This is a genomic window from Psychrobacter sp. CAL346-MNA-CIBAN-0220 (assembly GCF_040309805.1).
Lineage (GTDB): Bacteria > Pseudomonadota > Gammaproteobacteria > Pseudomonadales > Moraxellaceae > Psychrobacter.
Genome location: NZ_JBEOPF010000003.1, coordinates 57,672 through 115,342, shown reverse-complemented (window position 1 = coordinate 115,342; position 57,671 = coordinate 57,672). Strand labels below are relative to the sequence as shown.

The 57,671-nt window shown below is 43.1% G+C and carries 48 protein-coding genes and 3 tRNA genes (1 of these 51 only partly in view); 16 read left to right on the top strand and 35 right to left on the bottom strand.

Features of this window, described 5'->3' with window-relative positions; genetic code table 11:
* Positions 1-2,018, bottom strand: the 5' portion of a protein-coding gene (secA, locus tag AAEY88_RS08170) for a preprotein translocase subunit SecA (RefSeq protein ID WP_350561274.1). It extends 802 nt beyond the left edge of the window; only the first 2,018 of its 2,820 coding nucleotides appear in the window; its start codon is at positions 2,016-2,018; its stop codon lies off the left edge, out of view.
* A gap of 460 nt (positions 2,019-2,478) precedes the next feature.
* On the opposite strand from secA, the gene mutS reads away from it, so the two are divergent.
* Positions 2,479-5,589, top strand: a complete 3,111-nt coding sequence (gene mutS, locus AAEY88_RS08165) for a DNA mismatch repair protein MutS (RefSeq protein ID WP_350561272.1) — start codon at positions 2,479-2,481, stop codon at positions 5,587-5,589.
* 147 nt (positions 5,590-5,736) lie between these two features.
* Positions 5,737-6,060, top strand: a complete 324-nt coding sequence (gene fdxA, locus AAEY88_RS08160) for a ferredoxin FdxA (protein WP_350561270.1) — start codon at positions 5,737-5,739, stop codon at positions 6,058-6,060.
* A 288-nt stretch (positions 6,061-6,348) separates the two neighbouring features.
* On the opposite strand, the gene AAEY88_RS08155 is transcribed toward fdxA, so the two are convergent.
* The 23 genes from AAEY88_RS08155 to AAEY88_RS08045 all read right to left on the bottom strand — a co-directional run bounded on the left by AAEY88_RS08155 (position 6,349) and on the right by AAEY88_RS08045 (position 31,781).
* Positions 6,349-6,927 carry a pilin gene (locus AAEY88_RS08155; RefSeq protein ID WP_350561268.1) on the bottom strand — a complete coding sequence of 193 codons (579 nt, stop codon included), beginning with the start codon at positions 6,925-6,927 and terminating at the stop codon, positions 6,349-6,351.
* A 68-nt stretch (positions 6,928-6,995) separates the two neighbouring features.
* A complete protein-coding gene (locus tag AAEY88_RS08150) occupies positions 6,996-7,463 on the bottom strand; it encodes a prepilin-type N-terminal cleavage/methylation domain-containing protein (RefSeq protein ID WP_350561266.1) in 468 nt (155 codons plus the stop codon).
* Positions 7,464-7,982: 519 nt separating this feature from the next.
* A complete protein-coding gene (locus AAEY88_RS08145; protein WP_350561264.1) occupies positions 7,983-8,423 on the bottom strand; it encodes a type IV pilin protein in 441 nt (146 codons plus the stop codon).
* Positions 8,423-9,067 (bottom strand): prepilin-type N-terminal cleavage/methylation domain-containing protein, encoded by a 645-nt coding sequence (locus AAEY88_RS08140; RefSeq protein WP_350561262.1) that lies wholly within the window; start codon positions 9,065-9,067, stop codon positions 8,423-8,425. Before AAEY88_RS08140 ends, AAEY88_RS08145 begins: the two co-directional genes overlap by 1 nt.
* Positions 9,060-13,046: a hypothetical protein gene (locus AAEY88_RS08135; protein ID WP_350561260.1), complete on the bottom strand. Its 3,987-nt coding sequence runs from the start codon at positions 13,044-13,046 to the stop codon at positions 9,060-9,062. The genes AAEY88_RS08140 and AAEY88_RS08135 overlap by 8 nt, the downstream gene beginning before the upstream one ends.
* Before the next feature lie 59 nt (positions 13,047-13,105).
* Entirely contained in the window at positions 13,106-14,029 is a 924-nt protein-coding gene (locus AAEY88_RS08130) for a PilX N-terminal domain-containing pilus assembly protein (protein WP_350561259.1), read from the bottom strand.
* Positions 14,030-14,081: 52 nt separating this feature from the next.
* On the bottom strand, positions 14,082-15,218 hold the full coding sequence (locus AAEY88_RS08125) for a prepilin-type N-terminal cleavage/methylation domain-containing protein (protein ID WP_350561257.1): 1,137 nt from the start codon (positions 15,216-15,218) through the stop codon (positions 14,082-14,084).
* The gene (pilV, locus tag AAEY88_RS08120) at positions 15,218-15,781 is read right to left on the bottom strand and encodes a type IV pilus modification protein PilV (protein ID WP_350561255.1); all 564 of its coding nucleotides are present in this window, start codon (positions 15,779-15,781) and stop codon (positions 15,218-15,220) included. The genes AAEY88_RS08125 and pilV overlap by 1 nt, the downstream gene beginning before the upstream one ends.
* Positions 15,778-16,254 carry a prepilin-type N-terminal cleavage/methylation domain-containing protein gene (locus AAEY88_RS08115; protein ID WP_350561253.1) on the bottom strand — a complete coding sequence of 159 codons (477 nt, stop codon included), beginning with the start codon at positions 16,252-16,254 and terminating at the stop codon, positions 15,778-15,780. The genes pilV and AAEY88_RS08115 overlap by 4 nt, the downstream gene beginning before the upstream one ends.
* A gap of 310 nt (positions 16,255-16,564) precedes the next feature.
* Entirely contained in the window at positions 16,565-17,398 is an 834-nt protein-coding gene (locus AAEY88_RS08110; RefSeq protein WP_350561251.1) for a ComF family protein, read from the bottom strand.
* Between the two features lie 26 nt (positions 17,399-17,424).
* The gene (locus AAEY88_RS08105; protein WP_350561249.1) at positions 17,425-18,837 is read right to left on the bottom strand and encodes a phospholipase A; all 1,413 of its coding nucleotides are present in this window, start codon (positions 18,835-18,837) and stop codon (positions 17,425-17,427) included.
* Positions 18,838-19,067: 230 nt separating this feature from the next.
* Positions 19,068-19,607, bottom strand: coding sequence for a DUF3465 domain-containing protein (locus AAEY88_RS08100; RefSeq protein WP_350561248.1), 540 nt, complete (start codon positions 19,605-19,607; stop codon positions 19,068-19,070).
* 92 nt (positions 19,608-19,699) lie between these two features.
* The gene (locus AAEY88_RS08095; protein WP_350561246.1) at positions 19,700-21,895 is read right to left on the bottom strand and encodes a protein-disulfide reductase DsbD domain-containing protein; all 2,196 of its coding nucleotides are present in this window, start codon (positions 21,893-21,895) and stop codon (positions 19,700-19,702) included.
* Positions 21,896-21,955: 60 nt separating this feature from the next.
* A complete protein-coding gene (locus tag AAEY88_RS08090) occupies positions 21,956-22,525 on the bottom strand; it encodes a protein-disulfide reductase DsbD domain-containing protein (protein WP_350561244.1) in 570 nt (189 codons plus the stop codon).
* 330 nt (positions 22,526-22,855) lie between these two features.
* A complete protein-coding gene (gene gspG, locus AAEY88_RS08085) occupies positions 22,856-23,281 on the bottom strand; it encodes a type II secretion system major pseudopilin GspG (protein ID WP_350561573.1) in 426 nt (141 codons plus the stop codon).
* Between the two features lie 671 nt (positions 23,282-23,952).
* The gene (gene gspF / locus AAEY88_RS08080) at positions 23,953-25,155 is read right to left on the bottom strand and encodes a type II secretion system inner membrane protein GspF (RefSeq protein WP_350561242.1); all 1,203 of its coding nucleotides are present in this window, start codon (positions 25,153-25,155) and stop codon (positions 23,953-23,955) included.
* 161 nt (positions 25,156-25,316) lie between these two features.
* Positions 25,317-26,357 carry a hypothetical protein gene (locus AAEY88_RS08075; protein ID WP_350561240.1) on the bottom strand — a complete coding sequence of 347 codons (1,041 nt, stop codon included), beginning with the start codon at positions 26,355-26,357 and terminating at the stop codon, positions 25,317-25,319.
* Between the two features lie 224 nt (positions 26,358-26,581).
* Positions 26,582-27,532: an AraC family transcriptional regulator gene (locus AAEY88_RS08070; RefSeq protein ID WP_350561238.1), complete on the bottom strand. Its 951-nt coding sequence runs from the start codon at positions 27,530-27,532 to the stop codon at positions 26,582-26,584.
* 679 nt (positions 27,533-28,211) lie between these two features.
* Positions 28,212-28,287, bottom strand: a tRNA-His gene (locus tag AAEY88_RS08065).
* Between the two features lie 40 nt (positions 28,288-28,327).
* Positions 28,328-28,404: transfer RNA gene (locus AAEY88_RS08060), tRNA-Arg, on the bottom strand.
* 93 nt (positions 28,405-28,497) lie between these two features.
* A tRNA-Pro gene (locus tag AAEY88_RS08055) sits at positions 28,498-28,574 on the bottom strand.
* A 291-nt stretch (positions 28,575-28,865) separates the two neighbouring features.
* A complete protein-coding gene (locus AAEY88_RS08050; RefSeq protein WP_350561236.1) occupies positions 28,866-30,311 on the bottom strand; it encodes a 5-methylcytosine restriction system specificity protein McrC in 1,446 nt (481 codons plus the stop codon).
* A gap of 69 nt (positions 30,312-30,380) precedes the next feature.
* Entirely contained in the window at positions 30,381-31,781 is a 1,401-nt protein-coding gene (locus tag AAEY88_RS08045; RefSeq protein WP_350561234.1) for an AAA family ATPase, read from the bottom strand.
* 393 nt (positions 31,782-32,174) lie between these two features.
* Here AAEY88_RS08045 and AAEY88_RS08040 point away from each other — a divergent pair, with 393 nt between their 5' ends.
* Complete coding sequence (locus AAEY88_RS08040; protein WP_350561232.1) at positions 32,175-32,906, top strand: DUF4442 domain-containing protein; 732 nt, start codon at positions 32,175-32,177, stop codon at positions 32,904-32,906.
* Positions 32,907-32,975: 69 nt separating this feature from the next.
* Positions 32,976-33,476 (top strand): RidA family protein, encoded by a 501-nt coding sequence (locus tag AAEY88_RS08035; RefSeq protein ID WP_350561230.1) that lies wholly within the window; start codon positions 32,976-32,978, stop codon positions 33,474-33,476.
* 195 nt (positions 33,477-33,671) lie between these two features.
* Here the strand turns inward: AAEY88_RS08035 and gspE are convergent, their stop codons facing one another.
* The gene (gene gspE / locus AAEY88_RS08030) at positions 33,672-35,204 is read right to left on the bottom strand and encodes a type II secretion system ATPase GspE (RefSeq protein ID WP_350561228.1); all 1,533 of its coding nucleotides are present in this window, start codon (positions 35,202-35,204) and stop codon (positions 33,672-33,674) included.
* Positions 35,205-35,494: 290 nt separating this feature from the next.
* Between gspE and AAEY88_RS08025 the strand changes: the two genes are divergently transcribed.
* Positions 35,495-36,319 (top strand): thiazole synthase, encoded by an 825-nt coding sequence (locus AAEY88_RS08025; RefSeq protein WP_350561571.1) that lies wholly within the window; start codon positions 35,495-35,497, stop codon positions 36,317-36,319.
* A 148-nt stretch (positions 36,320-36,467) separates the two neighbouring features.
* A complete protein-coding gene (locus AAEY88_RS08020; protein ID WP_350561569.1) occupies positions 36,468-37,862 on the top strand; it encodes a wax ester/triacylglycerol synthase family O-acyltransferase in 1,395 nt (464 codons plus the stop codon).
* Positions 37,863-38,043: 181 nt separating this feature from the next.
* Here AAEY88_RS08020 and AAEY88_RS08015 read toward each other — a convergent pair whose 3' ends face one another.
* Positions 38,044-38,871 (bottom strand): inositol monophosphatase family protein, encoded by an 828-nt coding sequence (locus tag AAEY88_RS08015; protein ID WP_350561226.1) that lies wholly within the window; start codon positions 38,869-38,871, stop codon positions 38,044-38,046.
* Positions 38,872-39,189: 318 nt separating this feature from the next.
* Positions 39,190-41,274 (bottom strand): 1-deoxy-D-xylulose-5-phosphate synthase, encoded by a 2,085-nt coding sequence (gene dxs, locus AAEY88_RS08010; protein WP_350561224.1) that lies wholly within the window; start codon positions 41,272-41,274, stop codon positions 39,190-39,192.
* Positions 41,275-41,751: 477 nt separating this feature from the next.
* On the opposite strand from dxs, the gene ribA reads away from it, so the two are divergent.
* From ribA to AAEY88_RS07995, 3 genes are all read left to right on the top strand, one after another.
* A complete protein-coding gene (gene ribA, locus AAEY88_RS08005; RefSeq protein WP_350561222.1) occupies positions 41,752-42,444 on the top strand; it encodes a GTP cyclohydrolase II in 693 nt (230 codons plus the stop codon).
* 61 nt (positions 42,445-42,505) lie between these two features.
* Positions 42,506-43,492: an oxygen-dependent coproporphyrinogen oxidase gene (gene hemF / locus AAEY88_RS08000; RefSeq protein ID WP_350561220.1), complete on the top strand. Its 987-nt coding sequence runs from the start codon at positions 42,506-42,508 to the stop codon at positions 43,490-43,492.
* 372 nt (positions 43,493-43,864) lie between these two features.
* Positions 43,865-44,338 (top strand): cytochrome c, encoded by a 474-nt coding sequence (locus AAEY88_RS07995; RefSeq protein WP_350561218.1) that lies wholly within the window; start codon positions 43,865-43,867, stop codon positions 44,336-44,338.
* Between the two features lie 155 nt (positions 44,339-44,493).
* Here the strand turns inward: AAEY88_RS07995 and AAEY88_RS07990 are convergent, their stop codons facing one another.
* The 3 genes from AAEY88_RS07990 to AAEY88_RS07980 all read right to left on the bottom strand — a co-directional run bounded on the left by AAEY88_RS07990 (position 44,494) and on the right by AAEY88_RS07980 (position 46,966).
* Complete coding sequence (locus tag AAEY88_RS07990) at positions 44,494-45,462, bottom strand: mechanosensitive ion channel domain-containing protein (protein ID WP_350561216.1); 969 nt, start codon at positions 45,460-45,462, stop codon at positions 44,494-44,496.
* A gap of 116 nt (positions 45,463-45,578) precedes the next feature.
* Positions 45,579-46,142: a lactoylglutathione lyase gene (gene gloA / locus AAEY88_RS07985; RefSeq protein WP_350561214.1), complete on the bottom strand. Its 564-nt coding sequence runs from the start codon at positions 46,140-46,142 to the stop codon at positions 45,579-45,581.
* A gap of 185 nt (positions 46,143-46,327) precedes the next feature.
* Positions 46,328-46,966: a carbonic anhydrase gene (locus AAEY88_RS07980; protein ID WP_350561212.1), complete on the bottom strand. Its 639-nt coding sequence runs from the start codon at positions 46,964-46,966 to the stop codon at positions 46,328-46,330.
* Between the two features lie 375 nt (positions 46,967-47,341).
* On the opposite strand from AAEY88_RS07980, the gene potA reads away from it, so the two are divergent.
* The 4 genes from potA to AAEY88_RS07960 are packed head-to-tail and all read left to right on the top strand — an operon-like array spanning position 47,342 to position 51,309.
* Complete coding sequence (potA, locus tag AAEY88_RS07975) at positions 47,342-48,634, top strand: spermidine/putrescine ABC transporter ATP-binding protein PotA (protein ID WP_350561210.1); 1,293 nt, start codon at positions 47,342-47,344, stop codon at positions 48,632-48,634.
* Positions 48,634-49,521: a spermidine/putrescine ABC transporter permease PotB gene (gene potB, locus AAEY88_RS07970; RefSeq protein WP_350561208.1), complete on the top strand. Its 888-nt coding sequence runs from the start codon at positions 48,634-48,636 to the stop codon at positions 49,519-49,521. The genes potA and potB overlap by 1 nt, the downstream gene beginning before the upstream one ends.
* Positions 49,521-50,381: a spermidine/putrescine ABC transporter permease PotC gene (gene potC / locus AAEY88_RS07965; RefSeq protein ID WP_350561206.1), complete on the top strand. Its 861-nt coding sequence runs from the start codon at positions 49,521-49,523 to the stop codon at positions 50,379-50,381. The genes potB and potC overlap by 1 nt, the downstream gene beginning before the upstream one ends.
* Positions 50,382-50,418: 37 nt before the next feature.
* The gene (locus tag AAEY88_RS07960; RefSeq protein WP_350561204.1) at positions 50,419-51,309 is read left to right on the top strand and encodes a LysR family transcriptional regulator; all 891 of its coding nucleotides are present in this window, start codon (positions 50,419-50,421) and stop codon (positions 51,307-51,309) included.
* Between the two features lie 187 nt (positions 51,310-51,496).
* On the opposite strand, the gene crcB is transcribed toward AAEY88_RS07960, so the two are convergent.
* The 4 genes from crcB to AAEY88_RS07940 all read right to left on the bottom strand — a co-directional run bounded on the left by crcB (position 51,497) and on the right by AAEY88_RS07940 (position 54,370).
* Positions 51,497-51,868 (bottom strand): fluoride efflux transporter CrcB, encoded by a 372-nt coding sequence (gene crcB / locus AAEY88_RS07955; RefSeq protein ID WP_350561202.1) that lies wholly within the window; start codon positions 51,866-51,868, stop codon positions 51,497-51,499.
* 56 nt (positions 51,869-51,924) lie between these two features.
* On the bottom strand, positions 51,925-52,995 hold the full coding sequence (tsaD, locus tag AAEY88_RS07950; RefSeq protein WP_350561200.1) for a tRNA (adenosine(37)-N6)-threonylcarbamoyltransferase complex transferase subunit TsaD: 1,071 nt from the start codon (positions 52,993-52,995) through the stop codon (positions 51,925-51,927).
* A 119-nt stretch (positions 52,996-53,114) separates the two neighbouring features.
* A complete protein-coding gene (locus AAEY88_RS07945; protein WP_350561198.1) occupies positions 53,115-53,654 on the bottom strand; it encodes a c-type cytochrome in 540 nt (179 codons plus the stop codon).
* A gap of 155 nt (positions 53,655-53,809) precedes the next feature.
* Positions 53,810-54,370: a c-type cytochrome gene (locus AAEY88_RS07940; protein ID WP_350561196.1), complete on the bottom strand. Its 561-nt coding sequence runs from the start codon at positions 54,368-54,370 to the stop codon at positions 53,810-53,812.
* Between the two features lie 132 nt (positions 54,371-54,502).
* Between AAEY88_RS07940 and AAEY88_RS07935 the strand changes: the two genes are divergently transcribed.
* The 3 genes from AAEY88_RS07935 (at position 54,503) to AAEY88_RS07925 (ending at position 55,747) form a co-directional block, all read left to right on the top strand.
* Positions 54,503-54,631 carry a hypothetical protein gene (locus AAEY88_RS07935; RefSeq protein ID WP_350561194.1) on the top strand — a complete coding sequence of 43 codons (129 nt, stop codon included), beginning with the start codon at positions 54,503-54,505 and terminating at the stop codon, positions 54,629-54,631.
* Between the two features lie 165 nt (positions 54,632-54,796).
* Positions 54,797-55,012, top strand: coding sequence for a 30S ribosomal protein S21 (rpsU, locus tag AAEY88_RS07930; protein WP_025645021.1), 216 nt, complete (start codon positions 54,797-54,799; stop codon positions 55,010-55,012).
* A gap of 285 nt (positions 55,013-55,297) precedes the next feature.
* Entirely contained in the window at positions 55,298-55,747 is a 450-nt protein-coding gene (locus tag AAEY88_RS07925) for a GatB/YqeY domain-containing protein (protein ID WP_350561192.1), read from the top strand.
* Positions 55,748-55,817: 70 nt separating this feature from the next.
* Here AAEY88_RS07925 and AAEY88_RS07920 read toward each other — a convergent pair whose 3' ends face one another.
* Positions 55,818-57,344, bottom strand: a complete 1,527-nt coding sequence (locus AAEY88_RS07920) for a M48 family metalloprotease (protein ID WP_350561190.1) — start codon at positions 57,342-57,344, stop codon at positions 55,818-55,820.
* Positions 57,345-57,671 lie beyond the last annotated feature (327 nt).

Below are 57,671 nucleotides of genomic sequence, written 5' to 3'. Positions count from 1 at the left end.
AGTAAGTCCATATCATCGAGCAAATCATCACGCTGACCATAAATAACTTTACGCTGCTCATTGGCCACGTCATCATATTTTAGCAAGTTTTTACGGGCATCAAAGTCGCGGCTCTCAACCTTACCTTGGGCATTTTCGATCGATTTTGAGACCATTTTATGCTCAATAGCTTCATCTTCGGTGAGCCCCATCGCACGCATCATGTTGACCACGCGGTCACCGGCGAAGATACGCATCAAGTCATCTTCTAATGATAAGAAGAAACGCGACATGCCTGGATCCCCTTGACGACCAGCACGACCACGCAGCTGGTTATCAATGCGGCGGGATTCGTGACGCTCAGAGCCCACAATATGTAGACCGCCAGCATCGACCACTTGGTCATGCTTCACTTTCCATTGGGCTTTTAGGCGCTGCATTTCCTCCGGACTGACTGATTCAGGGTCTTCGATAAATGACTGCCAGTTACCGCCAAGGATAATATCGGTACCACGACCTGCCATATTGGTGGCGATAGTAACGGCTTTTGGGCTACCCGCTTGCGCAATAATATCCGCTTCGCGTTCATGCTGTTTGGCGTTGAGGACGTTATGCTTGACGCCTTCTTGATCTAATAAATAGGACAATTCTTCACTGGCTTCAATCGTTGCCGTACCAACCAATACCGGCGCGCCTTTGGCCTGAATCTCTTTAATCTCGCGGATAATACCTTTGTATTTACCAAGCTTGGTTAAAAATATCTGATCATCCATATCAACCCGAGCAATAGGCTCATGAGTTGGAATGACGATAACGTCTAGATCATAAGTCGATTTAAATTCCGCAGCTTCAGTATCGGCCGTACCGGTCATGCCAGATAGCTTGTCATACAGACGGAAGAAGTTCTGAAAAGTCGTGGTCGCTAGCGTTTGATTTTCAGCTTGAATCTCGGCATTTTCTTTGGCCTCTACTGCTTGATGTAGACCCTCTGACCAGCGGCGACCGGGCATAGTACGACCGGTGTTTTCATCAACGATAACCACTTCGCCTTCATCGACGATATAATGGACATTTTTGACAAAGACATGATGGGCGCGAATAGCGGCTTGGACGTGGGCTAATAATGGCAGACGACTGGGGCTATATAAACTTTCATTTTCGCCCAGCTCACCAACTTCGATTAAAAAGCGTTCGATTTTCTCATAGCCTTTTTCACTAATCTCAATCTGACGGTTCTTTTCATCGATCCAGAAGTCTTCTTCTTCGTTATTCTTGTTGGCTTCTTCATCTTTTGAGCGTATCAGCACCGGAATGATGGTATTGATCAGCGCATACATCCGCGATGAGTCTTCGGCTTGGCCTGAAATAATCAGTGGCGTCCGCGCTTCATCGATAAGAATAGAGTCAATCTCATCGATAATACAAAAGTTTAGAGGACGCTGTTTTTTTTCTTGGAGGCTAAACACCATATTATCGCGCAGATAATCAAAACCGTATTCGTTATTGGTACCGTAGGTAATATCCGCTTGATAAGCATCGACCTTATCTTGCCCCGGCTGCTGTGAGTAGATAACCCCAACGCTCAGTCCCAAAAAGTTAAATAATGGACGGTTTAAATCCGCATCACGGGCGGCTAAGTAGTCGTTGACAGTAACCAGATGTACGCCTTTGCCACTAATACCATTAAGATAAATCGCCAAAGTTGCCATCAAGGTTTTACCTTCACCGGTCTTCATCTCAGCGATTTTACCTTCGTGCAAAGTAATACCACCAATTAGCTGTACGTCATAGTGACGCATGCCGGTGATACGCAAGGAAGCTTCGCGGCAAACGGCAAACGCTTCGGGCAATAACGCCTCTAAGCTTTCACCTTTCTGGAAGCGCGCTTTAAATTCGGCGGTCTTTTGTTGCAACTGCTCATCAGACAGAGCTTGCACGTCAGCCTCTTGGGCATTGATCTTAGTGACCACTTTACGCATACGTTTAAGTTCACGTTCATTCTTGGTACCAACCACACTGCCTACAATCTTTGATAACATAATTTTTTAACCTATGGAAATATTCGATAATCAGCACAAGGTAAATAAAGGCTAGCCTGCTGCCCTTTTATCACTCGCCTAAGTATCACCCAATTAAGTGTGTCGTCATTATATATGGTTATGGCGCTGAGGGATACAAGGGCAATCAGCAGATATTTGCCCACGTCAAAACGTAGCAGATCATGTTAAAATAGAACTTATTTCGCCACCATTTTTCTATTATTATTAATTATTTATCTCATTAATTTAATAACTATACACAGTGAATATTAAATAAAATAGAGTCGAGGCATAAACTCGCGTAACGGGTAAAACATTTTCTGGCTTGCTGTGTGACTGCGTCACTCCAGAGGCTGCGAAAATTTCTCCCAATCACGCGGTATCCATTTTATAAATAGCATTTTATTTAAGCGTAAACAGTTAAAAAACCTATTAAGCCCAGACTTATGTGAGACTCTGTATGCCCGTTAAGCCATCTGTCCAAAATAATAATTCATCCCCTCAAAACTCAGTAACTAATGGGTCAATAAACACCTCATCTAAGCCATTGGTAATAGGCAATGCTGTCTATAATTTGGCGGACCATACACCGATGATGGTGCAATATTTGACTATGAAAGCCGACTATCCACAGGCGTTGCTACTGTACCGAATGGGCGACTTTTATGAGCTGTTCTTTGATGATGCCAAACGCGCCGCAGAGCTGTTAGACATTACCCTTACTCGCCGTGGTACCGATAAAGCCGGTAATACGATTGCCATGGCTGGCGTGCCGTTTCATGCAGCGGATAGCTATATGGCACGGTTGATTGCCGCTGGACAAATGGTAGTGGTCTGTGAGCAAATTGACGAATATACTGATGGTGCAGTGAACTTTCCTAGCCTTCCTAATGTGGGCGAGAAAAGTAAAAAAAATAGTAATGATGCTAATAAAAATAACACGGGTAGCAAAGCCAAACCGGCCACTATCATGCGCCGCGAAGTGGTCAAGACCCTCACCGCTGGCACTATTACCGATGATGCACTCATTGCACCCAACCATACGCCTACTGTGGTCGCTATTGATATCGATATTCCTAAAAAAGGCAACAGCAAGCAGCCACTCCAAGCAGCAGTCAGTCAAATGGACTTAGCGGCTGGAACTTTGACTACCCAAACGCTCAGTGCCGCGACTGATGACATTGAGAGTCTACAAGCACAAATGCTCACGGTGTTAGCACGCTTTGCGCCCAGTGAATGTATCGTCAGCGAAGCCCTCAATGACAACAGCTACGAGGAATGGCTACTGTGGCTACGGAGTAAGCTCGATTGTCCCATTATAGAAGTGGCTGCGACCGACTTTCACCGTGACCATGCGACAGCAACGCTCTGCCAGCAGTTTGAAGTACAGCGCCTTGATGGATTGGGTATTGCAGAAACTCCACTGGCGCAGTCCAGCTGTGCCGCCCTTATTCATTATGCGCGGCAAACTCAGCAGCGCCATGTCCCGCAAGTAAATCAATTGATTGTTGAGCATAACGATGACTATCTGATCATTGATGCCAACAGCCAGCAAAACCTGGAACTGTTCGCGCCCGTTAGTGCTAATGGTACCTCATTAATATCGGTCCTTAATTATTGTAAAACTCCAATGGGACGACGATTACTAATACAGCAAATGAAGCGCCCCCTGCGTCAACACGCGCGTATCAATCAGCGCTTAGATGCGATATCTAGTCTATTAAGTGGCCTGCTACAAACAGATAATGTGACTGATAGTTTAGACAATACTTTGGTCACAAATCTACGCGAGACCCTAAATACTATCGGTGATATTGAGCGTATCAGTAGCCGTATCGGACTAATGAGCGCCAAACCACGCGATCTACGCAAGCTTGCCGATGGGATTGCTAGTAGTGGTCAGCTCACTGCCCTACTGACCAAATCCGGCATTCATCATGAACGCCCCGGCCTATTATCGATGCTGATGCAGCAATTACCTGCGCAGCTACCCGCCGTACAAGCAGTCGCTGAGTTGATTGAGCGTACCATTATCCTAGAACCACCTGCTCATATCCGTGATGGCGGCATGCTGGCAGCAGGATTTGATGAAGATTTGGATCGCCTAACCCATCTACATGACAATATTCAAGCAACGCTGGATGAAATGGCAGAACGTACCCGCCAAGCACACCAACTGCCGAGCCTAAGAGTAGGCTTTAATAAAGTCAGTGGCTTTTATTTTGAGCTGCCAAAAACGCAAGCTAAAAACGCCCCTAGCCACTTTATTCGTCGGCAAACGCTGAAAAATAGTGAACGCTTTATCACTGATGAGCTAAAAGAAGTTGAGACCGAATATTTGAGTGCGCAAACCTTAGCACTGGCACGTGAAAAGCAGTTGTATCAACAAATCCTTACTACTCTGAGCAGCCATTTAGCGGAACTGCAACAACTGAGTGCTGCTATCGCGCAACTCGATGTGTTAAGCAATTGGGCACAACTGGCCCATGTCCATAACTGGCAACGTCCGGTAATGACTAATAGCTTAGATAATAAAAAATCAGACAATACAAACAGTAGCCAACAGAAAATCAGCTTTCATAGCGCAACCAGCATCGATATCAATGCCGGCCGCCATGTGGTCGTTGAAGCCGCTCTCAACCCAACATATAATAATGCTGACCATAAAAGCGCTTTCGTTGCTAATGACTGTCAGCTCGGTAGCTCCCGTGCCAGCAATGGTAATACTAATGGCCACCCTGAACGGTTAATGATCATTACCGGTCCAAATATGGGCGGCAAATCTACTTATATGCGTCAGACTGCGCTCATTGTCCTGCTCGCCCATTGCGGTAGCTTTGTGCCGGCATCTAGTGCCCATATCGGCGATATCGATCGCATCTTTACCCGCATCGGTTCTGCTGATGATTTGGCAGGCGGTAAATCGACCTTTATGGTGGAGATGATTGAGACTGCCAATATTCTTAACCTTGCTACGGACAAATCATTGGTGCTGATGGATGAAGTCGGGCGCGGTACGGCAACCACTGACGGACTGGCCATTGCTCATGCTTGTGTTAATCGGCTATTAGAAATTGGCTGCCTGACCTTGTTTGCGACCCATTATTTTGAGTTGACGCAATTGCCACAGCAACATAATGGTATCCGTAACGTGCATGTGGCAGCCAGTGATATTGATGGACAACTGTTGTTACTACATCAAATTCGAGAAGGTGCGGCAAGCTCAAGCTTTGGGCTGCATGTCGCTAAGATGGCAGGCATTCCTGTCCGAGTGCTTAATGATGCCAAACGCTATCTGATTGATACGCTCGCTGCTGATCAGCCGAAAGCCACTGATGAAAAAACTGACTTAGCTAAGTCAGGAAATGATAAACATCACTCCTGCACTCAGGATATTGTGACTAGCAATATTGCTCATACTAAGGTTCAAAGCAATGTTTCAGGTTATAATCCACAACAAAAACAACTGCTTAGCTTATATGATAAACTTAATGCTCTTGACCCTGACAGCCTAACGCCCAAGCAAGCCCATGATATGCTGTATAATCTTAAACAACTTATTAATCAGTAAAGGGGTTTGTTAAATAGGCGTAAAGGCGCTAAAATACGCTTTATTTTTTATTTAAACGCTTTCGTTTATTTAAACACCTTTTTTATTTAAATCCTTCTTTAGCCATTTTTTATTCATACGCCGAATCAACCACAGGTAGCCATCGCCATGACCTTTGTCGTTACAGATAACTGCATCCTTTGCAAACACACCGACTGTGTCGAAGTCTGCCCGGTGGACTGCTTTTATGAAGGGCCCAACTTCTTAGTCATCGATCCTGATGAGTGCATCGACTGCGCGCTATGCGAGCCTGAATGCCCCGCCAATGCGATATTCTCAGAAGACGAAGTGCCCAAAGGGCAAGAAATATATATTGAACTGAATGAAGAGCTGGCGCAAAAATGGCCGAACATCACTGAAATGAAAGACAGCCTGCCGGAATCTGAAAAGTGGGATGGCGTTGAAGGTAAATTGCAATATCTTGAAAAGTAGCTGATTTATTAAAACGGCTTTATAGCTTAATATAATAAAAACCCACCTAACGGCATAAGCTATTAGGTGGGTTTTTTAATTTAATTTTATTGATTATTAATAAGCTATAAGCTGTGGTTTTAGCCCAATATTTTTGAATTTATACAATCTCGCCGGATAAGATACCTAGCTTACGACAATCGCTCAACTCGTAATAATCATCCCAGCCTACAGCAATCGCTCCGTTCATCATTACCACCTAACTTTTTTTGGGTAATATGCTGGATAACCGTTCCAAAATGTGCGTACTTATGACTGACAGCTTGCTGGTAGACGCAACTTGTCTATAGCTTTTTTCTTGGGCTTACCTGGTGCACATTTCCATCCAGTTATTTGGCCATTTCTATTAACTGTTGGCGTCAACGTCATACGTTTGCCTTTGTTTACTCCAGCGCTAAACTCTACGTTAATAATACCACCAGCCTTTACAGTAACCTTACGAGCATCAAAATATCTACCATCTAACACTTTTGCTTCAGCAGCAATTTGTGCTGCTGCTCCCTTATCTTTTAAGTCACTTCCTTTTGGAAGACGACCACTCTCTGCTACAAATGCAACAATATCATTTTTTAAACCAGAAGTTGCTGTAAAGCCTTCAGTCGCTTGCGCACGTGCAGTGTATTCTTGGTAGGCAGGTAAGGCGATAGCGACCAAAATGCTAATAATTACTAATACAATCATCAACTCTATTAAGGTGAAGCCAGACTGGAATTCAAGAGATCTCTTTGAATTTGATAGAATCATGGTGGCTAAGCTCATAAGTAATAAACGGTTAATGCATGCATCATGCCATGATAATTTTATAGACATAAAAAAGCCAAACATCATGTTTGACTTTTTTATTAGCAAGTAGTGTTTGGATGGTTAGCTGAAATAAAAGCCCAAGCTACGCTTGCTTACAGTGTTTGTGCAGTATCAGGAGTTGAAGTACAATCACCTGCAACCATATTTACTGGAACATCTGTAGTACAGGTCCAAGCATTTGTTGCAATAGTATAAGTATACAATACTGTCTTCGATGTAAGATCTTTGCTCACACCAGTTGATTCGAAAGTATACAGTGCTTTTGCAGCAGTACCAGTACCACTGGTAAAGTCACCGTAAGTCAAATGACCATACTTACCTGTTAAGTTCACACCTAAAGGATTGACACCGTCAGCATTTGCTACGTAACTTTTACCTTGGTCTACGTTTTCTTGTATGGCTGACTGAGTACCTCCTAGCAACACTTGTGATTCTGCAAACTGTGAGCGAGCAATATAGTTCTGATACTGAGGAATCGCAATCGCCGCTAGAATACCGATAATAGCAACAACGATCATCAGTTCGATTAAAGTAAAACCTTTCTGGATATTAGCGTTCATAAGAACTCCTTGGGGATAAGGTGATGACAAGTTTATTAATACGCCATTCAGCGTTAATAACCGTCGTCAATTATAAGTATGGTGGGTATCAGTCGAAGTTAATAAGCTAATAAGCTAATAAGTTAACTTGCTGACTCTCTTGTTATTACTGTTGCAGTTAGTGTGCCAACTTTTTAAGCTTGTTGGATTTACTATATTTTTATCCATATAAAATCAGTGACATATGCTGAACTAATGGCAACATCATTATAGTTTTGACTCTATTTTTTATTATTTATAGATATAGAAAGCAATTTTTATAGGATGAACGGTATTGTGAATTGACAGAGGAGGATGTGTTGGAGCTTTATTAATTAATTTATAGCTTTTTATAATTAATAAAGGTTGATGCAAAACAGTTAGGTTGCTATTTTATTACTAAATATTGTCACTTTATGATACTTGTCATCATTTAACATAAATACCACTGACGTTTTTTGTCAAATTACTTACAGCAACTCAGAGTTGGCATATTTAACATCAATTCCGCCATTCGTCACTCATGCCACATTGAGTAGCTCTACATTTTTGTCCCAAACTGTTTAAACTGAGATTACCATCACCGGCCATTTGTGTGCCAGGCTTTGGTGTGGCCGTTATTTTCCAGTTGGAAGTGAGTGGATTGGGGGTAATTTTTATGTCGTATAACGCCTGGTCTTTAGGATAGCCGACTGTAAAGTCTTTGATAATAGCAGCACTAATCACACTATATTTGCCTTGCGCCAGCTTACGACTTTGAATCTGCGAGGCGATATTATGCATCTCAGCCATCATATCGACACGCTTGGTCTTAATAACATACTGCTGGTAACTGGGATAAGCGATAGTAGCGAGTATACCGATGATAGTAACCGCAATCATCAGCTCCATTAGGGTAAAACCGCGCTTATTGTTTATGTTTATATTGTCAACTCTCTTCATTACCATACCTGAGTGTCTGTACCGCAGTTTTCTGATCGAATAGTAATGCTATTAGTAGTAGTCATACACCGAACGCCGGCGCTTGTGAACATAAGCTTATGAGCTTGCTTGATATAACCATTAGGGTTGGGTACTGCGAACATCTTCCACGTTCTGCCTGTGACATTATCGACAGCGCCACTTGATACCAGACTTTTGGCCGTCGCTGAGATATCTCCATCGACCAACGTTATACGATAAGTATAGTCATCGCCGCTATCTAAAGGCACGTTAATAACGGTATTATCTATCCCTGTGTCTGAACCTAGGTCTGCATAGCCATAAGTGCCACTACCATCTTGCGCAATTTTCTGCGGCATAAAGCCTTTATAGGTCAATGCGCTTGCGCGCCAGCGCTCAAGCTCTATCTGTAGTTGCAACATCTTAGCTTGGGTCTCACGCTCGGCATTGACGAGCGCATATCGGCGATAGCTGGGGAGGGCGATTGCAGCAAGGATGCCAATAATCATCACAATAATCATCAGCTCAATGAGCGTAAAGCCCTGCGTCAGTCTTATAGTACTGTGTTGAGATGTTGAGCATTTGCCGCCATGCTTTATGTTTTCATTCAATAGGGGGCTTGATATAGAGCGTTGCCTACTCATCTACTGGCTCCGCAGTTTGCTCATACCATCTAGTAGAAAACAGTCGATAGCTTAGACTTGTCACCTCTCCACCACCTGAGCCGCTACCTCCTTTTTGATTTTTCTCAAGACTGGATCCTGCACAGTTACCGCCAATACAATTGGTGTCAAGCCTTGCACCCGTTGCTGTGGTGCCTTCATCGTAGTTGATACGACCATTGACATTTACGAGCTCACTAAGCGTTTGCGTTCCTAACAGAATACGTGTCGTCGGGTTCTTTGGGTTTAAGGCGCCAAATGCCAATTCTTGGATACCTTTACCTGCCCGTACAAATCCGGCCGTTCCATTTTTTGATAACTCATCATCACAAATACCATAAGGTAGACAATACATCTGGCGCTCTGAACCTCCTACAATTTGAGCCGCACAGCCACTAACCTCATCATATTGCATTTCTGGGCTATAAGCGGTCATATAGTACACCTCACCAACGGCTAAGCCATCACCCATAGATTTAACATTTTTAATGTTATTAAAACCGTCAAATAAGTTTAGCGGATAGACCCAGCCCTGTTTGGTAGCTAGATTGGGTTTCATTTGTGCCTTTACGCTACTTTTGCTACCCATAGAGGCTTTATTATAAGGCAGCTCAGTCAGATTATTCAAAGTCAATCCTTGAGTTGTCAACGATACTGCTGCGTCTTTTACATATAACCCTTGTTTAGCGATATCACGGTCTATGATGCCAAACAACCGATCCGCTTCTTTTGGGATATCATTACGAAGCCGGGACAATGGATTACTTCTATCACCCGATGCAATATTAACTACCGCAAAAAGCACACCCGCATCTTTATGAAAACTGACTGAGGGCTGACCGTAAAAACGAAGTTGTAGCCCCTTTTTTGCTAAGTCTTTTGATTTGGTATCACTTTCACTGTCTCCACTGGTATTTAATACTCGTACCACGCGGCGCGTGAAGTTATTTATTCCAACATTACCACTCACTGCCTGTCCATTACGTAAATCTACGCGGAAAACTTGTCCACCTAAGTCAGCAAAATAAAGATGATCAATCATGCCATCATCATCACGATCTAAGGTCGTTATCTTACCGACCACACTATGCTTCATTTCAGGCACCTGGATATGCTTATTAGAGGCCCCTGATGAACGGCCTGAAATAGACCACAATACTGCACCAGTCTTCGCATCGGCGATATAAACCGCATTGCCATCTGCCATTGTTTTATTACAGTCTGCAAATACATTATTCGTGGTACCAAGTCGGAATGTAGGGTCTTCATAACATTCATCATAGCCCCCACCAAAGACAATCACGTCTTTGATATTATCTTGGCCCTTGCCCACTTGGACTTTACCCATACCTGGCTCACTCCAAGCCATCCCTAATGCTTGATAACCAGCGGTTGTATTATCAAGGCTGAATAACATTTTGGGTTTATCTAAATCACTAATATCGAGACCATATAGGCCTTTACCACCTTGACGCAGTCCACCGTAGATATATAACTCTTCGGCGATGATTTCACCTGATGACTTGGTATTGGCTTTACTAAAATCATATTTATAACTGCCTTTTGTCATCCATGGCGCATCTACGCCAAACACTGGCGCATTCGCTACTGTACTACCGAGCTGTAGCGCTGCAACTTGGTTTTGTAGAATAGTTTTTGGAATAAAGGCTAAGTTTTCTTGGCCAGTTGCCGCCGATGCAATATGCAGTGCGCCCTCCATTGAGCCAAACATCACATAGTCTTTACGACTCGCATCATCATTGGCTACCATGCCAGCATCGGCATCGATAGTACCATCCTTATCCGTGTCTTTATCTGTCGCATTGATGTTTGCGCCATAGGCCACCAGCGCTGGTCTTGAGTGTATAACGCCACCTAAGATTTTTATATCGCCTGGTGGATTGGCAATAATCTTTTCTAGCTCTTTTTGCACTCCACCTGCTAATTTATCAATACGCAAAGCATCGAGTGGAGTTGGACTAGCATCGTACCCTAAGAAACTCAGTAGATATAATCTAGTAAGTGTTGAATATGAACTGTCGAGCTTATCAAATCCAAATAACTTACCCTTTTCCACACCTATTTTGACTAATTCCTTTTTACCTGCAACGTCATTTTCCACATAGACATTACGTGTGCTGTTATCAAGTTCTTTAGGAATTTTTAGCTGAGCGTAAAACCCACCTGCTGTGATTCTATCGTTGATGTTAATGTTATTGCCGGCAGAATCTCGTGCAGTCTCATTTTTTATACTCCAAATATCTTGTGCATCTGGATTCAAATCATCAGGAAAGCCATCTCCATCACCATCGACATACAATCTTTTATTATTTTGACCATATAATGTACCTTGGCTGACATTATATTTTTTTAAATTACCCGCCCATATTGATAAATCACTGCCGACCTTTGGTTCTAGCATCGGTAAATAGGCATAGGACTTAACGCTTAAGCTACTCAAAGGATCTTGCGGAATGGTGATGGTACCTGCAGGGATACTGGGTAAATCCATCTTCAAATCTTGTATCACCGATAAGACACTACCGACGATGTCTTTGGTATCCTTGGCAAAATAAAACCCGCCTTGCCCATAGCCGCCAACATTATCATACTTGCCAGATTCCATACCTAAGTTACAGGCATTACGTGCATCAGGATTACTACGCGGAATTTGTGAACAATCATAATATTTTTTATTATACTTATATGGCTTTCCGTTAACGTCTTTGAACTTATCAATGGTGCGTTCTACTGAGGTATAGAAGTTTGGATTATCAACCGTATTAAAATCACGACCAAAGCCTACCATTGCCGTTTGTACTTGGCGCTTAGTTCTTAATTGTTTTGCAAACTCACCCATGCATTCCCATCGACTTGTTGAACTACTTCCTTCTAACAGACCACCTGAGCTAGGACAAGATAAACTTGGTGTATTCAATGCGGTGCCCATCATGTTTTTCAGAACGTCTTCCCTATCCATTGCACTTGGAAAACCATCTGTTAGCAGATAGACACCTTTAGCCCCGCACTCTTGAGTATCTGGCGCAACATACTTATTATTATTTACGATGGAGTTGACAGATGTCGATAGCATGCCGCTAAAATAATTAGACGAGTAACCACCCGCTGAACTATTGCCCAACATATAAGCTCCAGCTTCTGTAAACGCTGTTGCCATCGGTGTACCGCCTGATGGATCTAGACCCCTTAAAAATGTATAAATTTTCTCTTTCTGGTTGGTATCTAGGGGTTTTGCAGCTACTTGGATTCTCCCTTGGGTACTCCCTTGGCCTATATCGTAGCCAAAATCACCCACACCCATAATAATATCTTCGTCTACATTCTTAAAGGCAAGCAATTCTAGGATAGCTAACTTAAGCTTGGACATACGGTCATATACTTTTTCACCATCCTTTAAACAATATTCTAACCGAACGTCGTTTTTATATTCATATATTGGATTATAGGTATCTGAATAGACATCATTAGAGCTATCACTCATAATACAGACTTGTTTATTCGCACCGGTTAATTCAGGCGCTGTGTATCGTCTATAGTTCCGATAATAGTTAAGATTGGAAGGAATATCACTGTAGTTGTTGTATTGGTAAAAAGTATACGTGTAGTCGTTTTGATAGTAGCAACTATTTCTTTTGCACTCTCTCTTATAGGCTTCATATATAGTATTATATCCATATACTTCATCGTCTTGAAAGCTGACACTACCCCCCATACTTCCCGACTTATCTAGCATGAGCGTTAAAGTGGGTTTGTTCGATTTAATACTAGCTTGATAGATAGTCAAATCACCACGTTTATTATAGCGTTGATTACCAAATCCATCATCGCTTGTTCCTGCTTGGGACATTACTGGAAATGCCATTAAGGTACACATAACTAGCGTCATAACAGTAGGGCGAAACTGCCGTAATAATGGCATATTAGATTGGATAAGTTTCATAGAGACTCTCGCTATACTGTGGGTATTGATTTGACTGGGCTACTTACCTAGCAATCAGACTATTTTGGGGTGCCACTCGCCGATATATCTAGCAGCTCTTGGCATTTCGCACTTATTTGGCCACTACCTTTACCATACTTAATACATTTTTCGGTGACATTCATATTCTCTAGTTGTACCTCTCCTACAACCACTTTAGACGGCACGCCAATTTTTGTTAGACACTCATTACGCGTCTCTCCATAATAAGTACTTTCATCAGGATTACTTTCTTTGACTCCTGAGATAAAAGAAGTAGCATTTTCACTAGGTTTTTTAAGACACTCAGTAATGTCACCTGCTGAAGCACTAGACATTGCCGGTAAAAATGAGGTTGAATGTATGCGGAAACTTGGAGAGGTGCTAGTAATATCTTCTGTGGTTAATGTCTTACCTAAAGGGACATGTCCAAAAGGCGAAATAGGCACAGACACTGTATTTGGCCTTGTTACTGATACCTGGGTCATGACATTCTGTCGCGCATTTACAAAATCTTCTTCTCTTGTGACCTGACAGAAGCCTCCTGTGGCATCAGCACCTCCTACCAATCTACTTTTGTTAGAGGAGGTCAGCACAGTCGCCTCAGACATGTTAAAAAAGTAGCTTTCTCGGGGACGATAACAAAACACCACTTGATCGCCACGATTCGAGGTTGCGCCAATACTCATAAAATAACCAAAAAACCCCAGGGGCCCGAGTAGCTTGGCACTTTCATCTTTATATTTTGGCTCATTAATAATATTTTCGATATTTTTATTCGTATTATCTGAAGCCGTCAATAATAAAGTATCAATTTGGTCACTAGTTGCTAAACGTAGTGACGTCATACTATTACGTACTGCCATGGTACCCACCAAAATTATTAGCAATAAAAACAGCAAAACGACAATCAATGTTGCCCCTGTCTGAGACTGGTTAATATGATATTTTGGGTATTTATTCATAGTATCACTACCTAGTACCTAGCTGAGTCAAACCCAATCAATCAGATTTGGATTATTTGTTTTGATAGTTTGCATTTCTTAACGTAATATCAGACTCTACTACCGTTCTTATATAATTTTTACTCAAGCCCGTTCTCAACGTTAATTTATTACCCAATACATAAAATTCAGATGGGCTGTTTTCTGTCAAAACGGCATTATCTGAACGTAAAATCAAACCATATTTGATACCTACAATGACGGGTTTTACCTCTAAGCTTAAACTCAGATAATCCTTAACGGTATAGTATTGTAGGGTCTCATCACCCTTCATAGTCGTTGGTAACGCTTTATCTTTCATAGTCGTCAATAGTATGTCAAAGTAATCTATATTCGTTATAAGTTCTGCACCAGCGTCACCAAAATCTTTAATTGTATTGTTATCTTTGAACTGAACAGATATAGGTAATTTTTTTTCTGCTGTACTTTGTTCAGCATAATCGTCCATTATTTCAGTAATATATTTACCGGCATCGCAATATAGAGATAGTTCTGCTGGTTTTGCAGAATCTGGCGCTCTTAGGTAAAAACGTTCTATAATAACCTGTCCATCAATTGCCTCAAGAACGCCACCTATCTTGACTCGCCGCGGCCCTAAAACCAACTGTCCTTCACAATCATACATATTTTGTGGGGCTCGATACTGGATAGTCAGCTGCCCACTTTTCAGACCAAAATTACTAGCTCCTGTCCATTCATTTTTTCCCCCACTACTGGCCTGATCACCTGTATGAGTAAGTAATGCTACTTCTACAGGCTTGCTGCCTATAATAATATCTTTGGGTAAGTTTGTGGCATCAATGTCTTCTGGGTTTTTCAAATTATCAAGTTGCTTATTACCATCTTTATCTTTTGGAGCATTGTTAGCGCTTGTCAATATAATGCCCGCACCGGGTTGATCGTCTTTAACTTTATTGGCTAAACCTAAACTTGCGAGACGGACTTTTCTTTCAATAATTGGTACATTAAAAGTGGTATCCTCAACTAATTCAGAAGCACTGGCTTGGATACCTGCGGTCTTGGTGCTAATGATATAGACTTGTATCACTGCAGCAGATACGAGTAGTCCCAATACCATTGATATCATTAACTCTATCAGAGTAAATCCATACTGAGATTTATTATAAGCATGTTGATACAACAATTTCACTAATAAGCCTCCATTATTAAACAGCTCGATCCTAGCTTGTATGTCCCGTTATTGTTACCACAAGCATTTTTAATATCATCACCAAGAGTAGGTAAAGTATCACCCCAAGAGGTAATAATGCATTGTCTGGCGTTGATATTGGCCATCTCTGGACATGCTGTCATGTTTAGCATGATATCTTGCTCACATGCTAGATTAGCCCCTTTCCATGCAATTAATGCGGCGGCCTCTGATGGGTTACAAGAAACCGTTTTGCAACTGTTTTTGTCAAATTTACTGCCTGCTTGTTCAACCTTAGTACAATATTCAGTAATATTTTTTGTACTGTTATTTAGCTTATTTAATTCTTTAGTAAACTCCTCAGCAGCGAGACTGTTCAAACGCATGTTTTCTAATAACTGCTTTGAAATACTCATTGCTCGACTACGGTCCAAACTTTCATCCGTAGCCTTCAAAGCAGTTAACTGTAATGAACTAAAACCCAATACAGCAACTGCCAGTAATAAAACAGCGACCAGCACTTCCACTAGACCCACTCCATACTGATGCCCTAACCTTATCATGAGCATGTCCCCCCTATCTGGCTAGTAATATTAGCAAGTTTAGTGACACTAACCTGCCGAGGTGTCGCTAAAGAGCTGTCATCGCAAACAGTGTAGGTAACTATTGTATTGACGTGCTTACTAGGGTAAAAAGTGACGCTACTTTGGGCTGCCTTGATAGTACTTTTAGACTCATAGCTGTAGCTGGCAATAGTCCTTGTATCGGAGTTTTTAATATTAATGACTCTAGGGTTACTACTATTATCGTAGCTTAAACTTATAGATTGCCGACGGATGACGCTTTCAACTTTGGCTTCTTTTAGGGCATTGGTCAGCGTTACTGCCGTTAGCTTCACCCGCTGATTGGCAAGCTGGGTGCTGATATTGGGAACCGCTATGCTCACAATAATAGCAAGCACAGCGATAGTCACCATCAGCTCAATCAGGGTAAACCCTGAGTTGGTAGCTGTACGCTGGCAAGACGAGCTATTCATAAAGGCGTCCATCGCAAGATTATATTTATACTGGCTGCTTATAACGGCTACGGGTTTATTGAGGTAAAAGAAGCGTTTATACAGCCAGGTTTCTTCTACTCTCTTCTATTACCTAGCAATATTCATTCCATTATATTTATAGGTAGATAATCGACTGGTATCTGCTAATTACTGGCTTCGCAAGATAATTTTATCCTGTTGGCTTACAAGAGAGATAGAAAAAGCGTGGATAATCAATAATAGAAATAATTGGGTTGTATTTAGTATATAGAAAACAGCAATTACAGCCTAACAGGGGTCAGTTACTTACTTAGTTGTTAGGGCTGCCATGTGCGAGTGCGTAGGCGGAAAGATGATAAAGATTGGATTTAATACCGGTGTTAGGACTAGTAGAACTAGGAGCGTCACTATTATTGGACGGCACTGCGAGTACACGAGCCAACGCTTGCAGGCTTGCCCCTGTTGTCGCCACGTCATCGAATAATAGTATCCGTCTAACAGGCGGCTGTTTAATCAGTATAAAAGCATCATTTAAGTTGGTCAAACGTTCAGCACGCGTTAAGCCTTGCTGACTGACCGTGTTGTCAACACGCTGTACACCATGCCAAAGCGGGATTTGCCAATGCTTAGATAGATAGGTAGATAATATGGTCACAGGATCAAAGCCGCGCTTGATTAAACGGCTAGGCGTGGTAGGCATCGGCAGAATAACACTATTATTACTATGACAGCCTAACGGTCTTGGCAGTTGTCGCAGCACATGGATCAATAATGGCAATTTGGTCATATCTTCATGATGCTTAAAAGCACGGACAACTTGACGGATAGGATAGTCATAATAGCTTGCTGGTTGAATGGGTAACGTCGTACCAACAGCGATATCAACATAAAAAGGCGTCGGTAACCACACGATACTATTCTGACAGTGCGCACAGAGTAGACCGCTATTAAAACGGTTATTAAGCTTGCGTTGTAAGCGTGCAGTAATTGAATGATTGGCTTGTAAAGAGTTAGGGGCAGTTACTGCCTGATTGAGTGAAGATTTTAGTAAAGGCTCGCTGCGATAAACACGGCATAGCTGACAGCGTATACTGAGATACTCTGCCAGCCATAGACCACTTTGATACGGGGCTAAGCGCTGCATAGTATGCGCTATTAATTTATCCCTTATTAAAATCCTTTCCAGTCATTAAGCACGATACCAACACCAATGGCTGTGGTCTCATAGTTATAATCGATGAGAGACTCGCCATAACCTTGAAATAGCTGTACATAGCCATTAACACTCTCTGTTAACGGAAAGACGTAGTCAATTTGCGCGGCTCCTTTGTCAGTTTTGGTATTATAGCGCAAGGTACCGCTAATGCTTTTTTGATCAGGCAAGTCATACAAGAACTTGATATCACCATAACCCATAAAATCTTCAATATCTGGGTTATCATCGTCACTGCCGCCACCATCTACTCGTGCCCATACGCGCGGTACAATAGAGAACTTACCCCATTCAGCACCACCCATCAAATAAACACGGTTCCATGAGCGTGAAAGCGGCTCAGACCGGCCATTGGAATGATGTACTGCCCCTACCCCTAACATCCGCAAACGCCCACCAAAAGGTAGATTGGCGGTAACCGGTTGAGTCAAAAAGACCTCCGGCTGATAGTCAGTGGCGCGAAACGGTCTTGAATTGTCTTCGTTATATACCTGCCAGTGCGATTGCTGAGTATAGCCAAACCACAAATCAGCATTGGTATCAAAAAGATCTTCAGCAACTTTGCTCTTTAGAGACAGCTGAAATTTTAGCTCAGCTTCACGTATATTATTGGACGTAAATTTAACTTCGTCTTGTGACGGTGTACTTGGACTTAAATTAGGATCAGCGGTATAGAATAATGGCAATACGTAGTTTGGGTTATGAGGTCTTATGGTCCATGTACCACGCTCACTGTTTTGATCAAGATCGTAGGCAAGACTGAGCGGCGAGTATTTTTCGATATCACTTTGAGTGACCCCTACATTTTCTAAAACTTGCGATTCTCTTTGCGTCAGTCCAATAGTATCTAGGCTTTCGGTAGTAGCTGACTGATTAGCATCTAGACCCGTAAATATATTATTGTCATCAGCAACGATAGTGGATTTTTCTTCTACAAAGATGACTTGTGGATTACCTGAAATGGTGCTTTTAAAGGTTTTTGCTAGATCTAAAGGCTGCTTGGTGTTGGTATAACTTGGTGTTTTGCCTTGTTCTGCAACTTTATCAAAGCAGGCCAAACGCGCCGCACTAGTTTGCACCTGTGTACATTCAAAAAATAGACGGGCTTGCGCAGCAACAAAAGCCTTACTAGCTATTTTAGTACCGTCAATCGGCATATTAGGGTTGCTTAAGCGCTCATAAATAAATTGTGGCGACTCAGCATCGATCTGATCTGCATTGATCAATAATGGCTCTACAGATGGATTGCTACTTGCTGCTTGCGCTGATAGGGCAAAACAGCTGAGCGTCACACCAACGGCAATGCTTAAATAAGTCGGCGTGCCTTGGTAGGTCGCACTTTGACGCGTTGAGATAATATGAGCAAACATAGGTATCCTTTGTCTTAACTGGCAGTAACGCCAACCGGTAATCTAAGAGATTTAAAAGAGGAGAGTAAGGGTTGTCACTAGATAATTACTAGCTATCACAGAGTTAATATCATAGCGTTAATATTGTTGCTTTAGTGTAATGAAAATATTTGCATTATACTAGCGTTATCATGGTTAAATACAAGCGTAAATCATCATAAAAAGCTAGAAAAATTCATTGACTGACGCACTCACTGATAGCGTATATCATTACCATCAATCCAGCCCCCTTGATGGCGCGCTGCTGGATCATGATGCGTCCAGTGTATTAGTCCGCCCTTGTTATTATAGACGTACTCGCCGTAAAATCTCAATCGAGTACCGCGCACAACATTAGCAACCCGTGGCGCTATGTCGATATTATGGACGAGTAACACCGTATGTGTTGGGCTGATACCGTCTAATTTAACCAGTATTTTTTGATGACGGCTGCCCTCGTTGTCATCGGCTAATGCTTTAATAATCGTGCCACAACCTTTGACTTGTCGATCTGATTGCTGCGCTTTAAAAGCTGCGGTAATAGTAGTGTTTTGGCAAGCATTGTCATTATTATTGTCCTTAGCATAGTTGATAGCACTGCTATTAGTATTGCTACTGTTTTGGTTATCAGCCGTCGGAGATAAAGATTCACCTGGTTGGCAACCCGTCAATATAAGCACAGCGGCAAGTAAGAGGAGTGCTAAGTGCAGAGTAGGCCATACGGAAAGGGTTCGTTTATGTAGAACATTCATAGCGATATCCGCTCAGCAAAAAGTAAACGAGCCAGCGACTGTTGATTGGCAGCGCTGGCTCGTATTTAAAATTAAGAAGTATTGATTTTGAGTTACTTATTAAGGGCCGTCAATGTTTGCTCAAACTCTGAGCGACCCGTTTCACCAACTTGTTGACCAACCAATTGACTATCTTTGTAGTATAGCAGCGTTGGTGGACCGAATAATTTATAACGCGCCAAGATTGCTTTAGAGTCCGCAGTGGTCTCGGTAATATCTAGTCTAACCAATTGCCAGCCTTGCATTTGAGCTGGACGACTATTGAATAAGTTTTTATCCATGATCCGGCACTCAATACACCATTCAGCGGTCACATCAACGATGACTTTAGGATTGGCGGCAACGATAGCATCTAACTGTGCCAGCGTCGTGATGTTCTCATCTGTTGCATTGCTATTAGCTGCTGGCTGACCAGTTGTCGATTGAACCATCATTGGGGCTGCGCTTAATGATGCTAGGGGATGTAGACTGTCATCATTACCTAATGCGGCACCAATAATCAAACAAGCCGCCCAAATACCAGCTACCAAACCAAGCGCTTGGGTCAGCATCCGACCTTTACCCAGCCAGCTCCACGCCCATGTCGCAACGACCATAAACCATAATGCCCATACTAGCAGCATCACTGGTGATACGAACACGCGCTCAATGAGTAATAGCGAGACTGCAAATAGTAATAGCGCAAAGCCCTGTTTGACCCAGTTCATCCACTCGCCAGCTTTTGGCATAATCTTGCCTTGGGTGGCCCCAATTAAAATGAGCGGCGCCGATAAACCAAAACCTAGCATAAATAAGGCGGCGAAACCGAGCAGCGGACTACCGATGGTTGAGACCGCAAGCAATGCCCCAAATAACGGCGCTGACACACAAGGTGACACCACTAGCGCGGATAAAAAGCCAGCTGCTAAACTGCCACCGGCACTCCCCAGTTTACTATCGCCCGCTTGGCTTAGCCCCTGCATCTTATTGGTAATGAAGCGTGGTAAGCGAATACTAAATACACCAAGCATATAGAGCGCTAGCAATACAAAAATCACCGCAAAGCTAATTAAGATGATCGGATTTTGTAGCCATCCAATTATACCTAAAGACTCACCAAATACCGCAATCACTGCGCCCAAGATGCCGTAAGCAATAGAGACCCCTATCGCATAGCTGGTCGTTAGAATAACACCTTTTTTGACGGTTGGATTTTCTTGACGGGCAACAATATTAGCAACAATAGGGAGCATCGGTAGTACGCACGGCGTTAGCGCCAAGCCCAGACCGGCTAGAAATAACAAGCCTAATGCCAACCAAGGATGAGAGGCCAAGCCAAATGGGTCGCTTTCTACTAAGTTATTAGCAACAACACTGGCACTGGCACTGTTAGTAGCGGCGGCGCCTACTACCTCTCCATCTGCCCCAGAAATCGTATTGCTAGCAGTGCTTTCGTCTAAAGAGCCATCATCTATTAAGGCATAATCAATAACCTCGTCATCTATCAGCGCCTCACCTGCTTCAGACGTAAGGCGATTAGCGCCAGTTAAATTGGCAGTTGCTGATGCCGTCGTAGCACTTGCCGCTAACTTGGTATTATTGAGGTTTTCTTGGGCATTATTCGCAAGATTATTTTCAGTTGCAGAGTTTCTGGCAGCAGTACTGGTACTACTTACCGTAGCCTGTTGCGGTGCCGCAGCGATATTGACAGTGGTTTTAATCTTTTCAGGTGGATAGCATAGCCCTGCTTTGGCACAACCTTGCCAACCAATAACAACTGCTGCATTGTGCACACTTTTACCGTTATTACTGGTCAGCGTCGTGGTCGCCACCATATTGACTTGATCAAACACCGGTACTTTACCAAATGTTGGATCATCAATTAGGTTTGGAGACTGATTAAAAGTAAAGGGTGCAGCGGTCACGCCAGCAGGTAACGTCAGTTTAAGTTGGTTTTTATAAACATAGTGCTCGGGAGTAATATCAAAATTAATCGATAAGCGCGTGCCGGCAGTAACAGGTTTGCTGCTACTAGTGACTTGAAAAGCTTTGTCCACTGGCAAAAACTTCGACTGCGTGGCGCTTTGATCATTACTAAATAGATCGCCCAATCCTGCCGCTTGCGCCGTCATTGACGTCGCTGTCAGTCCGGTAAGCAATGTGCTACCAGCAATAGCAAATGCCAATAGATAAGATTTTTTTGCAGGACTGTTTGCGGTTAACGATGGCGTTTTTAGCGATGGGATGCTTTCTGGTGTCTTAATGGACATGAAGGGCTACCTATTTATTACTACTTTATTACTACTATTCGAAATCGACCTACTCAATACCTATTTGCGTGGCACAGCAATGTTAACCGTGGTTTTGATCTTCTCTGGTGGATAGCATAGCCCAGCCTTGGCACAGCCTTGCCAGCCAATAATAACCGGTGCATTCTTCGCCCCTTTACCATTATTAGTCGTCAAAATCGTGGTTGCTACTATGCTTTTTTGCGTAAATACGGGTACCTGACCAAAAGTGGGATCATTAATTGAGACCGGCGACTGACTAAAAGTAAATGGGGTTGCGCTCACGCCTTTAGGAAAACTTAAAGTGAGCTGATCTTTATAAACGTAATGACCTGGCGTGATATCAAAAGCGATCGATAAACGCGTGCCCTTAGCCGTCGCTTTAGTACTGCTGCTAACTTGAAAAGCTTCATCAACGGGCAAGAATTTAGATTGCGCCGAATTATTGTTACCAAACAGATCGCCTAGACCGGCAGCCTGAGCAGTCATAGAGGTCATTGATAACCCTGTCATCAACGAGGTAGTTGCGATGACAAACGCCAGTGCATAAGACTTTTTAGAGGCGCGTTTTATTATTGCGACTGATTTTGATGTTGGTACTTTGATTGACATGAATAACTACCTTTGATTGCTAATATTTAAACCCAAACCTTACTATTGCTAATATCGTCACTACCCATTATCAATGATAGTGCAAGCTTATCTGAGGGCGGCGTTAACTCTGTATCTTTATGATATCTATTATTTATCATTCAACTGCTATTTATATACTGGGCGCTCATAAAAAATATCAACCAATAACGCCTTATTGATTGATAGTTAGTGACTGCACAGGGGTGGCCCAACTAACTAGCTATTGGACATAAATCATTCAATCCTTGATCCTTTATCAGCCCAACTATCATCACTGTCTTTAGTCATAAAATGCCGCTAGTAATAACGCTACAACTGGGCATAAATATCGGTATCCAAATCTTCACCGCCTTGTTGGCCATCAGCACCCAAAGAAAACAAATCATAAGGGCGACTTTCACTACCAGGGGCAACATACTGCATCTCATTCTCCCAACCATCAGTTGGATAGCCGCCTTTAATATAACCGCCTTCAGGATAGTTTTTGGCATCAGCTGGCGGCGTGGTAAGTGCATCTAATCCTTGCGTAGTAGTTGGGTAGCGTGAGTTATCAAGCTTATACATATCTAATGCATTTGATACCGTAGCTAAAGCGGTTTCCGTAGTTTTAACCCGAGCTTTATCGCTTTGTCCGACTACTTTTGGTACTACCAAACCTGCAAGAATAGCCAAAATAACAATGACAACCATAATCTCAATCAGCGTGAATCCTGACTGACTTTTAGAAGCAGTCATCGACGTTGAGCGTTGGTTAGGATGTAGACAAGGCTGATGATTGGGATAAGTGGTCGTAGTTATCACATTTTTTTGAGCTTGATCGGTCATGGTCATAGCGTATTCATCACTGTTAGGTACTAGCATTTATAAGCTCTATATTTTCATAAGGATTAGAACATAAATACTGAAAAGATTATCACTATAGACCATGGTTTTACATTTATCTACTGTGCTACGCCGATTGCCACGATGTGTTAGCTATCTACTCTATATCACCTAATTGTTATCATAATACGGCCGAATAGAACGTGATTGAGCGCTATAGTCTAATAGTAAAGCACTACCCCAGTGTTGTTTCTTTATTACCGATTGTTTGTTACCACCATTAGTGATATAAATTTAAGCGCTAACGTCGCTCAAATGTGAGCCAGACAAGACCTCAAACCCAAATGATTACAGGAGCTACTATAGCTTAACGGCTCATTTGGTAATAGCGAAATTAGTATTTGGTCAACAATATACAACAGTAAGTAAAACTTAAGAAACCTAGAGAAAAGTTAAGCAGAATGGATGTAATAAAAATCGTTCACAGGGGGCGTTTGAAAAAAGAAAAAATTAAAGTTGATAGAAAAAAGCTTATGATAAAAAATTAATAATAAAAAACAATATCCGTCCTTTTAAAGAATACATTAACCTGCCAAATCATTCATGTTGACAATCGGTAGCATCACTGCCATCACGATAATCATTACCACCACACCCATTAATACCAGCATTAAGGGTTCTAGCAAAGACAACAAGGTACTGATAAAGTTGGTCGCCTCTGCCTCTTGCATGTTGGCCGCGCGACTGAGCATGTTTTCAAGCTCACCGGAGTTTTCACCACTTTTGATCATTTGCACCATCATCGGTGGAAAATAGGATGATTTTTCTAGCTGACTGGAGAGACTAGCGCCTTCGGTTACTCGATCAGCAGCATGAATAATGGTTTTTTTAATATGTAAATTAGTAGTGACTGCCGCGCCAATGTGTAGTGCCTCAGTCAGCGGCACACCTGAGCGTACCACTATCGCAAGAGTACTGGCAAAGCGGGCGGCATTAAGACCTTTAGACAGACGCGCTAAGATTGGTAATTTAAGCACGATACTATCAATTGTCAGCTTACCCGCCTGCGTTTGCGCGAAGCGGTAAAATAAAAACGCCGCACCAGCTAGTACTAGTAGCATCAGCCACCACCACTGAGTAATCGTATTTGACAAGGCCAGTACAACTTGGGTAATCAGCGGTAGTGCCTGATCTGACTGCTCAAATACCTTAACAATCTTAGGCACCACAAAGCTCATCAGTCCCATAATAACTGACAACGCCATAACCATTAGCACAATAGGATAGACCATCGCCCCTTGGATTTTTTTTTGTAACGCAAAACGGTTTTCGGTGTAGTCTGCCAGCTGATTGAGGATTAGGTCAAGATGTCCAGATTTTTCACCGGCAGCAATGGTCGCGATATATAACGGCGGAAAGCTGGCTACTTGTTGTAATGCCCGGGCAAAACTCAGACCTTCTAATACTTGCGAGCGCACGGCGAGCATTAAAGACTTGATATGAATTTTTGGCGATTGTTTTGCTACTGCAGCCAGGGTTTCCTCAAGTGGAATACCAGCGGCGAGCAGTACAGACAGCTGACGGGTTAATAATGCCAGCTCATAGGCGGAGGGTTTTTTATAGCGGCTGCGTTGCCGACCTTGTTGGTCATTGACCGCATTTACCTCTACTGGTGTCCAGTGCTTATCTCGTAGTTGCTGGCGCACTTGTCGCGCAGAATCTCCTTCAAGCAGGCCTTTTTGGATACCGCCTTGGTCATCAAGTGCTTTGTAGTGATAAGCGGGCATAGCAGCGAATGTCCTAGGGCGGTCAACCAAAATAGAAATATATAAACGTATAATGGAACAAATATAGAACGGGCACAAGGAAGACAAGCGTTGATTATACGCCTGATACATTAAGCGCGTCTGACACCGTAACAAGCTCGTAGTTGGTTTATTATATACGCTTAAAACAGCGGGGTAGAATCACTACTATCGGGCATCAGCCCTTGTAATAATAAAGCGTCTAAATGCTGCTGCTGTAGTTTTTTATCGAAGTCATTGACCTCAGCGATCAGCATTTTTTCGATACGCTTATCAGAGGCATAAACACTAAGACGCGCACAAATAACGGCCAGTTGATAGATACGTTTTTTGCAATAGCCATCTAACCCTTGCAGCAGTCTCACCATATACGGGGTCTCTAAACTGGCATAATCATAACCCTCAACTACGTCCTCACCAAGCGCAGTAACGCCGTAGCTGATAGACAAATGCGCGCAGAAGTAACAGCTGAATAAGTAACCGACCACATGCCCGATATAATAACCGCGATCATAGGTGAAGCTATTAACCCCAAAATGACCAAGCACGTAACTATTGAGACTGGCCTGATCTTGCACAGGTTTTGGCTGTTTCAGCTTACCGATAGTGGCAAAGTGTAGTGGATTATGTCCGTCTTGGGCCGTCAGCTGCCAGCCTACGGGCTGCTGGGCAGGCATATGATGCACAATATCAGCGATGATATCATCGACCACATGCAGCTGTTGCCACAAGCGATCTAGAGAGTCGGTATCAATTAACCCACGCTTATCCAGCTGCTGTGCCAATAAGTGCTGTTGATATTCTGCAAACTGCGGTTTTAGAGTTTGTACCAAATACGTCGGCCGTGTGCTAGCTGTTGCCATATATAACAATCGCGTACGCTCATGCTGCGCCTGATAAAGTGCCACACGCTGGCTTGCGATGCTAGATTCGCTGATATCAGTAATTAAGCTTTGATTAGAGGATTCCTCAACAGCAAGGTTGCTAGTAGATAGCCTTTCAGTAGAGGGCAAAATAAATAGTGCCAATAGCTCTGATTTGTCAGGCATTACCGCTGGGCTATTTTTTTGCTTACTGTCTTGATGCTGCTGATTTTCAGTAAAATTACCATCATCTACGGTAGACGTAGGCAATCCTTGTTTATTACTCAGATTTTTGATTGATTTAGAGATCGGTTGGGTCATAACATACCATCACCAGCAAAAAATAAACGTCGTCTACAGCACATGACAGTATGATAAACACAGACTATAGCGCCCAGACGACTCACTGTTCTATAGTACCTGAACCCAAGTAAATTGTCAGCTTTACTAGTGCTCAAGCCATCTATCAAAAAAACAGTCTAAAAAAAATAACGCCAATCTACACACATGAACTAAAACTAAATAAATTATTTTAAACACATATATTAACTGGTTTTAATCAAGCTTTTTTGATGCTGCTGACGGTATGTTTTCGGTGATACGCCATAGACCCGTTTAAACGCTTGGCTAAAGGTGGAGTCTGATGCATAACCAACCCGCTCACTGATACGACTGATGCTTTTCTGTTGCAAACGCAAATAACGAGCGGCTAAGCGTAAACGGTAGTCAACCAAATAGGCCAAGGGCGGTATACCAACGATGTCTTTGAAGCGCTGTGCAAAGCTTGAACGCGACATCCCAGCCACCTCAGCAAGCTTATGAATTGTCCAGTTTTTGTTTGGGCCATCATGCATCACCGCCAGCGCTTTTGCCAAATAAGGGTCTTTCATAGCTCGTAACCAGCTGTCTGTCGCCTCCGGTAGGTTCTCGACATAGGTACGCAGACACTCAATCATCACGATACTTGCCCAAAGATTGATCACCGCTGTTTTACCCATACGCGGGTATTCGGACTCCAGCGCCAACAGCTTAATACCCACTTCAAGTACTTCAAAACGGCTTTTGGGCTGATCTTGGTGTTCAGGAAATATTGACGGTAGCGCCGATAGTAGTGGTCGAATCATCTCTTTATCATACTGGCACTCAAGGAGTATCAAACATGAATTTGACGTACCATTATCACTACCGTCATTGAGCGCCACCCTATGGTTTTCACAGTTGATCAGCGTATCATCAAGCGGCTTAGCATTATCACCATTATGATCTAACGCATAACAAATGTGCTGATTGGCGTTTGGAATCATAATCATATCGCCGGTATAAGCTTTTCGTAATTTGTCACCCACCATGATACAAAAGCTACCCGATGCGACTAAGTAAAATAAAATAGTATCTTTTCTGTTTATTGAGTACGACCAATTGCCCGAGCCTTGTAGACAATAATACTTTGTTTCACATAGATGCACATTTTCTAATAACATGCTCAAGGCATCCATTACTTTCTTCCTTAACGACTAATGGCTGGTTAGCCAAGCATGGCAAAGTAAGCCACTGGAGAGATACTATTAAAAATATACATATCCTAATCTTAAATTGAATAAAAAAATGAGCTTTTTATCCTTATAAGCATCTATATCCTTGACTATATTAGTGGTATTTATTCAGCTTAATTTAGTACTTATTAAGTAGAAAATAGAATTAACCATTAAAATCGTTTAAAAAAAACTAACAAATTATTTATAAATACTTAATTATGTTTAGTCTACCCTAAAAATCTTTATATATATACGGACAAGTGAATTTATACTAGTTTGAGTAGTAAGTAAGTTTCGATAAAATAGAGGCATAAAAAGAAAGTGGGTAATAAAATAAAATCAATAAAAAGGCTAGAAATTGGCAGAGCATCCAGCAGTTAGAAGTAGTAATAAAAGAGAGAACGTTAAAAAATAAGCAGGAAAGTAACCGACAGGACAAAATAGTAACGCTTAACTATTGGCGCCTAGAACAAAGAACAGACATAAAAGCACCTATGCAAAGCTACGATTAAAACCAAGCAGACGTAATGGTACAGACGCAAAAAATTGCCAAAAGAGGCAAGCGTTATATTTTATATTTGGATGGTTATATATTTAGATGATTAACAGAGATGAAGTAAAGATATTGCAGAATAAAAATTGGGGCGACTGATGGGACTCGAACCCACGACAACCGAGATCACAACCCGGGGCTCTACCAACTGAGCTACAACCGCCATAACTATTGCCAATAATGGGCAAAATTTGCAGGCTAAATGGTGCGCCTGGCAGGATTCGAACCTGCGGCCACCTCCTTAGAAGGGAGATGCTCTATCCAGCTGAGCTACAGGCGCTCTTAAGGGCTTTTTACATATTGTGTCAAATTCATAAGTTCATGAACTAAACCATTATACATAAAAAAAAGCCTGTAAGGCTCTTAAAATAGATGGTCGGAGTGATAGGATTCGAACCTACGACCCTCTGGTCCCAAACCAGATGCGCTACCAAACTGCGCCACACTCCGATGTTCTCTATATTGATAGCTTGGTTATTAATTAGTGATTTGCGTTGCCGCTACCCTTATTAATTATCTTCGCTACCGAGGTGCATATACTAAGGGGTAAAGCCGATTGTGTCAACACCTATTTTCAACTAATCTTAATAATTTGCCTATTTTTAGCTAAATCTACCGTTTTTTACTGATTTTTATGTTTATACCATAGCGATCTCCGTATTTCATCATCAATTTAAAAGAAAACGACTCGTAGATTGGATAAGGTTTACCTGTATCTCACTATTACTGATTATCTGGTTATTAGCGAGTTGTTTCTGTTTCATTGGTGGTATCGAGAGGCGGTAAGCCATTTATGGTACCTGTCAGCACATTGAACGGCATCAACCACAACTCAGTGGGGCTTGAGTTATCAGAGTCAGAGTGCTGTCTTAGGGCCACAGGTTGCCGCCTAGTATCCGCCACCGGATATACCAACCAAACCTCCCCTGCCCGATACGCTTGCGCATAACTTGCCAGCTGATAAGCATCACTGGCGCTGATAGCACTCGATTGCTCCAAATGCTTCCATTTAATATCAATAACGTGGCTTACATGGTTATAGATACTACGAGTAGTATTAGCAGTAGCCTGATCATCAGTAGCTTTATAAATCAATAAGTCAGGACGGATAGACAAACACGCTTGCCCTTCTGAATCTCGAAGCCATACCTGTTGCGACTGATATAATGGCTGATAACTATTAGCACGCTGGTTGAACATCGCAGCAATTTTCCGACTTGCCCACTTTTCAAAGGCTTGATTCATATTAATCAATAAACACAAACGCAGCTGAGGTATGCGACGGTCTGATAAGCTTTTCTGGCTAAGACTACTCCCCGCATTAACGCTCGATTGTTGTAACAGCCAATAAGCCAAGTCGAGTAATTGCTGCGCTGATTGTAGTTGCTGGGGCATTAACGGTTGAGCGTTTAACTGACGCTTTGCTTGGACATATAGCGACTCTAAGGTACGCATTTCATACCGACTAAACGCTATAATCTGTCGCCACGATGCTAGGGTTAGCGCTGCAGCTGATGGGACCGTTTGCATCCTAGAAGCTTGGCTATCGCCTGTCAGTGGTTCAAGCAATAGCAGCGCGCTTTTGATCAGCCTATTACACAGCATATTTTGGCTAAGCACGCTGGCTTCACACATAAATTTGTGCGGCTGATGTTGATTACGCCGTAGCTGCTCTTTAATGAGCAGTTTACCCTGTAGCGTCGATTGATTATGAATATACGACTGATAATGTTTGCTAGGATGATAAGCGGACAATAGCTGTAAGAATTGCGCCACTAGCCATTCTGATAGTGGCGGCATCTGCTGAGATAATGGTGCAAGGTGATGACTGAGCTGGCCGAAGTTTTTGCTATTCGGCAATTTGCTATCGCGGTCGTTGATTAAATCAGTGAGCATACGCTGCACCCATTGACGCGTTTGTAGTACTTCTTTAGGTTGCGATGCGCTATTTTTTTGTGCACCTGCAATCGCTTTGGGTAATATCTCAAGTGTCATGCCACTTGGCAGAATAATAATGCCAATATAATGTCCGACTTTAAGCTGCCATTGACCACGCTGGCGTTTAACGCTGAATACTGCGAACTCTTGGGTTAGTAACCACGTAAAGTCAGATGTCTGCGTAAAATCATGCACCGTCAAGCGCTGATGCTCAAAGACGGTGATGATTGAAATTTCAGACGCCCTCATTTTTGTATTATTGACCTTGTTATTGAGCTTAGGGTCAGCGCCTAAATTTTTTATCACTGATAAGCCCTCTTAATATAAGCGCTGATATACGGATGACTGCGTAAACTCACCTGTTTTGGCAATAAGATCTGGATTAATAATATAGCCGCTAGCAGCCATCGATTGCCCTAAAAAAGCATTTTGTCCACCCAACATCTGACCTTGATCGGTAACATTTGGCTGGCCGTTTAGATTTTGACTGAGAGCCGCTTGACGGTCCTGAATAAACTGCGCGCTATAGGGCTGCTGTTCATCATTAAATAGATATTGCAAGATAGCAAATTGTCCGCCAGCGGCTTGTCCCAGCTGTGGAATGATTTGCTCGATCAATACCGTTTGTAGCTGATCTAAATGCTGGACGGAAAACAAAAACGCATGGCCCAATTGCGCCTCTTGCCCTAGCGTTTGCGTGATACGGTCATTTAAGCCTGATAATAATTTTGCCAAATCGATTGCTTCTGACTGCTTATGGTCTTCTAAATTTTCAGAAACGCTGATGATGGGTAAAAGTTCGGCTTGTGGTGGGCAGTCAATAAAGCGAAAACGCCGACGTAAGGCCATATCGAGTGGGGCTAAAGAATGGTCTTGAGTGTTCATCGTGGCATAGAGATCAATATTCGCAGGCACACTAAATGCACGTCCAGAATAAGCCAAACTGACTTGCATGGCGTTCGGTTGTCCAGTACGTTTATCAGCCTCAATAAGGCTGAGTAGCTCGCCAAATACCCGTGAGACGTTGGCGCGGTTGATCTCATCTATCAACATCGCATAACGCTGCTCAGGATCATTTGCGGCGCGCTGACATAGCTGTAAAAATGCCCCATCTTGAATATCGTAGCTGATCTGTGCTTGTCCCTCTTTGCCTATAACAGGGCGAATACCTTCAACAAACTCTTCATAGCCATAGGCTTGATGAAAGCTGACCATACTAAAACGCTGTTTATAGGCGGGCGTATTATCTCCCTGCGCTTGTCTAAACTCAGTAAGCTGCTGCGCTAAAGCTCCTAATAGTGTTATAGACTCTGGTAATAAATACCATGCCCCGCTCTCATCTTTATCAAAGTACGCTTGGCCAGCACGATTCTTATAAGTAACGGTTTGGGAGCTTATTGAACTGTGCATTTGTAGCACTGACCAAGCGGTATTACTTAAATTTTTATCGCGATCATTGTGCGCCGCTTTTGCAATATAAAACTCATGCGCTACAAGTTCGGGTACCTTTACCAAATCCTGCTGTTGAAGCTTTAAATCTAAGAATATTAAACAAACGACTTCACGCCAGCTCAATTTATATACTAACTGTGCCAGTAGCTCGTCATTATCAATGGCAGATAAATAGTCAGTATATTGCTTAGCAATCTGCAACAACTGGTAAGTTTTACCAGTTCCAGCGACACCAGTATAGATGATATTTACAGGGGTATTAGGCATAGCTAGACTCGGTATATGAAGAATTCACTCAAAAATCAAACAATCAAAACTACAGAATAAGTAGTGATAGCTAATGCTTTACAACTGATGACTGCTGTGATTTTATAAGGATAAATCAGCGATTTTAAGGGTTTACGGACGATAAATAAGCACATTATTGATAAATTATCATAAAAGCATGAGTATTAGAGTGGCCTCGGATTAATGATATCTATATAAGGCCGGCCGTTATCTAATCGTTACCTTATTGCTATTTTATAAGCGCGGTAGTCTATGCTAATAATAGTAGACATACGCAGATTAATGCTAACATAGCTAAATATATTATGGTCTCTATCTAATTATTATGTTGTTTAACCTATTGCCCAAACTGCTCATTTTGAGGAATACAGTATGTCAGGATTATTAAAAAAACTACCTACTAAGCTGCCTGCCAAGTTACCGGCCAAAATATCTGACGTCCTTAACCCTCAAACGGACACTTCAAACAGTAAAATTAAGCCGGTGAACAATCAATTTACCAAGCTCTTATCGGTCACTAAATATTTACCGGCCGGCGCCCGCTCAACGATTTTATCCAAAGCTTTTGGTAAGGTCGTACCCTATGTGGGCACCACTGGCGTCTATTACGAAACTGTCGAACCTAATAAAGTAGTGGTCAGCTTAAATAATAGCAAGGCCGTGCAAAACCATATCGGCTCTATTCATGCGGTAGCCGTTACCTTACTTGCTGAGACTGCAACTGGCTTTATATTGGGATTAAATTTACCTTCCGATCGCGTACTGCTAATTAAATCCTATTCAGTTAATTTTTATCGGCCCCTTAGAAAAGGTCAAGTTGCCGCTATAGCCACTTTATCCAATGAGCAGCGCTTAGATATCTTAAATACGCCCAAGGGTGAAATGGTCATCCCTTGCGTGATCAATGACCGTGAATCAGACCGCGAGCGTGACCCTATCATTGTCGAGATGACTTGGGCTTGGATACCTAAATCTGAATTAGAAGCGCGTCGGCAAGGTAAAAATCATAAAGAAACCGTGAAAGCAGTAGCAAAAGATACGCCAGAAACTGAGCAAAAAAACCAACCCGCTAATAAAACGTCAGCAGTTGATAATGATCAATAAGACAACCTCTTATGCGCCATACTGTGCGCATTTATAATAAAACATCCTAATAATTATAAGGAAATAACTATGTCTACTCATACTAAAAATCTTAAGACCACTTTATCATCAGTTTTATTAGCGGGCGCATGCTCACTAGCATTAACTATGAGCGCCACAGCGGCACCAGCAACGGCGAAAACGGCTATTAGTCAGTCAGTTAGTAAGTCCGCACCGGTTTTTTATGGGGATGGTGGAAAATATCCTTTTTCTGATGCGGTACGCGTTGGCGATACCTTATATATGTCAGGGCAAATTGGTTTTAAAGACGGTAAATTAGTCAAAGGCGGTATTAAAGCTGAAACCAAGCAAGCATTGGATAATATCCATGCAACGTTATTACAATATGGTTATCAGAAGACGAATATCATCAAATGTAGTGCCATGCTTACCGATATGGACGACTTTGGCGATTTTAATAAAGTGTATCAAACCGAACTGGCTAAGCCCTACCCAGTCCGCTCAGCTTTTGGTGTTGCAGAATTAGCAGCCGGTGCTAGCGTTGAGATTGAATGTATGGCTGCTAAATAGTCAGTCGAGATAACCTTTATAAAAAAGCCCCATATAGTCAATTTACCTTAAAATGGAGACAGCGGGGCTGGGAGAAATTTTTGCAGCCTCTGGAGGGCCATAGCCGCACAGCAAGCGAAAAATTTCTTCCAGTTGTGCGAGTTTATGTATGGCATTTAATATTCATTATGTCGATAATTACTCTAACCAACCATTCTAGCTAATTAGAACGTCATCAGTTAGGGCGCTCTCTTTGGTTACTCTCAGCACTTCCTCTAACGTTGTTCGTCCCGCGATAACCTTGCGCAGACCGTCAGCACGGATAGAGGGCGTTTGTTGTCGGGCATAAGCTTCTAGCTCATATTCCGCGGTATTACTATGAATCATACGCCGTAACGCATCATCGACGGGCACGACTTCATATATTGCTGTCCTACCTTTGAAGCCTGATTGATTGCATTTATCACAGCCAACCGGTTTGGGCAGCTTAATGGCTAAATCCATAGCCTTTACCTTAATGCCAATTTCAGCAAACAATTTAGCTTGTTCAGGATCAGCGGATTGCCACGTATGACAATGTGTGCATAGCGTCCGTACAAGGCGCTGCGCCACTACACCAATCAGCGACGACGATAATAAAAATGGCTCTATGCCCATATCTTGTAGGCGAGTTATCGCACCAATGGCGCTATTGGTATGCAGGGTTGATAATACCAAATGCCCAGTTAGGGACGCTTGTACTGCAATCTCAGCAGTCTCAATATCTCGAATTTCACCGACCATTACCACATCTGGATCTTGCCGCAGCATCGCACGTAGGCTTTTAGCAAAAGTCATATCTACTTTGTTATTTACCTGAGTTTGCCCTATACCATCCAGCTGAAATTCAATCGGGTCTTCAGCAGTCAAGATATTGCGCGTTTGGTCATTCAGATCGGTTAAGGACGCATAAAGGGTGGTGGTTTTACCGGAACCGGTGGGCCCGGTGACCAAAATGATACCGTGTGGTCGGTGAATTAGGCGCTCCAGCTCGTTATAGTCATTATCAGACAGCCCTAAATAAGTCATGTTGAGATGACCGGCTTGTTTGTCTAATAAGCGCATTACTACCCGTTCGCCAAAGCTTGAAGGCAAGGTAGACACCCGCACATCGACCTCACGTCCTGCCAATCGTAAACTGATACGTCCATCTTGTGGCACCCGCTTTTCGGCGATATCGAGCTTGGCCATAACTTTAATACGTGATACCAATAGCGGTGCCAATTGGCGTTTGGGGGTGATGATTTCTTTAAGCTCACCATCAACGCGAAAACGCACTACCAACCGCTTCTCAAAAGTTTCGATATGGATATCTGATGCATTAAGGCGAATGGCTTCAGACAACAACGCATTAATCAGACGAATAATAGGCGCATCGTCTTGTTGATCCATCAAATCTTCAGTCTCAGGGACACTATCCGCTAAGCTATCAAGATTAGGATGGTCTTCAAGCCCGGCGGCAATATGCTGTGATTCACCCGTATTACCCGCATAAGCGGCGTTCATGCGTTTTTCAAAAACGTCCAAGCTGACACTTTCATAGGTAGGTACACCGCGCACACCTTGCTGCTGCAAATACCGCACTGCCTCATTGATAGCAGAAATTGGTGTAGCTGTAGTGAGTACCAAGGTCGGTGGCAGCTCAGGATCAATAGCGAGAATAACCAAAAGCTGATGGCGCTTGGCAAAACTATACGGCAATTGCATCATAAAAAAGACCTGATAAATAAAGACAGCTTTGTAAATAAAGATATAAAAACGCGACGTGCCTAAATGGTTAAACTGGGTAAAGATTGCAAGTAAGCGCCTATGAGTTTGTTATACTAACATTTTGTCTTGTCTGATTAGTAAGCCTTTCGTTTAGCTTGGCTATTCACCAATCAGTTATACACTAGTAGGTTATTTGCTCATCACGTATAACTTTACTGCTTACTCCAATTTATCATTACGATTTTTAACTTTGCTCGCCCGTTATTAGGATGCCAAATATGTCACAAGTCATGACTCAAGCCGCAACCCTTGCTACTGACCACACCTCTCTTACTGATGACACCTTTACGGTTGGTAGTCGGACATTTTCGTCGCGGCTACTGGTTGGCACCGGTAAATATAAAGATATGGATGAGACCGGTACCGCTATCGCAGCCTCTGCGGCTGAAATTGTAACTGTTGCCATCCGTCGTACTAATATTGGTCAAAATAGTCATGAGCCTAATTTGCTCGATGTGATTTCACCAGATAAATATACGATTTTACCCAATACTGCCGGCTGCTTTGATGCCGAAAGTGCAGTGCGTACTTGTAAGCTTGCACGCGAGCTATTAGGCGGTCATAATCTGGTTAAGCTTGAAGTGTTGGGCGATGAAAAAAGCCTATACCCTAATATTATGGAAACCCTTAAAGCGGCAAAAGTGCTGATTGATGATGGTTTTGAGGTGATGGTTTATACCTCAGATGACCCTATTGTCGCTCAAGAATTAGAGAGTATGGGCTGTGTGGCAATTATGCCGCTTGGTAGTCTGATTGGTTCTGGCCTTGGGCTCATCAATCGCCATACGCTTAGCTTAATTATCGAAAATGCTAAAGTACCAGTACTGGTTGATGCTGGCGTGGGAACCGCTTCCGATGCTGCGATTGCGATGGAGCTGGGCTGTGATGGGGTACTAATGAACTCAGCGATTGCCAATGCCCAAAATCCAGTACTGATGGCACAAGCAATGAAACATGCCATTTGGGCAGGACGTGAGGCGTTTTTAGCGGGTCGTATGCCCATACGCAAAATAGCACACGCCAGCTCACCGCAGACCGGGTACTTTTTTCAATAAAGTTCTTTAACAACTACCTTGATAACGGTTTTAATAAATTATTGATAGTGAAACAATAAGATAGACTTAACTTAATTGCTGTTCATATCGATGCGCCGTCATGATGGCGACCTATAGCACGCAGCTCATTGACCTTAAAGGACACGCCATGCGATTGTTGACGGCAGTCGACCAGTTATTCTTACTTCTTGAGTCCCGTAAGCAGCCTATGCATGTTGGCGGCTTGTTTTTATTTGAATTACCGGCTGATGAACAAGGGGCAGACAGCGATTTTGTTTATCAGTTGGTACAGCAGATGCAAACATCTAAGGTACCGCCAAGTTTTCCCTTTAATCAGGTCCTTGATCGTTTGTTATTTTGGAAACAAGATGAGGATTTTGATGTCGAGCATCACTTTCGTCATGTGGCTCTGCCTAAGCCTGCACGCGTTCGCGAGCTGTTAATGTATGTCTCAAAAGAGCATGGACGCTTGCTAGATCGCGCCATGCCGTTATGGGAATGTCATATTATCGAAGGCATTCAACCGGAGACAGAAGATAGCCCCGAACGCTTTGCTTTGTATTTTAAGATTCACCATTCATTGGTCGATGGTATTGCGGCTATGCGTCTTATTCAAAAATCGCTCTCGCAATCACCAACTGAGCCCATGACCCTGCCGGTGTGGTCGCTGATGGCACGCCATCGCAATCAAGTCGATGCGCTAATTCCTACTGGACGTTCGGCTGCTCGCATCATCAAAGAGCAGTTATCTACTATTAAACCGGTGGTTACTGAGCTGCTCGATAATATTAAGCATCATGGTGACGATGACTATGTTGGTACTTTTGATGCACCCATGAGCATTCTGAATCGGCGTATCTCAGCCTCACGGCGAATAGCAGCACAATCTTATGACATGCAGCGCTTTCGCAAAATCGCTGATGAGCTCGACGTTAATATGAATGATGTGATTCTCGCAGTCTGTTCTGGCGCTATTCGTCGTTATCTGCTGACAATGAATGCGTTACCAAGTAAGCCCCTTATTGCCTTTGTACCGATCTCACTGCGCAGCGATGACAGCGCGACAGGCAATCAAATCTCGTTTTTATTGGCCAATTTGGGTACCCATCTAGACAATCCCATGCGCCGATTGCAGTTGATTCATCGTAGTATGAATAGCGGTAAACGCCGTTTTAGGCGGATGAATCAGGCACAAGTTATTAATTATAGTGCCATTGCTTATGCATGGGAAGGGTTGAACGTATTGACCGGTTTGTTCCCTAGAAAGCAAGCTTTTAACTTGATTATCTCTAACGTACCGGGTGCCAAAAAGCCATTATATTGGAATGGGGCGCCGCTTAAAGCTTTGTATCCGGCCTCTATTATAGTAGATGGGCAAGCGATGAATATCACTCTGGCTACTTATTTAGACAAAATTGAATTTTGTATTACCGCTTGTAGTAAGCTATTACCCCATGTGCAAGATATGCTGATGTTAATCGAAGAAGAGCTAAACGTATTAGAGCATATCAGTGAAGAAAAATATTTAGGCTTACGGGAATAAGCCCAGCAGCGGCTACTTATATTCTGAATAACAGCGCAATAAAAAAGCTGACTCCATTACGGAATCAGCTTTTTTTTAATGATAAGGTTTTAAAAGTTTATCGACTGAATCAAATATCAACCGAGTACAAGAAAACCGAGTACAGATAATATAAGAAAGCTAAATGGTTTGACTAGAACATTTATACCGCATCGCGCCATGCCGGTACGACAACTTGCATCAACGGCTTTAGCAATTTTATGTTACAGGCAAAAATAGATCCGGTTTTCATAGAATCATGTGCGCCTTTATGATCGACGACAACTCCGCGCGCTTCGGTAACGATTAGCTCACCAGCAGCGATATCCCAAGGCTTAAGTGACATCTCAAAGTAACCATCAAAGCGACCCGCAGCGACATAACATAAATCAAGCGCCGCTGAACCTAAACGGCGAATCTGACCACCCGCTTCACTGATTTTTTGCAGGCTTTCAAAATGCTCTTTAGCATACGAGATAACTTCACCATTGCGTTTACGCTCAAGCGGATGACCAGTGGTAAATAGACTGCCATCAAGAGTTTTACGCTCGCTAACGCTGATACGGCGCTGGTTTAAACGTGCGCCTTTACCGCGGCTGGCAGAGAACATCTCATCACGTACCGGATCATAGACTACGCCATGTTGGGTGACGCCTTTATGTTGTACGGCAATTGATACACAGAAGTGTGGTACACCGTGTACGAAGTTTTTAGTGCCATCTAATGGATCGATAATCCAGCACCAATCGGCATCTTCGCCACGGCCTTCTTGCATACCGAACTCTTCACCCAAGAATGAATGATTCGGATAGCTACTTTTTAGCGTAGCAATGGTCAATTCTTCGCTAAAGCGATCAATGCGCGTTACCAGCCCATCAAGCCCTTTTGACTCAATATCCAGCTCAATTTTATGACGATTTTGATGCGCATTTAAAATCTCTGCACCGACTTTTTCGGCAGCACGCGCTGCGATGACGACCATGGGTTCCATAAATAACCTATCTGCTTGATGAATGAATAAAAAGGAAGAATACTACATTGACGAATAATGCGATCATGACCGGTCAATTGGCTGTCATATCACACCTGTTAATACGGCTATTAATTTCTAACCGTATGCTACTAAAAATATGTGCTATTAAAAATATAGCCTAAAAATAAAAGACACCCTAACCCTCATCGAACAGACCATAGTTTATGGCTGTCATCAGCTACTGCGCAAGTTGTAAAACAATCAGCACCTACGGCAAGCAGGCGTTACTTTTATCTTTATTTTTACGATTGAAACTACTTTAAAATCAATACTAATTTACGACAGCAATTGCTGAAGCTGGCTGACCACACCTGCGACATCTAAACCACAATCAGCCAATTGTTCTGCTTGTGAACCATGTGCCACGAAGCGATCTGGAATACCCATATTACAAATAGCAGGTCGGCTGATAGCAAAGGTAGGTGAGGCATTTAGTAAATATTCGTTTACCGCACTGCCAGCGCCGCCCATAATCATATGCTCTTCTAAAGTTGCAATATGAGTAATTCCTTGAGCAAGCAAATTCTCAAGTAGCTCAATATCTAAGGGCTTCACCCAGCGCATATTGATGACTTGAACCTGATAGTCTGTAGCAATGCGATCAGTTGTTAACACTTCTACCAACGCTTCAGCTGCTTGTTGAGCGGTTGCCACCATAGTGCCAAAGGCCAATAGCGCTAGCTTGATAGACGCATTGTCAGCGCCTATTACCGACTCTACAACAGCTTGGCCGACCTTATACTGCTGCATTGGGCGTTGGATACTAGCGCCAGTACCTGTACCGCGTGGATAGCGTACTGCCGTGCAGCCTGAGTATTCATAACAAGTATTGAGTAACTGATAACATTCGTTTTCATCTTTTGGCGCAGCAATCAGCATATTAGGTACACAACGCAAAAATGCAAAATCAAATACCCCAGCATGAGTGGCACCATCTTCACCGACAAAGCCGGCACGATCAATAGCAAACATCACGTCGAGATTTTGTAGGGCAATATCATGAATAAGCTGATCATAACCTCGCTGCAGAAACGTCGAATAGATCGCTACTATTGGTTTGACACCCTGAGTGGCCATACCACCTGCCAGCGTCACTGCGTGCTGCTCCGCAATCGCTACATCAAAGAAGCGCTCCGGAAACTGGCGGGCAAAATCAATCATCCCAGACCCTTCTTCCATTGCTGGGGTAATGGCTAGTAGCTTATCATCTTGCGCCGCTTTATCACATAAAAACTGCCCAAACACCTGCGAGTATTTTAATACAGGAACGCTATTCTTAGTAGAGCTTTTATTGTTTTGAGAACCGCTTGTAGGGCTGGCTTCAGCAGGTAATTTACTAATCGCATGATAGCCCACAGGATCGGCTTCCGCCGGTGCAAAACCTTTGCCTTTAGTGGTATAGATGTGCACTAATACAGGACCACGCACTTGCTTCGCTAATGATAATACGCGCAGCAGCTCAGGAATATTATGACCGTCAAAAGGGCCAAAATAGGTAAAGCCAATCGCTTTAAATAAATTGTCTTCTAGCTTTGGTACGTCGCGCTGTTCTTTATGACGCTTACGTCGATCAAAAGCCTGCATATTGGGACGCTGACGTAAGACGGGTTCGCCTGTCTCTGAAATATCGACTTGATATCCTGACTCCCAAAGCATAGCCAAATGCCGTGAAAAGCCCCCAATAGAGCAGGATATGGACATATCATTGTCATTTAAAATCACTAATAAATCAGCGTTTTGTTGTACCGCGTCATTCATAGCTTCAAAAGCCATGCCGCCAGTCATGGCACCATCACCGATAATGCAAGCTACGGTCTGCGCTCGACCTTGGTAACGTAGCGCTAGACTCATACCCAGGCCGGCTGAAATAGAGGTGGATGAATGTCCAACCCCAAAAGTGTCATAGATAGATTCTGCGCGCTCAGGAAAGGCAGTCAAACCAGCTTTTGCACGAATGCTACTGAGCGCATCACGGCGACCAGTCAACACCTTGTGGGCGTAGGCTTGATGGCCGACATCCCAGACAATTTGGTCAAGCGGCGTCTCTAATAGATAATGCAGCGCAATGGTTAACTCAACCACACCAAGATTGGCCCCAAAATGTCCCCCACTTTGCCCAGCTGAGTATAATAAAAACAGACGCAACTCGTCAGCCAAGGTTATTAACTCCTCGGTACTAAGGGTCTTAAGGCTAGTAGGCGCATCAATAGTATCAAGCAGCGGCGTGTTAGGACGTGTCCGCGGTATCACCACATAAGTCTGTTGCAAGCCAGATAGGTGTGCAGCAGAATCGGTAGCCGATAGCGTAGATGACGACGCAGGTGATGACCAGGTCTGTGAGGAATGAGGTGACTGCTGCATAAACCGTACTGTACCTACCAATCTGCTGAAAAGACAAGGTGCCGTCTTACCATATCATGATGCACTGCTATCGTAGTGATACCACTGCATTAGTAATGTATACATTTATAAAGGCAGCACCAAATGGGCGACTATTATACATAAATAATAGACTACGATAAGCTCGCTATCTGACCACTATATATTAATATTATACGCTAATGACGATACAGTAATGTAAGGGTAAAGACTTGTCACTGTATCCGTTAAAATAGTATGGCATAATAGCATTTTTTTTAAACTATCGCTTTAATCATCGTGCGTCGTCTGTGAACTTTGTGTGTTTTTCTCGCAAACGCTATAAATACGGTATTCTCACGAATTAATTATATCGATAATACTTTAACAACAGCGCTAGATTTATAACCCCATGACTGTCACGATATGGTCATGACCACTCCCTCTACTGCCACGATAATCGGCTTATGCAGGACATTAATGTCATATCAATTTATCACCTGTGCCAAATTACCCACTCGTCATGGCGAGTTTGATATTCATGTGTTTGAAAATGAAGACGGTCAAGAGCATGTGATGCTTACTGTCGGTCTGCCCGTGGTCGAACCGATACCAATAGACCCAACGTTAAAAAAGGATGCAGCGCCTACAAAGAACACTGACCATAAGTTATCAGACCATCCTATTCCCCTGGTACGGATTCACTCTGAATGCCTAACTGGTGATGCTTTTAGCTCACTAAAATGCGATTGTGGTTCACAGCTCAATGCGGCTATGCAGGCGATACAAGCAACCGGCTTTGGTGCTATTCTTTATCTGCGCCAAGAAGGGCGAGGTATTGGTCTGACCAATAAGATTCGTGCCTATGCGCTACAAGACCAAGGTCATGATACCTTAGATGCCAATTTAATGTTAGGGCTACCAGCTGATGCACGTACCTATGATATGTGCGGGCCGATGCTGGCTCATATCGGTGTCAAGGAAGTACGACTTATCACCAATAACCCCGATAAAGTAGCGTATTTGATGGATCATGGTATTCATGTGGTTGAACGCGTACCATTAGTGGTTGGCGTCAATGATATTAATGCAGGCTATCTAGCGACTAAGCGTGACCGCATGGGTCATCTGCTTAATAAAGAATTTTACACAGAAGCTCACCTTAATAAATAAAGTAACTAAATTGCTTCATCGCCACAAACGATTACCCTAAACCATTATTATAGATATTTTTATGAGTATTCCTGATATAAATAACAACACCACCGCTAGCAACCTAACGCCCTGTGAGAAAGATATTATACGCGTACGTGAGTTTTTAGTCGATTTGCAAGCGCGTATTTGCCAAGCATTAGAAGCTCAAGAGCACACTAACGGCGGTAGTAAAGTGTTTGTGCCTGATGATTGGGAGCGTCCCGAGGGCGGTGGCGGTCGCTCATGTATTCTAGCCGATGGCGAGATTATTGAAAAAGCGGGGGTAATGTTCAGCCATATTCATGTCCATAATCTGCCTGCCTCAGCAACTGCCCGTCACCCTAATATCGCTGGACGTAAAGCCCAAGCAATGGGAGTTTCTCTGGTTGTTCATCCTAAGAACCCTAACGTCCCTACCAGCCATGCTAATGTGCGCCTATTCGTTGCAGAAGCAGTTGGCGAAGATCCTATTTGGTGGTTCGGCGGTGGTTTTGACTTAACGCCCTTTTATCCGGTATTAGCAGATTGTGTGCATTGGCACCGAGTCTGTCATGATCTTTGCGCGCCCTTTGGCGATAGTGTTTATCCGGACTTTAAACAGTGGTGTGATGAGTATTTCCATCTGCGCCATCGCGATGAGCAACGTGGTATTGGTGGCCTATTCTATGATGACGTTAATTTTGAGAGCCGTGGTTGGAACTTTGAGACCTGTTTTGAATTTATGAAAGCGGTTGGTAATGGCTATCTTGATGGTATTATTCCGATTTTTGAACAGCGTAAAGAGTTGCCTTATACTGATGAGCAGCGTGAGTTTCAGCTTTATCGCCGCGGACGCTATGTCGAATATAACCTGGTTTATGACCGCGGAACTCTATTCGGCCTGCAAAGTAATGGTCGTATCGAGTCTATTTTGGTCAGTATGCCACCCCTTGCCAGCTGGCATTATCGCTTTGAGCCTGAACAAGGGTCGGCAGAGTTTGAATTGACTGATTACTATTTGCAACCGAGAGATTGGTTGACTTTATAGTCCTTATTGGCATAATGGTGGCTAAGATGGTAAACAAGTGTTTTACTGTGTACTAGCTCTATCGTTAACTATATGTATTAAGTAGCTATAGTCATTCGGTAAGACAGTTAATGATATAAGAGGTCAGCTTTTATAGCTGGCCTTTATTTATGTCAATATTATTAGGATAGAGTTTACAACGCATTTGTAGGTCGATTACAAAAAGCTATGCAAGTCATTTATTTTTTTATAAATTTTATATCTATAGTTGAAGTAATGTATTTAGAAATAGTCAGTTAAAAAAACAGCTCTCTTGATAGTATTAATTACATTCGAGGCCCGATATCTACTCACGCGCCTATCAAACTAGCCCCGTATAAAGGAGTCATACATATGGCACAAGCTCTCAATAGAAAATCGTTAAAATCAATTTTAGGTATCACGTTGATGACTGCTGCGCTTGGCCTTACAGCTTGTAGCGGCCCTACTAACCCTGATGTCAAAGCGCGCCAAGATATTATGAAAAGCTATGGCGATGCGATGGGGGTTATGGGCGATATGGTCAAAGCGCCGGATATGTTTGATGCAGAAGTCGTCAAAGAACAAGCTGCATTCCTAGCAGATGCCTCTAAAAATCCTTGGCGCCATTTTGAAGATACCGAAGCCGTTGGTAATGCTAAAGAAGCGGTTTGGAGCAATAACGAAGCTTTCATTGCTGAATCAGAAAAGTTCCAAAAAGTGACCGCTGAGCTGAACACGGTCGCACAAACAGCGACTAGCGTTGAAGACATAAAGCCAGATTTTGGGGCAGTTGGTAAGAGCTGTAAGTCATGCCACACTGACTTTAAAGTAAAAAAAGATGATTAATGTTGTCTAGTGAAACTTTATTTATTAATGAAGATTATATTTATGTAAGCTAAAACAGATAAAAGACAGAAGAATAAAAAACCGCCAATTCTGTTTGAGAATGGCGGTTTTTTATTGTTTGGAACTTATTGATTCTTCAACTTAGATAAAGACTTCTATTTGTGCACTGACGTCATGCTGGTATTTATAGAAGAATCAGCTTCTTGCTTATTCAGCATGGTTACCATAGCTTTCACTGACGGATCGCTTAAATCTAAGGTACGTACCGGAAATGGCATATTGACTCCAGCAGCATCGAGCGTGGTCTTAATTGCTACGATTACCTGATCAATAGATGCGACTTTATTGGCCTGTGTGCCATCATCAATATACCAGCGTACCATCAAATCGACGGTTGAATCGCCTAATCCTGTGGCTATAATGCTCGGCTCATTGTGAGTTGACACGCTATCCACTTTGGTCAGCGCTTGCATAATTTGCGCTTTTGCCGCTTCAATATCATCCTCATAACCAATGCCAACGGCGACTTGCAGACGACGCTGTTTATAAGCGGTATTGACCGTCAACACTGAGGTATATAAATCTGAGTTAGGAATCACCACTTGCCGGCCATCATAAGTCTTAATAGTAGTGGCGCGGATTTTAATATCCTCAACCGTACCTTCATAGTCGCCTGAGACAATCTGGTCACCAATACGAAACGGCTCTGAAATCAGTAGCAAAATACCCGACAACAAGTTTTGGAATATATCTTTAAAGGCAAAACCGATGGCCACTGAGCCAATACCAAGCGCACCAATAAGCTTAGTCGGAGTAAATCCTGGAATGGCAATCACCATCGCAATCATAAAGCCGATAAAAAATATTAAGGCCCCACCTACTCGCTGAAACACTTTGACTAAATTTTGATGGCGACTGCGCTTACCAAGCAACTTAAGGACAATTTTTTTGAAGATCATTGATAGCAACCAAAAAACGATGATTACTATTAATGCTGCCACAAAATAAGGAATACGCTCAACAAAACTACTGAGTAGATCATTAGCGGTGTTTGCAATACTTTGATAAGTCAGTACATCGCCACTAGCCGCACTTTTTACGGAATCTACCTCAGAGATAGGCATGTTATTGTTACTCCTTTACCTGTTCTCGTTATTAACTAAGGCAGCCATACCTTATTTGTTCGCTGTCTTAGTTATCAGTTATATTAGTAAGCGACTTACCACGCTTTTCAAAAAAACTAACCCATCAAACCGGCTTGTACAATCTCAATCCAGTAACCATCACTGTCTTTAATAAAAGCGATATTTTTCATACTGCCCTCTTCAGGACGTTTTTTAAACTCGACATCGTGACTCTCGAACCAAGCTACAGCAGCAGGCAAGTCCGGCACGCTAAAGCAAATATGACCGAAGCCTTGAGGCTCTTGGTTGCCGTCATGATAGCTAAAGTTATCTTGAGTTTCGGTGCCATAATTATGGGTCAGCTCTAAAATACCGCGCTGACGAAAGGTATAAATGGCCAAATCTTCACCCGCTGGCAGGTTATCACGCTCGTCATCCGTTAACTTCGCTAAGAAGTACAAATCAAATTCCATCTCAGGAAACTTTTTTACTGCAAGCAGTGTCATCCCTAACACACCGGTATAAAACGCCAATGACTTGGCCGGATCTTTTACCCGTAACATGGTGTGATTAAAAGTGAAACCGCTGGTCTGAGTAGCGATAGGCTGAATACCAGCCACGCTTACACTGTTTTTTGGTTGATTGATAGTTGAGACTGAGTCAGAGGTAGGATTAGACATAAATATCCTTATTCTAATAATTAAAATGTATTGAATAGAAGAGTCAAAATTGCGGTTTTGTCTCTAAAACAATGTTAGCAATACTGAATCGGTAATGAGGTAGCCTTATCGCCCCCCCCCTCATAGTAAAAAACAATATTTTAACTATGAGGGTTTTGTAAGAGAATACCGTTTATAAGCATGGATTAGCTGTCTAAAAAGCGAACCTTTCCAGTTTCTAAATCATATTCTGCACCGACAATTAACAGCTGACCACTACTTGATAAATCCTCTAAGGCACGTGAGCCATGCTTAAGCTGGCTGACTGACATGCGCACATTGGCACGAATGGATCGATCGACGAGCTCATCCGCATCAACATCTTGTCCATTAGCAGTAGCAAGCTCATGCAGGTTATAAACGCTCGGACGAATACGATCAACGATAGATTGCAAGTTGGGCGAATAATACTGCTCAGGATTTATCATGGCTTCCACGCAAGCGGTTACGGCACCGCAATGTGAATGCCCGAGTACCACCACCAATTGAGTATTGAATTTTTCGGCAGCAAACTCTATTGAGCCAATTTGTGATGGCGCAACCACATTACCTGCTACCCGAATGACGAATAAATCGCCTAAGCCTTGATCAAAAACAATTTCTACCGGTACGCGTGCATCTGAGCAACCCAAGATAATAGCAAGCGGATCTTGATCTTTAACCAACTCTGGACGGCGTTGCATTAATGGGTCAGAATTTGTCAAACTATCCACATAGCGAGCATTGCCTTCTTTAAGCAGGGCGAGCGCTTCTTGACCTGTTTTTGGGCGAGTATCTTTAGTCATGAGAGATCCTTGGTGTTACTAAATGAGGAGGGGGTTAAGATAAATATGAGACTGGCTATTTTTTAGACATAAAATTAGTCATAAAACGATTGTATAGCAATCAGCTCAAAAAATTGATAAAAAATTTCACTTTAATGCGCCGCTTTGTGAAGTCGTCCATGTACAACCATATCAGACAGCATTAGCACCCCATAACACAAAGTATAGCCCACGTAACTTATAACGAAGTTGTGCTAATTTGCACAGAGGGTTTGTTATAATATGCAGCATCCGGGCCGCGCATGCGTTTATGACCCTATATATGACCACGCTCTTTTATAAAGTGCTTAGCATCAATAACGGTACGGATATTTTGGTATCTTAGGAATTCATCTCATGACTGACTCGCCCGCAAACTTGTATACGACCCCTACGGTATCTCATACTGACTCTGCTGAATATAACAGTAATAGCACTAATAATATGCCGGCTGATATACTTTTACAAATAACTGGCCTCAAAAAAACCTATGATCAAACCGAAGTACTGACCGATATCAATCTCAATATTAAGCAAGGTGAATTTCTAACTTTACTGGGCCCATCAGGCTGCGGTAAAACCACGTTATTGCGCTTAATTGCAGGGTTCGAGCAGCCAACGGCAGGAGCAATTTATTTAGAGGGCGTGCAAATGGCAGGACTTCCTGCGGATAAGCGTCCGGTAAATACTGTCTTTCAGCAATATGCGCTATTTCCACATATGACCGTCGCACAAAATGTCGCTTATGGCCTTAAGCTTAAAAAAGTCCCTAAAGACGAGATTCAAACCCGAGTGCGCGATATGCTGGCGATGGTACAACTTGAGCATTTAGCCAACCGTAAGCCGCAAGACTTATCCGGTGGACAGCAGCAGCGAGTGGCGATTGCCCGCGCAGTTATTAATCGCCCTAAATTGTTATTACTCGATGAGCCGCTATCGGCGCTCGATTATAAGCTGCGCTTGCAGATGCAGTCTGAGCTTAAACGCTTGCAACGTGAGCTTGGTATTACCTTTGTATTTGTCACCCATGATCAAGAAGAAGCGCTATCGATGTCAGACCGGATTGCGGTGATGAAAGACGGCACGTTTCAGCAAATCGGCTCGCCTATTGAGATTTATGAAACCCCAGCGAACTTGTTTACGGCCAAGTTCATCGGTGAGACCAATCTATTTAAAGCAGAGGTAAAAGGCGTTTATCTAACCCAGCCAGATCGTGACGGACAAGTGACCAATGGGCGCATTGAGGTCGAAGTATGTGAAGCACAAGCACAAAAGGGACCAACAGCGCTACGCAATTTGCGCTGTCCTGACTTTGCAAACGGCGTACAAGTCGGTGATATCGTTAATTTGCTCCTGCGTCCCGAAGATTTACGCATTTATGAAGCCGATGATGATGACCATGCTGGACTGCTTGGGCGCGTTATTGAAAGTAACTATAAAGGCAGTACCTTAGACTCTATTATTGAGTTGCATAACGGACACCTTATTAAGGCCTCAGAATTCTTCGATGAGGATGACCCAAGCTTTGATTATAAGCTTAATGAGGCGGTTAAGGTCTCATGGGTCGATGGCTGGGAGTGGGTGCTAGCAGACGATAGTGCCATTGATGGTGAAGCGGCTATGACGACTGCGCAAAAGGATATCCGCTAATGGCACGCGCAAGCTCGACTCACTTAAGCAATAAAAGCCCCTTTCGTACCGCAACGTTGTGGCTAATTTGGGGTTGGCTGCTCATTTTTGCGTTGTTACCAAACTTATTGGTCATAGCGGTTAGCTTTTTGACCCGTGATAGTAGCGATTTTATCACCCTGCCAGTTAGCATCGATAGCTATCTGCGTATGATAGATCCGCTCTATTTTGAGGTGTTTTTGCACTCGCTGTGGATGGCAGGAATCACTACCATTATTTGTTTGCTGCTCGGCTATCCTTTTGCATGGCTAGTCTCTAAAACCACAGCACGCTGGCAGCCTTTATTAATGATGATGCTCATACTGCCGTTTTGGACCAATTCTTTGGTACGGGTTTATGCCCTTAAATTGTTATTTGCGACTAACGGTTTAATTAACAAATCGTTGTTGGCGATCGGCATTATTGATACCCCTATTGATATGTTATATACCCAAGGTGCGGTGATTGCTGGCCTAACCTACTTATTATTTCCTTTTATGGTATTGCCATTATATGCCGTATTTACGGACTTACGTAATGACATGCTGCTGGCGTCACAAGACTTAGGTGCCTCAAAAACTCAAACTTTTTGGCATGTGGTGTTACCTTTGACCACACCGGGAATTATTTCAGGTGTGCTATTGGTCTTATTGCCAGCGATGGGTATGTTTTATGTGGCAGATATTTTAGGCGGCTCACGCAACTTACTGGTCGGTAATATTATCAAAAACCAATTTTTAGATGCGCGTGATTGGCCGTTTGGGGCAGCAGCTAGCGTGTTGTTAACCCTAGCGATGGCGGTGCTTTTATTCGCCTATCGGGCCAGTAGTCGCCGTATTGGCAAGACTGATTTTAACGAGGTGGCCTAATGTCTGACTCTGACAACCGCCAAAGGGTCAAAACTAAAGCCCCTCGCCCGCCTAAGGTTTCAAAAAATAAGCGTCCTGTTAAGCAAAATATTAAGTTTGGCAGTATTGCGGCTAAAAGCTATTTGGGACTGATTTATACCTTGCTCTATTTGCCCATCATTATCTTGGTAGTGATGTCGTTCAATAACTCAAAAACGGGCTATAACTGGGGCGGATTTAGCTTAAAGTGGTATGAGTCGCTGTTTAAAAACCAAGCGATGCTTGATTCTTTTTGGCATTCCATTGTCTTAGGGTTGGTCGCCGCAACCGTCTCGACCTTAATTGGCACCTTAACCGCCCTGGCGCTCCATCGTTATAACTTTCGCGGTAAAGGCTTGTTGAATGGCTTATTGTTTGTGCTGATGATGTCGCCTGAGATTGTGCTTGCTATATCCTTGCTCGCACTATTTTTATTAATTGGGCTCCAGTTGGGCTTTGTGTCGTTGTTATTAGCACACATTACCTTCTGCTTGCCGTTCGTGGTTATCACCGTCTTTGCACGCTTGAGTAGTTTAGATGAGCGCCTGATGGAAGCCGCGCGCGATTTAGGCGCTAGTGAATCGACTATGGTACGTACAGTATTGATTCCAGTGATATTGCCAGCAGTGCTGGCAGGTTGGCTTTTAGCCTTTACCTTATCGCTCGATGATGTGGTGGTGTCGACCTTTGTCACTGGGCCTAGCTATGAGATTCTACCGTTGCGTATCTACTCGATGGTACGCGTGGGTCTCAAACCTGAAGTCAATGCTATCGGTACGTTATTACTTGCCGCATCTTTAATATTGGTTATCATCTCGCAGCTGCTATTACGTCGGCGTTAAATTTTGAGTGAAAATCAAACAAACCTTAGGTTATCTTATGTTAGAGCTTCGTCATCTTAATACCTTAACCGCGCTGCGAGCGCATGGTTCACTAGCGGCAGCGGCGGATGAGCTGCATGTTACTGCCTCTGCAGTCTCCCACCAGTTAAAAGAACTGGAGAATTATTACGATATCAGTCTGGTCAACCGTCGCACGCGGCCACTGACCTTTACCCCAGCGGGCAAAACGGTACTGGCATTAGCTGACAATATCCTACCGCAAGTGACTCGCACTAAAGCCAACCTGAAGCGTTTAGCCCATGGGCAAGCAGGCAGAATGCGCTTGGCATCTGAATGTCATAGCTGTTTTGATTGGTTAATGCCGATACTCAATCATTACCGTCGCGAGTGGTCGGATGTAGAGCTGGATTTTGCTACCGGTTTTGAGCCTGAACCCCATCATTTATTGATGGAAGGCGATATCGACTTGCTAATCACTACCAGTAATTTGCCAATCGATGGTCTCAGCTATCAGCCATTATTTGAGTATGAAAGCCGCCTGGTGCTGTCACCGCTCCATGATTTAGCGGAGCAAGCCTTTATTCGGCCTAATGATTTATGTAATGAGACCTTGATTGCCTATCCAGTAGAAGCCAAGCGCCTCGATATTATCGCTAACTTTATGACCCCAGCGCAGGAGTCTTTTAAGAAAATCCGTACCACTGAGCTGACTGCTATGCTGATTCAATTGGTTGCCAGTGAGCGCGGCGTGGCCGCATTACCCGATTGGGTAGTCGCTGAATACGAGAAAAAAGGTTGGGTAGTTTCACGGCCGCTTGGTGATGGCGTTTATTGCCAGCTCTATGCCGCGACCCGTGCTTCAAGTAAAGACACGGCTTATATGCAAGGCTTTGCGAGCTTATTGGAAGGAATCGTTAAGCCATTGTAGTCATTAATTGCCAGTTATGGTCACTAGCTATAGTTAATGGAGTTGGTCTCCCTTAGAACAGATAGAACGTGGCTAGCAGAAATTTTTGCAGCATCGAAAAGTGGCGTCGCCGCACAGCAAGTGAGAAGATTTTCTCCAGCCCCAGTACTTATCGCTTAAGTTTGTCTTTATTTTCATAACAATCGAATTATAAAAACAGCTTAAACAAATAAAACCCAGCGGCAGTCGCTAATAAGGTTAATCCCACATGCAGCCCTACTAATATCAGACCTGCAAACATGCGCCCGTCATTAATTAAAGCAAAAACCTCAGCGCTAAAAGTGCTAAAAGTAGTCAGACCGCCACAGAATCCGGTAATAATAAACAGTTTTGCATTGACTGATACACCGCTACCCATACGCTCAAACCATACTAGGGCTAGCCCAATTAACAATCCACCGAGAATATTGGCGCCAAGTGTGCCAAACGGTATCCAACTGTGTAGTGGGTTAAAGCGTCCTAGCCATGCTCGCAAACAAGCACCGACTGCTGCTCCTAAACCTATGGCGAGCCATTGCATGATCGTATCCTTCAACAAAATAAATATTGATAAGTATCTATTAAATAAGCAAAAAATTATACTGCGGGCAACTCGGTCATGGACCAACGCGGAACACAGCTAACTGCCAAATCATCTGACTGGCCAGCTTGTAAGCGCTGGAAACCCACATAAGCAATCATCGCGCCATTATCAGTACATAAGGCAGGCGGCGCATAATGCACAGTCGCATTTATTTTCGCTAACTCAGTCTCTAACGTATCACGCAGGTGGCTATTGGCACTGACACCACCGGCAATCACTAATCGGTTCATATCAACCTGCTTAAGCGCTTTGATGCATTTTTTCACTAGGGTATCGACCATTGCATGCTGAAAACTGGCAGCAATATCCTCGCGCACTTTCGGGTCGCTATTAGAGCCATTCCCTGAGCCCCCCGAACCATAGGTATCTTTAATTAGGTTATGTACTGCTGTTTTCATACCACTGAATGAGAAGTCCAAACCGCGATGCAGCATGGGGCGCGGTAGATTATAGGCATTTGGATTGCCAGTCTCAGCAAGCTTGGCAATATTGGGGCCACCTGGATACTTTAAGCCCAGCATTTTTGCCGCTTTATCAAAGCACTCACCTGCTGCGTCATCAATCGACTCACCCAATATTTCATATTGCCCAACGCCTTGCGCCGCAATCAATAACGTATGACCGCCGGATACCAATAGCGATACAAAAGGAAACGCTGGCGGATTGGCTCCCATCAAAGGTGCTAATAAATGTCCTTCCATATGATGGACACCAATCGCTGGAATATTTAATCCATAAGCCAAACTGCGTCCAAATAATGCGCCAGTCATCAACGCTCCAATCAGCCCTGGCCCTTTGGTATAGGCAATAGCATCAATCTCATTTTTATTGATGTTACATTGGTCTAATAACTCATGGAATAACGGCACCAGCTTACGAATATGGTCACGACTGGCAAGCTCAGGTACCACGCCGCCGTAAACTGCGTGCAACTCTATTTGAGAATACAACACTTGCCCAAGCAAGCCTTTAGTACCATCATTATTGTCGCTATTTATCAGCTCACTATCAAAAATAGCTAAGCCAGTCTCATCACAAGAGGTCTCTAAGCCCAATACTTTCATGCTTTTGCCTTTATATCGTCGTTTTTGTTTGTATTAAAAAAGCGACTGGTTTCACCCACAAAAAAACCGCCATTGTAAATCACAATGACGGTTAGTTTAACAAATTTCAACAGCCAATATCAGCTAACAGCTTCTAACATATAATCAACAGCCGCGTGGACTTGGGCCTCGCTAACCTTGTCATTCGCTTGAGGCGGCATTTTATTGAAGCCCTTAGACGAATGTGTATAAAGTGTCTCTTTACCTTTGGTAATACGTGCACTCCACGCAGCCGTATCACCATATTTTGGTGCATTAAGCAGTCCATTCTGATGACAGACTTTACACTGGACTTCATACAGTTTAGCACCCGCATCGGCAGCCAATACCTCAGGTTCAGCAGTGCTACTAACTTCTATAGCCGCAGCGTCATCTGGCAGCATTTCTGCTGGTTCAGTCGAGGCAACCACCTCATCAGCAGGGGCTGGCACTTCGGCTTCCACTACAGGCTCATTAATCTCTACGGCCGTCGTTTCTGCTTCGCTAACATCAGCATCTTCAACAGGAGTATTGTCACCACCACTACAGGCACTGAGAGCCAACAGTGCACTAAGACCAAGCGCGGACAATGCCCATTTATTGACTGGTTTTTTATTCATAACGGCTTGCTTAATAGTCATGCTGACACCTTTACCTAATAGTTACTTCGGCTTATCTCTACTAACCCTTTATTAGTACTAGGGCTGTCATTAGCAATAATAGTGATTGCTAAAAATGAACGACTTTTGAGAATTTTGCGGCTTATCATTTTGTAGCTGGCTCAACATCAACCATCTTAGCTGGCAGCTGCAACCATATAGTCAACCGCTGCATGAATTTGAGCTTCGGTGACCCCGTTTGTAGCTTGGGGTGGCATTTGGTTAAAGCCTTTTGCCGAATGCGTATATAAGATCTCTTTGCCCTTAGCAATACGTGGAGCCCAAGCGGCCGCATCACCATATTTCGGTGCATTCAACAAGCCATTTTGATGACAAGCCATGCACTGAGTATTGTAGAGTTGAGCACCAACATTAACAGCAAGATCTTCAGGTTTAGCAGCACCAGCAACCTCAGTCGTCGCAGCCGCATCTACTGGCATATCTGCATTAGCTTGGTCAGTAGTCGCCATAGCATTCGCGTCAGCTGCAGCTACTGGAGCAGTTTCTGGAAAAGCCATATCTTCAGCTTCAGGGCCATTTTTGATGGCAAGTGCAGCCGCATCTTCCACTCGGTCGACTGCCATAACTTCTTCTGATTCTTTGTCACTGCTGCAAGCGCTAACCCCGATGCCTAAAGTGACGATCAATGCTGTCCACAGAGCTGTGCTTAATGAGCTGTTTATTACCGTTTTTTTCATCCCAACATCCTTAATAAAACTGACATAAAAGCACAAATGCGCCTACTATTTTGATGGATTTATCATAGCATAAACTTCACCCAATACGTTATAGTCAGTAAGGGTTTTTTACCCAATTTTTATGGACTCTTTATGAAGCGCATTAGTAAACATAAAGAGCGTTATTATAATAATAATAAAGACTTTAAATTAAAGAGCAAACCATCAAACCAACAGCAAGGCGCTGAGTATCTTGAGCGCAATAATAAACAAATACACTAAAGGCTTTGACTTTGCTAACATTTTTTATTAAAATAATCGCCCTTGTGCTGTTGCGCAAGATTATCCTAGTTTGAGCTGATGTCTGCAATCTTGAGATATTGCGGCTAAATACTAATACACAGCCAAACTAATGCCCCTTGTATCTCATCCTCATGAGGAGTCTTCATGCCTGCAGTTAAGGTTAAAGAAAACGAACCAGTTGATATCGCTATCCGTCGTTTTAAGCGCGCTTGTGAAAAAGCTGGCGTTCTATCAGACGTACGTAAGCGTGAATTTTATGAAAAACCAACGCAAGAGCGTAAGCGCAAAAAAGCCGCTGCCGTTAAGCGTTATAAGAAAAAACTACAACGCGATACTATCCGTACCACGCGTATGTACTAATCACTTATTAATGATAAGTGATTAAATTTTTGAGCTTAACAGTATATAAATAAGGTAAATACTATCTTGCTGTTGTCCTCATCAGATTTTAACTGATTCGTTTGCCGGTATTGCATCCTTACCGTTAGTTTTATTACTAGCTTTGGCAAACCAATAAGATTATCCGCCGCATTGATATACCAGCGCCACTGCTATCCATTGATATCAGTGGCGTTTTTTATGCTACAATTTTATTAATATATTTCATTTAGCAAGCTTTTAATCTTATAGAGGATCATAACAGTCATGAGCCAACTTAAACAAAACTTAGCAGACACGATCATAACGTCTATGAAAGCACGCGAGATTGAGCGAGTAAAGGTACTGCGTAATGTACAAGCAGTGATCAAACAAATCGAGATCGATCGTCGAATCGAATTGGACGATGCTGACGTATTAGACGTGCTACAAAAACAGCTGAAACAGCGCCATGAGTCCCTAACTATTTTTACTGAAAACGACCGTGATGATTTAGCAAAAAAAGAGCAGTTCGAGATCGATATCATCAGTGAATTTATGCCCAAGCAAATGGATGACACTGAAGTTGCTGCTTTAGTGAATGCTGAGATTGCAGAGCAAGGGGCAACATCTATGCGTGATATGGGCAGTGTGATGGCTGTACTCAAAAATAAAACGGCCGGCCGTGCTGATCCTGCGCTGATCTCAAAACTAGTAAAACAATCGCTACAAGGTTAATATTTTATTAAAATCTAGCATTAAATTTTTTATTAGAATAGACAAAACCTGAAGATGTAAAAATAACCGCTTAAGGCTTAAAGTCTTTAGCGGTTTTTATGGCGTTGATTTCTTGGGCAATGTTCGCTAATAGCGGACGGGCACTGTTACTAGTGGCTGGTGCTAATTGCATCTGTTCAGTCAGCTGCTGGGCTTGGGTAAGCGAAGTCAGTGCATTGTCGTAGCGGCCGCTCCATAGCTGGTCATAGCTGCGATAACGTAGCGCATTAATAGTGGCAATAGTTGCTAGCTGCGCTGAAGGCGTTGTTTTGGCTAATTTTTCATTGGCCAGTTGTAAGCTTTGCCAGGCATAGCGGTCGCTTGATTGCTGCTGAGTAAGTGGTTTAAGCAGCACTTGTGCTTGAAGCGGCTGATTGTTATTGGTCAGGGCCTCGGCTAAATATAGACGCAAGTCGCGACGCTCTGGATACAGTCGCTGCTGAGCCTCTAACACTTCTGCGGCTTGCTGCCATTTATTTTGTTCACTCAATATCTGGCTATGAGTAATAGACAATAACGGTTCTAGTATTTGGCGCTTTGTTGCTGGCAAAGCAGTAAGCTCAGTCAAAATATTGTTAGCATCAGCAAAACGCTGCTGCTCACCATACCAATGCATTAAGGCCAATTTTGCACCTAAGCTATTCTGCGCTGCAGTCGTCAAAGCTGTCTGTGAGACATGCTTACCGATACTTTGTACTCGCCAATAGAGCAAATCAAATAGCGCTTGGTGGCGCTGCTGCTGGATCAGTGACAGCGCTGGATAACGCTGCGCACGACTTTGGGCCTCACTTAAACGCTCATTACTTAACGGATGCGAGCGTACAAAACTGGGTAGAAATCGATTTTCGACTTGGTTGAGTTGGCTTTTTTGATTCATCGTCGCAAAAAACCGTGGCATCGCCCGTGGGTCATAGCCGGCCTGAGTCATTATCTGCATACCTACCCGATCAGCTTCACGCTCATTACTACGGCTAAAGGCCATGCTGCTATTCATGGTTGCAGTTTGGCTGCCCATCATCACTGCTGCTGCTGCATCACTATCAACTGCGGAAGCCGCAATCGCTGCCAGCATACCGCCTACTTGCATAAGTAGAGCTTGTTTACGTTCATCCGCCCCATGTTCATAATGACGCTGACTAATGTGTGCGACCTCATGCGCCACCACACTTACTAGCTCATCCATACTGCTTGCCGCTAATATGGTACCAGTATTAATACCGATAACACCGCCCGGTGCTGCAAACGCATTAACACTGGAGTTATCAATGACCACTACTGCTAATGGCGCTTGCTGACGTACTTGGGCATTAAGACGCCAAGTCATGTCTTTTATAGTTTCTTGAATCCAAGGGTCATGCTCCATTTTTACCCCATTATTGATCCTTTGGAGCGACCACTCACCAAGCAGCTTGTTTTGATATTGCTCAGAGAAGCTTAATCCTTGCCCGCGCAAACTGGGCAGCTCTAATTCATTTGGATCTGCTGAAGATTGCCATGGACCATACGCTGGTATAGCGGCTGCAGGCAAAGCTTGGCTATAACCACTGGCTAGCAACATAACTAATAACAACCCTACTGATACGTTACCACGTAAAGGCTTATTAATTTGGTGTCTTTTTATCGACTGTCTATTAGCGTGATGCAAATGCGTATCCTATACAGTTGTCTATTAGGTCAATTTCGACTATACGAGCTTGTCCGCATGAGGTCAATTTTAGCATGGTCTTGACTACCAATATCTAGGCGGCGTGTCACCTTTGTGCAACATTGCCATGCCAAGCTTCTGACTTTATTTGTATTATTTGTACTATCTTAAATAACCATATCGTTGACAACCACAAACAGCTGCAATTGCTAAGCGCTGATTTGTTATAATAGAAAATCT

Bases quoted from the DNA above. Each gene is read 5' to 3' on its own strand.
- AAEY88_RS08135 (WP_350561260.1), bottom strand. From the start codon at position 13,046: ATGAAACTTATCCAATCTAATATGCCATTATTACGGCAGTTTCGCCCT.
- dxs (WP_350561224.1), bottom strand. From the start codon at position 41,274: ATGCAGCAGTCACCTCATTCCTCACAGACCTGGTCATCACCTGCGTCG.
- AAEY88_RS08110 (WP_350561251.1), bottom strand. From the start codon at position 17,398: ATGCAGCGCTTAGCCCCGTATCAAAGTGGTCTATGGCTGGCAGAGTAT.
- AAEY88_RS08115 (WP_350561253.1), bottom strand. From the start codon at position 16,254: ATGAATAGCTCGTCTTGCCAGCGTACAGCTACCAACTCAGGGTTTACC.
- AAEY88_RS07920 (WP_350561190.1), bottom strand. From the start codon at position 57,344: ATGTTGCTAGCCAGTGGTTATAGCCAAGCTTTGCCTGCAGCCGCTATA.
- AAEY88_RS07940 (WP_350561196.1), bottom strand. From the start codon at position 54,370: ATGAAAAAAACGGTAATAAACAGCTCATTAAGCACAGCTCTGTGGACA.
- rpsU (WP_025645021.1), top strand. From the start codon at position 54,797: ATGCCTGCAGTTAAGGTTAAAGAAAACGAACCAGTTGATATCGCTATC.
- AAEY88_RS08025 (WP_350561571.1), top strand. From the start codon at position 35,495: ATGACTCAAGCCGCAACCCTTGCTACTGACCACACCTCTCTTACTGAT.
- AAEY88_RS07980 (WP_350561212.1), bottom strand. From the start codon at position 46,966: ATGACTAAAGATACTCGCCCAAAAACAGGTCAAGAAGCGCTCGCCCTG.
- AAEY88_RS08140 (WP_350561262.1), bottom strand. From the start codon at position 9,067: ATGAGTAGGCAACGCTCTATATCAAGCCCCCTATTGAATGAAAACATA.
- AAEY88_RS08150 (WP_350561266.1), bottom strand. From the start codon at position 7,463: ATGAACGCTAATATCCAGAAAGGTTTTACTTTAATCGAACTGATGATC.
- hemF (WP_350561220.1), top strand. From the start codon at position 42,506: ATGAGTATTCCTGATATAAATAACAACACCACCGCTAGCAACCTAACG.
- AAEY88_RS07990 (WP_350561216.1), bottom strand. From the start codon at position 45,462: ATGCCTATCTCTGAGGTAGATTCCGTAAAAAGTGCGGCTAGTGGCGAT.
- gspF (WP_350561242.1), bottom strand. From the start codon at position 25,155: ATGCCCGCTTATCACTACAAAGCACTTGATGACCAAGGCGGTATCCAA.
- gspE (WP_350561228.1), bottom strand. From the start codon at position 35,204: ATGATGCAATTGCCGTATAGTTTTGCCAAGCGCCATCAGCTTTTGGTT.
- gloA (WP_350561214.1), bottom strand. From the start codon at position 46,142: ATGTCTAATCCTACCTCTGACTCAGTCTCAACTATCAATCAACCAAAA.
- AAEY88_RS07995 (WP_350561218.1), top strand. From the start codon at position 43,865: ATGGCACAAGCTCTCAATAGAAAATCGTTAAAATCAATTTTAGGTATC.
- pilV (WP_350561255.1), bottom strand. From the start codon at position 15,781: ATGATAAGGTTAGGGCATCAGTATGGAGTGGGTCTAGTGGAAGTGCTG.
- AAEY88_RS08015 (WP_350561226.1), bottom strand. From the start codon at position 38,871: ATGGAACCCATGGTCGTCATCGCAGCGCGTGCTGCCGAAAAAGTCGGT.
- AAEY88_RS07945 (WP_350561198.1), bottom strand. From the start codon at position 53,654: ATGACTATTAAGCAAGCCGTTATGAATAAAAAACCAGTCAATAAATGG.
- potC (WP_350561206.1), top strand. From the start codon at position 49,521: ATGTCTGACTCTGACAACCGCCAAAGGGTCAAAACTAAAGCCCCTCGC.
- AAEY88_RS08050 (WP_350561236.1), bottom strand. From the start codon at position 30,311: ATGAGGGCGTCTGAAATTTCAATCATCACCGTCTTTGAGCATCAGCGC.
- AAEY88_RS07960 (WP_350561204.1), top strand. From the start codon at position 50,419: ATGTTAGAGCTTCGTCATCTTAATACCTTAACCGCGCTGCGAGCGCAT.
- AAEY88_RS08130 (WP_350561259.1), bottom strand. From the start codon at position 14,029: ATGAATAAATACCCAAAATATCATATTAACCAGTCTCAGACAGGGGCA.
- AAEY88_RS07935 (WP_350561194.1), top strand. From the start codon at position 54,503: ATGAAGCGCATTAGTAAACATAAAGAGCGTTATTATAATAATAATAAA.
- AAEY88_RS08155 (WP_350561268.1), bottom strand. From the start codon at position 6,927: ATGATGTTTGGCTTTTTTATGTCTATAAAATTATCATGGCATGATGCA.
- AAEY88_RS08095 (WP_350561246.1), bottom strand. From the start codon at position 21,895: ATGTCCATTAAGACACCAGAAAGCATCCCATCGCTAAAAACGCCATCG.
- ribA (WP_350561222.1), top strand. From the start codon at position 41,752: ATGTCATATCAATTTATCACCTGTGCCAAATTACCCACTCGTCATGGC.
- AAEY88_RS08145 (WP_350561264.1), bottom strand. From the start codon at position 8,423: ATGAAGAGAGTTGACAATATAAACATAAACAATAAGCGCGGTTTTACC.
- AAEY88_RS08035 (WP_350561230.1), top strand. From the start codon at position 32,976: ATGTCTACTCATACTAAAAATCTTAAGACCACTTTATCATCAGTTTTA.
- potB (WP_350561208.1), top strand. From the start codon at position 48,634: ATGGCACGCGCAAGCTCGACTCACTTAAGCAATAAAAGCCCCTTTCGT.
- tsaD (WP_350561200.1), bottom strand. From the start codon at position 52,995: ATGAAAGTATTGGGCTTAGAGACCTCTTGTGATGAGACTGGCTTAGCT.
- AAEY88_RS08075 (WP_350561240.1), bottom strand. From the start codon at position 26,357: ATGACCCAACCGATCTCTAAATCAATCAAAAATCTGAGTAATAAACAA.
- gspG (WP_350561573.1), bottom strand. From the start codon at position 23,281: ATGACTGCTTCTAAAAGTCAGTCAGGATTCACGCTGATTGAGATTATG.
- AAEY88_RS08100 (WP_350561248.1), bottom strand. From the start codon at position 19,607: ATGAATGTTCTACATAAACGAACCCTTTCCGTATGGCCTACTCTGCAC.
- AAEY88_RS07925 (WP_350561192.1), top strand. From the start codon at position 55,298: ATGAGCCAACTTAAACAAAACTTAGCAGACACGATCATAACGTCTATG.
- AAEY88_RS08070 (WP_350561238.1), bottom strand. From the start codon at position 27,532: ATGGATGCCTTGAGCATGTTATTAGAAAATGTGCATCTATGTGAAACA.
- AAEY88_RS08105 (WP_350561249.1), bottom strand. From the start codon at position 18,837: ATGTTTGCTCATATTATCTCAACGCGTCAAAGTGCGACCTACCAAGGC.
- mutS (WP_350561272.1), top strand. From the start codon at position 2,479: ATGCCCGTTAAGCCATCTGTCCAAAATAATAATTCATCCCCTCAAAAC.
- crcB (WP_350561202.1), bottom strand. From the start codon at position 51,868: ATGCAATGGCTCGCCATAGGTTTAGGAGCAGCAGTCGGTGCTTGTTTG.
- AAEY88_RS08040 (WP_350561232.1), top strand. From the start codon at position 32,175: ATGTCAGGATTATTAAAAAAACTACCTACTAAGCTGCCTGCCAAGTTA.
- potA (WP_350561210.1), top strand. From the start codon at position 47,342: ATGACTGACTCGCCCGCAAACTTGTATACGACCCCTACGGTATCTCAT.
- AAEY88_RS08090 (WP_350561244.1), bottom strand. From the start codon at position 22,525: ATGTCAATCAAAGTACCAACATCAAAATCAGTCGCAATAATAAAACGC.
- AAEY88_RS08020 (WP_350561569.1), top strand. From the start codon at position 36,468: ATGCGATTGTTGACGGCAGTCGACCAGTTATTCTTACTTCTTGAGTCC.
- AAEY88_RS08045 (WP_350561234.1), bottom strand. From the start codon at position 31,781: ATGCCTAATACCCCTGTAAATATCATCTATACTGGTGTCGCTGGAACT.
- fdxA (WP_350561270.1), top strand. From the start codon at position 5,737: ATGACCTTTGTCGTTACAGATAACTGCATCCTTTGCAAACACACCGAC.